Annotated in this window: 65 protein-coding genes and 2 pseudogenes (2 of these 67 only partly in view); 27 read left to right on the plus strand and 40 right to left on the minus strand. The window is 42.7% G+C overall.

All coding sequences use genetic code 11. From position 1 onward, the window contains the following. A protein-coding gene (gene dnaB / locus SB658_RS17745) for a replicative DNA helicase (RefSeq protein ID WP_003226923.1) crosses the window boundary here: on the minus strand, positions 1–1,019 show its 5' portion. It extends 346 nt beyond the left edge of the window; the window shows 1,019 of its 1,365 coding nt (coding positions 1–1,019); it begins with the start codon at positions 1,017–1,019; the stop codon falls past the left edge of the window. A gap of 169 nt (positions 1,020–1,188) precedes the next feature. Here dnaB and SB658_RS17750 point away from each other — a divergent pair, with 169 nt between their 5' ends. Further along, positions 1,189–1,389, plus strand: coding sequence for a DUF2188 domain-containing protein (locus SB658_RS17750; protein WP_003226922.1), 201 nt, complete (start codon positions 1,189–1,191; stop codon positions 1,387–1,389). Between the two features lie 47 nt (positions 1,390–1,436). Here the strand turns inward: SB658_RS17750 and SB658_RS17755 are convergent, their stop codons facing one another. Beyond that, entirely contained in the window at positions 1,437–1,640 is a 204-nt protein-coding gene (locus SB658_RS17755) for a hypothetical protein (protein ID WP_003244312.1), read from the minus strand. Positions 1,641–1,760: 120 nt separating this feature from the next. On the opposite strand from SB658_RS17755, the gene SB658_RS17760 reads away from it, so the two are divergent. The 3 genes from SB658_RS17760 (at position 1,761) to SB658_RS17770 (ending at position 5,344) form a co-directional block, all read left to right on the plus strand. Continuing rightward, positions 1,761–1,901, plus strand: a complete 141-nt coding sequence (locus SB658_RS17760; protein WP_003242786.1) for a YycC family protein — start codon at positions 1,761–1,763, stop codon at positions 1,899–1,901. Between the two features lie 72 nt (positions 1,902–1,973). Beyond that, positions 1,974–3,182, plus strand: a complete 1,209-nt coding sequence (locus SB658_RS17765; RefSeq protein ID WP_003226917.1) for a CynX/NimT family MFS transporter — start codon at positions 1,974–1,976, stop codon at positions 3,180–3,182. Positions 3,183–3,286: 104 nt separating this feature from the next. Continuing rightward, on the plus strand, positions 3,287–5,344 hold the full coding sequence (locus SB658_RS17770; RefSeq protein WP_003242651.1) for a glycosyltransferase family 39 protein: 2,058 nt from the start codon (positions 3,287–3,289) through the stop codon (positions 5,342–5,344). A 36-nt stretch (positions 5,345–5,380) separates the two neighbouring features. On the opposite strand, the gene rplI is transcribed toward SB658_RS17770, so the two are convergent. The 4 genes from rplI to SB658_RS17790 form a co-directional block, all read right to left on the minus strand. Beyond that, positions 5,381–5,830 (minus strand): 50S ribosomal protein L9, encoded by a 450-nt coding sequence (gene rplI / locus SB658_RS17775; protein ID WP_003226915.1) that lies wholly within the window; start codon positions 5,828–5,830, stop codon positions 5,381–5,383. Beyond that, positions 5,827–7,806 (minus strand): cyclic-di-AMP phosphodiesterase GdpP, encoded by a 1,980-nt coding sequence (gdpP, locus tag SB658_RS17780; RefSeq protein ID WP_119899996.1) that lies wholly within the window; start codon positions 7,804–7,806, stop codon positions 5,827–5,829. The genes rplI and gdpP overlap by 4 nt, the downstream gene beginning before the upstream one ends. Before the next feature lie 36 nt (positions 7,807–7,842). Further along, complete coding sequence (locus SB658_RS17785; protein ID WP_003243969.1) at positions 7,843–8,772, minus strand: YybS family protein; 930 nt, start codon at positions 8,770–8,772, stop codon at positions 7,843–7,845. A gap of 224 nt (positions 8,773–8,996) precedes the next feature. Then, positions 8,997–9,146: a hypothetical protein gene (locus SB658_RS17790; RefSeq protein ID WP_003226909.1), complete on the minus strand. Its 150-nt coding sequence runs from the start codon at positions 9,144–9,146 to the stop codon at positions 8,997–8,999. Between the two features lie 145 nt (positions 9,147–9,291). Between SB658_RS17790 and cotF the strand changes: the two genes are divergently transcribed. Next, on the plus strand, positions 9,292–9,774 hold the full coding sequence (gene cotF / locus SB658_RS17795; RefSeq protein WP_003243364.1) for a spore coat protein CotF: 483 nt from the start codon (positions 9,292–9,294) through the stop codon (positions 9,772–9,774). A 31-nt stretch (positions 9,775–9,805) separates the two neighbouring features. On the opposite strand, the gene hypR is transcribed toward cotF, so the two are convergent. Continuing rightward, on the minus strand, positions 9,806–10,183 hold the full coding sequence (hypR, locus tag SB658_RS17800) for a transcriptional regulator HypR (RefSeq protein WP_003236556.1): 378 nt from the start codon (positions 10,181–10,183) through the stop codon (positions 9,806–9,808). Between the two features lie 205 nt (positions 10,184–10,388). Between hypR and SB658_RS17805 the strand changes: the two genes are divergently transcribed. After that, on the plus strand, positions 10,389–11,318 hold the full coding sequence (locus SB658_RS17805; RefSeq protein WP_017695792.1) for a manganese-dependent inorganic pyrophosphatase: 930 nt from the start codon (positions 10,389–10,391) through the stop codon (positions 11,316–11,318). A gap of 32 nt (positions 11,319–11,350) precedes the next feature. On the opposite strand, the gene SB658_RS17810 is transcribed toward SB658_RS17805, so the two are convergent. Both SB658_RS17810 and SB658_RS17815 read right to left on the minus strand, forming a co-directional pair. Continuing rightward, on the minus strand, positions 11,351–11,797 hold the full coding sequence (locus tag SB658_RS17810; protein WP_144500423.1) for a DUF6376 family protein: 447 nt from the start codon (positions 11,795–11,797) through the stop codon (positions 11,351–11,353). 12 nt (positions 11,798–11,809) lie between these two features. Beyond that, positions 11,810–12,130, minus strand: a complete 321-nt coding sequence (locus tag SB658_RS17815; protein WP_003226899.1) for a hypothetical protein — start codon at positions 12,128–12,130, stop codon at positions 11,810–11,812. A 100-nt stretch (positions 12,131–12,230) separates the two neighbouring features. On the opposite strand from SB658_RS17815, the gene SB658_RS17820 reads away from it, so the two are divergent. Next, on the plus strand, positions 12,231–13,541 hold the full coding sequence (locus SB658_RS17820; RefSeq protein ID WP_014478548.1) for an MFS transporter: 1,311 nt from the start codon (positions 12,231–12,233) through the stop codon (positions 13,539–13,541). Positions 13,542–13,700: 159 nt separating this feature from the next. After that, a complete protein-coding gene (locus SB658_RS17825) occupies positions 13,701–14,438 on the plus strand; it encodes a MerR family transcriptional regulator (protein WP_144500422.1) in 738 nt (245 codons plus the stop codon). Between the two features lie 37 nt (positions 14,439–14,475). On the opposite strand, the gene SB658_RS17830 is transcribed toward SB658_RS17825, so the two are convergent. Beyond that, positions 14,476–15,264, minus strand: a complete 789-nt coding sequence (locus tag SB658_RS17830; RefSeq protein ID WP_144500421.1) for a hypothetical protein — start codon at positions 15,262–15,264, stop codon at positions 14,476–14,478. Between the two features lie 67 nt (positions 15,265–15,331). Continuing rightward, positions 15,332–15,721, minus strand: a complete 390-nt coding sequence (locus SB658_RS17835) for a YybH family protein (protein WP_038429954.1) — start codon at positions 15,719–15,721, stop codon at positions 15,332–15,334. A 145-nt stretch (positions 15,722–15,866) separates the two neighbouring features. Between SB658_RS17835 and SB658_RS17840 the strand changes: the two genes are divergently transcribed. After that, positions 15,867–16,706 carry a pentapeptide repeat-containing protein gene (locus SB658_RS17840; protein ID WP_101172324.1) on the plus strand — a complete coding sequence of 280 codons (840 nt, stop codon included), beginning with the start codon at positions 15,867–15,869 and terminating at the stop codon, positions 16,704–16,706. A 34-nt stretch (positions 16,707–16,740) separates the two neighbouring features. Here SB658_RS17840 and SB658_RS17845 read toward each other — a convergent pair whose 3' ends face one another. After that, positions 16,741–17,955: an MFS transporter gene (locus SB658_RS17845; protein WP_144500420.1), complete on the minus strand. Its 1,215-nt coding sequence runs from the start codon at positions 17,953–17,955 to the stop codon at positions 16,741–16,743. 187 nt (positions 17,956–18,142) lie between these two features. Between SB658_RS17845 and SB658_RS17850 the strand changes: the two genes are divergently transcribed. The 3 genes from SB658_RS17850 to SB658_RS17860 all read left to right on the plus strand — a co-directional run bounded on the left by SB658_RS17850 (position 18,143) and on the right by SB658_RS17860 (position 20,040). Continuing rightward, the gene (locus tag SB658_RS17850; protein ID WP_038429957.1) at positions 18,143–19,021 is read left to right on the plus strand and encodes a LysR family transcriptional regulator; all 879 of its coding nucleotides are present in this window, start codon (positions 18,143–18,145) and stop codon (positions 19,019–19,021) included. Positions 19,022–19,034: 13 nt separating this feature from the next. Further along, positions 19,035–19,478: a GNAT family N-acetyltransferase gene (locus SB658_RS17855; protein ID WP_144500418.1), complete on the plus strand. Its 444-nt coding sequence runs from the start codon at positions 19,035–19,037 to the stop codon at positions 19,476–19,478. Between the two features lie 82 nt (positions 19,479–19,560). Beyond that, positions 19,561–20,040: a DUF2798 domain-containing protein gene (locus tag SB658_RS17860; protein ID WP_144500417.1), complete on the plus strand. Its 480-nt coding sequence runs from the start codon at positions 19,561–19,563 to the stop codon at positions 20,038–20,040. A gap of 24 nt (positions 20,041–20,064) precedes the next feature. Here SB658_RS17860 and SB658_RS17865 read toward each other — a convergent pair. The 3 genes and pseudogenes from SB658_RS17865 to SB658_RS17875 form a co-directional block, all read right to left on the minus strand. Continuing rightward, positions 20,065–20,207 (minus strand): annotated as a pseudogene (locus tag SB658_RS17865) (LysR family transcriptional regulator); the annotation flags it as partial. 7 nt (positions 20,208–20,214) lie between these two features. Next, positions 20,215–20,877 carry an MBL fold metallo-hydrolase gene (locus tag SB658_RS17870; protein ID WP_015715070.1) on the minus strand — a complete coding sequence of 221 codons (663 nt, stop codon included), beginning with the start codon at positions 20,875–20,877 and terminating at the stop codon, positions 20,215–20,217. A gap of 146 nt (positions 20,878–21,023) precedes the next feature. Next, positions 21,024–21,476, minus strand: coding sequence for a MarR family transcriptional regulator (locus SB658_RS17875; protein ID WP_003226875.1), 453 nt, complete (start codon positions 21,474–21,476; stop codon positions 21,024–21,026). A gap of 119 nt (positions 21,477–21,595) precedes the next feature. On the opposite strand from SB658_RS17875, the gene SB658_RS17880 reads away from it, so the two are divergent. Further along, entirely contained in the window at positions 21,596–22,042 is a 447-nt protein-coding gene (locus tag SB658_RS17880; RefSeq protein ID WP_003226873.1) for a GNAT family N-acetyltransferase, read from the plus strand. Further along, positions 22,039–22,641: a YczE/YyaS/YitT family protein gene (locus tag SB658_RS17885; protein ID WP_003226872.1), complete on the plus strand. Its 603-nt coding sequence runs from the start codon at positions 22,039–22,041 to the stop codon at positions 22,639–22,641. Before SB658_RS17880 ends, SB658_RS17885 begins: the two co-directional genes overlap by 4 nt. Before the next feature lie 67 nt (positions 22,642–22,708). Here the strand turns inward: SB658_RS17885 and satA are convergent, their stop codons facing one another. Next, on the minus strand, positions 22,709–23,230 hold the full coding sequence (gene satA / locus SB658_RS17890) for a streptothricin N-acetyltransferase SatA (RefSeq protein WP_029318530.1): 522 nt from the start codon (positions 23,228–23,230) through the stop codon (positions 22,709–22,711). Positions 23,231–23,638: 408 nt separating this feature from the next. On the opposite strand from satA, the gene SB658_RS17895 reads away from it, so the two are divergent. The 3 genes and pseudogenes from SB658_RS17895 to SB658_RS17905 form a co-directional block, all read left to right on the plus strand. Continuing rightward, positions 23,639–23,995 carry an MmcQ/YjbR family DNA-binding protein gene (locus tag SB658_RS17895; protein ID WP_029318529.1) on the plus strand — a complete coding sequence of 119 codons (357 nt, stop codon included), beginning with the start codon at positions 23,639–23,641 and terminating at the stop codon, positions 23,993–23,995. 159 nt (positions 23,996–24,154) lie between these two features. Then, complete coding sequence (locus tag SB658_RS17900; protein WP_029318528.1) at positions 24,155–24,721, plus strand: dihydrofolate reductase family protein; 567 nt, start codon at positions 24,155–24,157, stop codon at positions 24,719–24,721. A gap of 242 nt (positions 24,722–24,963) precedes the next feature. Beyond that, positions 24,964–25,123 (plus strand): annotated as a pseudogene (locus SB658_RS17905) (DUF255 domain-containing protein); the annotation flags it as partial. 105 nt (positions 25,124–25,228) lie between these two features. Here SB658_RS17905 and tet(L) read toward each other — a convergent pair. Both tet(L) and SB658_RS17915 read right to left on the minus strand, forming a co-directional pair. Continuing rightward, the gene (tet(L), locus tag SB658_RS17910; RefSeq protein ID WP_144500416.1) at positions 25,229–26,605 is read right to left on the minus strand and encodes a tetracycline efflux MFS transporter Tet(L); all 1,377 of its coding nucleotides are present in this window, start codon (positions 26,603–26,605) and stop codon (positions 25,229–25,231) included. Between the two features lie 33 nt (positions 26,606–26,638). Beyond that, complete coding sequence (locus tag SB658_RS17915; RefSeq protein ID WP_010886645.1) at positions 26,639–26,701, minus strand: tetracycline resistance efflux system leader peptide; 63 nt, start codon at positions 26,699–26,701, stop codon at positions 26,639–26,641. Positions 26,702–26,953: 252 nt separating this feature from the next. Here SB658_RS17915 and SB658_RS17920 point away from each other — a divergent pair, with 252 nt between their 5' ends. Then, positions 26,954–29,023 (plus strand): thioredoxin domain-containing protein, encoded by a 2,070-nt coding sequence (locus SB658_RS17920; RefSeq protein WP_144500415.1) that lies wholly within the window; start codon positions 26,954–26,956, stop codon positions 29,021–29,023. Here the strand turns inward: SB658_RS17920 and SB658_RS17925 are convergent. Then, a complete protein-coding gene (locus SB658_RS17925; protein WP_144500414.1) occupies positions 29,020–29,919 on the minus strand; it encodes a CPBP family intramembrane glutamic endopeptidase in 900 nt (299 codons plus the stop codon). The two genes, SB658_RS17920 and SB658_RS17925, sit on opposite strands and share 4 nt — an antisense overlap. Before the next feature lie 225 nt (positions 29,920–30,144). On the opposite strand from SB658_RS17925, the gene SB658_RS17930 reads away from it, so the two are divergent. Further along, positions 30,145–31,500 carry an MFS transporter gene (locus SB658_RS17930; protein ID WP_014481501.1) on the plus strand — a complete coding sequence of 452 codons (1,356 nt, stop codon included), beginning with the start codon at positions 30,145–30,147 and terminating at the stop codon, positions 31,498–31,500. A 33-nt stretch (positions 31,501–31,533) separates the two neighbouring features. Here the strand turns inward: SB658_RS17930 and SB658_RS17935 are convergent, their stop codons facing one another. The 11 genes from SB658_RS17935 to SB658_RS17985 form a co-directional block, all read right to left on the minus strand. Then, on the minus strand, positions 31,534–32,088 hold the full coding sequence (locus tag SB658_RS17935; RefSeq protein WP_033884396.1) for a sugar O-acetyltransferase: 555 nt from the start codon (positions 32,086–32,088) through the stop codon (positions 31,534–31,536). A 17-nt stretch (positions 32,089–32,105) separates the two neighbouring features. Further along, a complete protein-coding gene (locus SB658_RS17940; protein ID WP_144500413.1) occupies positions 32,106–32,486 on the minus strand; it encodes a VOC family protein in 381 nt (126 codons plus the stop codon). A 55-nt stretch (positions 32,487–32,541) separates the two neighbouring features. Next, positions 32,542–33,477, minus strand: a complete 936-nt coding sequence (ccpB, locus tag SB658_RS17945; RefSeq protein WP_088327380.1) for a transcriptional regulator CcpB — start codon at positions 33,475–33,477, stop codon at positions 32,542–32,544. 58 nt (positions 33,478–33,535) lie between these two features. Continuing rightward, entirely contained in the window at positions 33,536–34,294 is a 759-nt protein-coding gene (gene xth, locus SB658_RS17950) for an exodeoxyribonuclease III (RefSeq protein ID WP_029726087.1), read from the minus strand. 63 nt (positions 34,295–34,357) lie between these two features. Continuing rightward, entirely contained in the window at positions 34,358–34,597 is a 240-nt protein-coding gene (gene rpsR / locus SB658_RS17955; protein ID WP_003219224.1) for a 30S ribosomal protein S18, read from the minus strand. 43 nt (positions 34,598–34,640) lie between these two features. Beyond that, the gene (gene ssbA, locus SB658_RS17960) at positions 34,641–35,159 is read right to left on the minus strand and encodes a single-stranded DNA-binding protein SsbA (protein ID WP_003219228.1); all 519 of its coding nucleotides are present in this window, start codon (positions 35,157–35,159) and stop codon (positions 34,641–34,643) included. A 40-nt stretch (positions 35,160–35,199) separates the two neighbouring features. Next, complete coding sequence (gene rpsF, locus SB658_RS17965) at positions 35,200–35,487, minus strand: 30S ribosomal protein S6 (RefSeq protein WP_003244064.1); 288 nt, start codon at positions 35,485–35,487, stop codon at positions 35,200–35,202. Positions 35,488–35,597: 110 nt separating this feature from the next. Then, on the minus strand, positions 35,598–36,698 hold the full coding sequence (gene ychF, locus SB658_RS17970; protein WP_003242727.1) for a redox-regulated ATPase YchF: 1,101 nt from the start codon (positions 36,696–36,698) through the stop codon (positions 35,598–35,600). Positions 36,699–36,824: 126 nt separating this feature from the next. Then, positions 36,825–38,828 (minus strand): molybdopterin-dependent oxidoreductase, encoded by a 2,004-nt coding sequence (locus SB658_RS17975; RefSeq protein ID WP_128738563.1) that lies wholly within the window; start codon positions 38,826–38,828, stop codon positions 36,825–36,827. 50 nt (positions 38,829–38,878) lie between these two features. Beyond that, entirely contained in the window at positions 38,879–39,085 is a 207-nt protein-coding gene (locus SB658_RS17980; RefSeq protein WP_003226838.1) for a DUF951 domain-containing protein, read from the minus strand. Between the two features lie 93 nt (positions 39,086–39,178). Continuing rightward, entirely contained in the window at positions 39,179–40,195 is a 1,017-nt protein-coding gene (locus tag SB658_RS17985) for a YkvI family membrane protein (RefSeq protein ID WP_010886647.1), read from the minus strand. Positions 40,196–40,637: 442 nt separating this feature from the next. On the opposite strand from SB658_RS17985, the gene yyaC reads away from it, so the two are divergent. Then, a complete protein-coding gene (gene yyaC, locus SB658_RS17990; protein ID WP_003243890.1) occupies positions 40,638–41,255 on the plus strand; it encodes a spore protease YyaC in 618 nt (205 codons plus the stop codon). Between the two features lie 38 nt (positions 41,256–41,293). On the opposite strand, the gene spo0J is transcribed toward yyaC, so the two are convergent. Together spo0J and soj are read right to left on the minus strand one after the other, a co-directional pair. Further along, complete coding sequence (gene spo0J, locus SB658_RS17995; protein ID WP_144500412.1) at positions 41,294–42,142, minus strand: stage 0 sporulation protein Spo0J; 849 nt, start codon at positions 42,140–42,142, stop codon at positions 41,294–41,296. Continuing rightward, the gene (soj, locus tag SB658_RS18000) at positions 42,135–42,896 is read right to left on the minus strand and encodes a sporulation initiation inhibitor protein Soj (RefSeq protein WP_003219244.1); all 762 of its coding nucleotides are present in this window, start codon (positions 42,894–42,896) and stop codon (positions 42,135–42,137) included. Before soj ends, spo0J begins: the two co-directional genes overlap by 8 nt. Positions 42,897–43,143: 247 nt before the next feature. Between soj and SB658_RS18005 the strand changes: the two genes are divergently transcribed. Then, a complete protein-coding gene (locus SB658_RS18005) occupies positions 43,144–43,584 on the plus strand; it encodes a PH domain-containing protein (protein WP_144500411.1) in 441 nt (146 codons plus the stop codon). 50 nt (positions 43,585–43,634) lie between these two features. Here SB658_RS18005 and noc read toward each other — a convergent pair whose 3' ends face one another. The 8 genes from noc to rpmH form a co-directional block, all read right to left on the minus strand. Then, positions 43,635–44,486, minus strand: a complete 852-nt coding sequence (gene noc, locus SB658_RS18010; protein ID WP_015250778.1) for a nucleoid occlusion protein — start codon at positions 44,484–44,486, stop codon at positions 43,635–43,637. A gap of 121 nt (positions 44,487–44,607) precedes the next feature. Further along, positions 44,608–45,327 carry a 16S rRNA (guanine(527)-N(7))-methyltransferase RsmG gene (gene rsmG / locus SB658_RS18015; protein ID WP_015250777.1) on the minus strand — a complete coding sequence of 240 codons (720 nt, stop codon included), beginning with the start codon at positions 45,325–45,327 and terminating at the stop codon, positions 44,608–44,610. Positions 45,328–45,340: 13 nt separating this feature from the next. Beyond that, positions 45,341–47,227 carry a tRNA uridine-5-carboxymethylaminomethyl(34) synthesis enzyme MnmG gene (gene mnmG, locus SB658_RS18020; protein ID WP_003226825.1) on the minus strand — a complete coding sequence of 629 codons (1,887 nt, stop codon included), beginning with the start codon at positions 47,225–47,227 and terminating at the stop codon, positions 45,341–45,343. A 20-nt stretch (positions 47,228–47,247) separates the two neighbouring features. Further along, on the minus strand, positions 47,248–48,627 hold the full coding sequence (mnmE, locus tag SB658_RS18025; protein WP_014478576.1) for a tRNA uridine-5-carboxymethylaminomethyl(34) synthesis GTPase MnmE: 1,380 nt from the start codon (positions 48,625–48,627) through the stop codon (positions 47,248–47,250). 310 nt (positions 48,628–48,937) lie between these two features. Beyond that, entirely contained in the window at positions 48,938–49,564 is a 627-nt protein-coding gene (gene jag / locus SB658_RS18030) for an RNA-binding cell elongation regulator Jag/EloR (RefSeq protein WP_003243764.1), read from the minus strand. Next, positions 49,561–50,346, minus strand: a complete 786-nt coding sequence (spoIIIJ, locus tag SB658_RS18035; protein WP_085185268.1) for a YidC family membrane integrase SpoIIIJ — start codon at positions 50,344–50,346, stop codon at positions 49,561–49,563. Before spoIIIJ ends, jag begins: the two co-directional genes overlap by 4 nt. Before the next feature lie 144 nt (positions 50,347–50,490). Then, positions 50,491–50,841, minus strand: coding sequence for a ribonuclease P protein component (gene rnpA, locus SB658_RS18040; protein WP_003242628.1), 351 nt, complete (start codon positions 50,839–50,841; stop codon positions 50,491–50,493). A 151-nt stretch (positions 50,842–50,992) separates the two neighbouring features. After that, positions 50,993–51,127 carry a 50S ribosomal protein L34 gene (rpmH, locus tag SB658_RS18045; RefSeq protein WP_003178075.1) on the minus strand — a complete coding sequence of 45 codons (135 nt, stop codon included), beginning with the start codon at positions 51,125–51,127 and terminating at the stop codon, positions 50,993–50,995. 626 nt (positions 51,128–51,753) lie between these two features. Here rpmH and dnaA point away from each other — a divergent pair. From dnaA to gyrB, 6 genes are all read left to right on the plus strand, one after another. Next, positions 51,754–53,094, plus strand: coding sequence for a chromosomal replication initiator protein DnaA (dnaA, locus tag SB658_RS18050; protein WP_003242674.1), 1,341 nt, complete (start codon positions 51,754–51,756; stop codon positions 53,092–53,094). Between the two features lie 188 nt (positions 53,095–53,282). After that, positions 53,283–54,419 (plus strand): DNA polymerase III subunit beta, encoded by a 1,137-nt coding sequence (gene dnaN, locus SB658_RS18055; protein ID WP_003226811.1) that lies wholly within the window; start codon positions 53,283–53,285, stop codon positions 54,417–54,419. A gap of 130 nt (positions 54,420–54,549) precedes the next feature. Continuing rightward, entirely contained in the window at positions 54,550–54,765 is a 216-nt protein-coding gene (gene rlbA / locus SB658_RS18060; protein ID WP_003226810.1) for a ribosome maturation protein RlbA, read from the plus strand. Between the two features lie 15 nt (positions 54,766–54,780). Continuing rightward, positions 54,781–55,893 (plus strand): DNA replication/repair protein RecF, encoded by a 1,113-nt coding sequence (recF, locus tag SB658_RS18065; protein ID WP_003243515.1) that lies wholly within the window; start codon positions 54,781–54,783, stop codon positions 55,891–55,893. A 17-nt stretch (positions 55,894–55,910) separates the two neighbouring features. Continuing rightward, on the plus strand, positions 55,911–56,156 hold the full coding sequence (remB, locus tag SB658_RS18070) for an extracellular matrix regulator RemB (protein WP_003219266.1): 246 nt from the start codon (positions 55,911–55,913) through the stop codon (positions 56,154–56,156). Between the two features lie 54 nt (positions 56,157–56,210). Then, on the plus strand, positions 56,211–56,996 hold the beginning of the coding sequence (gene gyrB / locus SB658_RS18075; protein WP_003226808.1) for a DNA topoisomerase (ATP-hydrolyzing) subunit B. It continues 1,131 nt past the right edge of the window; 786 of the gene's 1,917 nt are visible here — the first part of the coding sequence; the start codon lies at positions 56,211–56,213; its stop codon lies off the right edge, out of view.

Genomic DNA, 56,996 nt, shown 5'->3' on the forward strand with positions numbered 1-56,996 from the left:
GATACTTCCTGCTGACGGTTGTCCTTTGAACGACCGCTTCCCTGAATCAATTGCAGGTAATCGATCAAAATCATGCCCAGCCCGCTTTCCTGCTTCAAGCGGCGGCACTTGGCACGGATTTCACTCACTCGAATACCCGGTGTATCATCGATGTAAATCCCGCTGTTCGATAGGCTTCCCATTGCCATCGTCAGCTTGCCCCAATCCTCTTCGGTCAGGTTACCTGTACGGAGATTCTGGGCATTGATATTTCCCTCGGCACAGAGCATACGCATAACGAGCTGCTCGGCACCCATCTCAAGACTGAAAATCGCTACGCTCTCATCGGTCTTCGTCGCCACGTTTTGTGCGATGTTCAGGGCAAAGGCTGTTTTCCCTACTGAAGGACGGGCAGCCACAATGATCAAGTCGTTGCGCTGGAAACCCGCAGTCATCCGGTCAAGCTCCGTAAACCCTGTTGGAATTCCCGTGATATCACCTTTTCGATTGTGAAGCTGTTCGATATTATCATAGGTCTGGACAAGGACGTCCTTAATATTTTGGAAGGCACTCGTGTTTTTGCGCTGTGCCACTTCCATAATCGTTTTTTCCGCTTCACTGAGTAAATCCTCGACCTCATCCTCACGGGTATACCCGTCTTGAGCAATCGTTGTCGCAGTTCTGATTAATCGGCGAAGAATCGATTTTTCCTCAACGATTTTCGCGTAATATTCTATGTTAGCCGCTGTCGGCACCGAGTTTGCGATATCTGTCAAATATGAAATACCGCCTACTTCTTCCAGCAGGTCTGTGTTCGCAAGCTCTGATGTAACTGTCACCAGATCAACCGGTTCACCTCGGTCACCGAGCACCAGCATCGCATTATAGATTTTTTGGTGGGACATTCTATAGAAATCATCTGGAATCAATACTTCTGAAGCCAGTGTTAAAGCAGACGGCTGTAAAAAAATAGCGCCTAACACGGCTTGTTCGGCTTCTATATTTTGCGGAGGAAGCCGGTCATTCAGAAGGTCTGTCATGCTAAGCACCGTCCTCTCATTAAAAAATCTCCAACCTCCATTCTACCATTTCTACAGAAAAAAAATAGAAAAATTGTCTGTTTCCTGTTTTTTTCAGTTAGCAGATTGGATCGTTTCGGACAGTAACAAGGCGGGAAAAATGCAATAAAACATAAGGGAGGAATGAAAGATGATAAAGAAATATGCGATTACACCTAATGTTGATGCGGACGGCTGGTTTATTGAGGTGGAGAATGTAGCGCCGACAGCTTTGTATACGTCTAAAGACGCCGCTATTGAAAAGGCCAAACAGGTGGCTAAGGAAAACAGTCCGTCTAAGCTTGTAATTTATGACCAGTTTAAAAATGTGGAAGAAGAACACTCATTTTAATGAATGAAAGCCTTCGCTGCAGCGAGGGTTTTTTAGCGGTTATCGGTTTATTTCATCCATTGGATGCCTATGTGCATCATCAAATCTGCCGCTTTTTGATACAGATCCCACTCCCCGATCGAAGCAAATTTCCCCATCAGCTCCTGAAGCTTTAACCTCATTGCTATATATTCTTCGAAAGTGACAGCTTTTTCAGTGTCTATTTGGTGTTCCTTCAGCATTTGTTTTAATAAGGATAACGGTGCGTGCATAAGAACCCTCCTTACCTCTTTTATAACGGTCATTTTCCGATTGCTCTATTCCTTTGTGACATCTTCTTACATTTCACATCTGATTCTTGTACAATGGACAGAAGAGAGGAGGGATCTTTTGTGAGACCTTTGCAAATTTCTGCCGAAACTGCACAAAAGCTTGCAGAGTCCTTGAATCTGCCGCTTGAACAGATCATGCATATGCCTCAGCATATTCTGCTTGCCAAAATGGCTGAACTGCAAAAAGAGGACAAATCATAGCCTTCATTCACATACTTGCTTACCTGTTTCGGGATAATATCATGTATATGTTAGAAAAGAGGAGTAACTGCTTTGCCACATCCACATAATAAAAAAATCCAATCATTTTGGCTGATCACCGGCATTATCTTTATCGCCTTTAACTTACGGCCCGCGATCACTTCAGTCGGTCCGGTCATCAGCTCTATCCGGGCAGAGCTGCACATGTCCAATGGGGCAGCCGGTTTTTTGACCGCACTGCCGCTGCTTTCGTTTGCAGTTCTTTCTCCGCTTGCACCTAAGCTTGGACAGCGCCTCGGTAATGAGCGAACTTTATGGCTAGGTCTCGTGATACTGCTGATCGGTGTTCTGACTCGTTCTACCGGCTATACTGCCGCTTTGTTTTTCGGAACAGCACTTATCGGCGTCGGGATTGCGATTGGTAACGTACTTTTGCCAAGCTTAATCAAACATAAATACCCTGAAAAGCCAGGGATCATGATCAGCCTGTATACGACATCAATGAATATATTCGCAGCTTTAGCATCGGGTGTCAGCGTTCCTTTAGCGACCCAGATGAATGGCGGATGGAAACAAGCCTTTCTCTTATGGGGCGGGCTGGCTTTACTTGCATTGCTAATCTGGATACCTCAGCTGCGCCATCGAGATACGGCAAACCAGACAATGAAGCTGCAATCCAGTTCCATTTGGGCTTCCAAAATGGCATGGTATGTCACCATCTTTATGGGCCTGCAATCGTTTTTATTTTACAGCAGCATCGCTTGGTTTCCTGAAATTCTCCGTTCACACGGGATTGATACGGCAACAGCCGGATGGATGGTATCACTCATGCAATTTGCGAGTCTGCCTTCCACTTTTCTGACGCCAGTTTTAGCTGACCGTGTGAAACAGCAGCGCGGTATCGTTGCGGCGCTGGCCTCAGTTTATCTGATCGGCCTTTGCGGATTATTAGCGGGCGGAAGCCATACATTGCTTGCCATCTGGATGATCATTATCGGTATCGGACAAGGCTCCAGCATTAGTCTGGCCCTTACTTTGATTGGTCTCCGCAGTGAAAATGCCCAACAGGCCGCTGCGCTGTCAGGCATGTCTCAGTCATTCGGCTACCTGCTGGCAGCAGTCGGGCCAATCTTTGTCGGCTATCTCTTTGACCAGACGCATTCTTGGACGATGCCGATTGTGCTTCTCATTGCTGCCCTGATCGTAATGGGAGCAGCCGGACAGGGAGCCGGACGAGATCGATACATTTTCCAGTCAGAAAAACAAAGAAATTCAGCATAAAGCGGGGAAGATATCTCCGCTTTTTTCTTTGAATATTTATGGTTTATTCATAAGTTTTTCATATTTGTTTTTTACAATGAGACACCATAAAGAGGTGAAAAACGATGAAAACCAAACGATTCGACGCAGCCCTTATTCTTATTTTGCTAGCAGCAGCTTTTTTGAATACGTATCACATTTGGCAGGATGATACAGCAAACCAGTACTATTTGGCGGCTGTAAAAAGCATGACGCAAAGCTTCCATAACTTTTTTTATGCGTCATTTGACCCTTCTGGATTTGTGACAGTAGATAAGCCTCCTGTCGTGTTATGGATTCAAACGATTTTCGCACTGATTTTCGGTGTTCACACGTGGAGTGTCATCATTCCCCAGGCTCTTGCCGGAGTTGGATCTGTCTTCCTTCTCTACAGAATGGTTAAGCCGACTTTTGGAGTTGGAGCGGCCCGCATTGCCGCACTTGTCATGGCACTGACCCCTATCGCAGTAGCTGTCAGCCGGACAAACAATATCGACAGCATGCTTGTTTTTACCTTATTGCTCGGTTCAACTTGTCTGCTTAGGGCAGTAAAACAAGGCAAGCTGGTTTGGCTGCTGACGGCATTTGCCCTGATTGGGCTCGCCTTTAATATGAAGATGATGCAAGCGTTTATGGTATTGCCTGCATTTGTGTTATTCTACCTGATTGCATCTCGGGTTTCTCTGAAGAAAAAAATCGGGTCCCTGCTTCTGTCTCTTGTCCTTCTGACAGGCCTTTCACTCTCATGGGCGATTGCAGTGGATTCAGCCTCTTCCTCAAGCCGGCCTTATGTAGGAAGCAGCCAGACTAACTCAGTGCTAGAACTGGCCTTTGGCTACAACGGCACAGAGCGTCTGTTTGGGCAAACTACGGGCCTTGCAAAGGGTGATATGAATGCTGCTGGCGGAGGGAACATGCAGAATCAAGACAACATGCAAGCGCCAAATGGCAACGGTTCATCTTTTTCTCAGAACGGTAATCAATCATTCGGAAACCATTCACAGGCGCCTCAGCCGCCTAACGGACAAACCGGCGCTCTCAATGGAGGCGGAGGCACACCTCCCACAGGTGGCAACGGACCTGGAAATGGAGGGCCTGGCGGCGGAGGCGGAAAAAGCGTGAATATGTTCGGCACCGGTGATCCTGGACCGCTTCGTCTCTTCCAATCAGCACTTTCCGGCCAAATCAGCTGGATGCTTCCATTCTCATTGATCGGATTACTGGGCGCAATCATCAGCTGGTACCGTGATCGCCGCGGACATGCTGCTAAAATGAAAGAAACGCTATTCTGGGCGGCTTGGCTTGTTCCCGTGGCTGGTTTCTTCAGCATCGCAGGATTCTTCCACCAGTATTATTTGATTATGCTGGCACCGCCGATTGCCGCCCTTTCTGGTATCGGATGGTATACGATGCACCGCTTATACAAAAATAATAAAGACTGGTCCAGCTATCTTCTGCCGGCAGCCGTCTTGATCACAGCCGTGTTTCAGGTGTATATTCTGAGCGCTTATACAAGCCAAATCGGCAGTGTATGGATGTATGTCCTGGGGCTCTTAGGACTGGGCATCACCCTTGCACTTCTGATGCTTAAACGCAGCCATCCGTTCAGTAAGCTGCTGACCATCATCAGCTTGTGCGTTCTGCTTCTCACACCAGTTTACTGGTCAGCAACGCCGCTTCTATACGGTGGCAACAGCGTCCTTCCTGAATCCGGCCCGCAGCTCAAAGGCTCAGCAAACGGCGGGAACATGTTCTCTTCAGAGGTCGACAGCGGGCTCCTGTCCTATCTGAGAAAACACAATACCGGCGAAGAGTATTTATTTGCTACTTTGACAACCGTAACAGCTGCGCCATACATCATTTACGAAAATGAATCTGTTATGGCAATGGGCGGGTTTAACGGCACGGATCCCATTCTGACTGTGTCGGAACTGAAAAAACTGATCAAAGAAGGCAAAGTGAAATACTTCCTTCTGTCAGAAAACAACTCAGGCAACAGCGAACTTGTTTCCTGGATTAAGAAAAACGGAAAAGAAATAACATCTGACGAGTACAGCGGTTCCTCCAGCAGCACAAACAGCGTGCAGGGAATGCGAAGAGGACCTGGCGGAGAAAGCCAGCAAACTCTTTATCTCGTGGAATAAAAAAAGAGGCTTGGATGAATCCAAGCCTCTTTTCTATTAAGCTTCTTCTTTTACATGTACCTTTAACACAGCCTGCACTTCAGGATGCAGCTTCACAGGCACGTTTGTATATCCTAATGCACGAATGCCGTCCGGCAGTTCAAGCTTCCGCTTATCTACTTTAATGTTATGGTCTTTTTGGAGCTGTTCAGTGATTTGCTTGCTTGTCACTGAACCAAATAAACGGCCGCCCTCACCTGATTTTGCGCTAAGCTCAACAGTCAGTTTTTCTAATGTCTCTTTCAAGCTCTTAGCCTGCTCAAGCTCAGCAATGGCTTCTTTTTTCTCTTTCTGCTTTTGTCCGTTTAACGCGCTGATGTTTGAAGCGTTCGCTTCAACCGCGAGGCCTTTTTTAATTAGAAAGTTATGCGCATAACCGTCTGCTACGTTTTTGACTTCGCCTTTTTTTCCTTTTCCTTTTACATCTTGTAAGAAAATAACCTTCATCTCTGTACGCCTCCCTCAAAATACTCATCTATGGCGTGCTTCAGCCGTTCCAGCGCTTCAGAAACTGAAATGCCGGACAACTGAGTCGCCGCATTTGTTAAATGCCCTCCGCCTTCCAGGGCCTCCATGATGATCTGAACATTTACCTCGCCAAGCGACCGAGCACTGATACAAACCGTTTGTTCATCCCGTCTCGCCACCGCAAATGAAGCCTCAACCTCACTCATCGATAGCAGCGAATCGGCAGCCTGCGCAATCAGCACTTGATCGAAGTATTCCTCTTCATTTTCAGGAAGAGAAGCAATCGCAATGTTATCTTTATAGAGGACCGTATGCTGGATCAGCTTCGCCCGTTTAATATAGGAATCAACGGTTTCTTTCAGAAACTTCTGCACCAGCACCGTGTCGGCGCCTTTTGCCCTTAAATAAGAAGCCGCATCGAAAGTCCGCGAGCCCGTGCGGAGAGAAAAGCTCTTTGTATCCACTATTATACCAGCTAATAGGGCTGTTGCTTCAATCATATTGATTTTTAAGCGCTTCGGCTGATATTCAAGCAGCTCTGTCACCAATTCCGCTGTGGAAGAAGCGTATGGTTCCATATAAACGAGCAGCGGATCTCTGATAAACTCCTCACCTCTTCGGTGATGGTCGATGACCACGATATGTTCAATTTTATTGACCAGCCGTTCCTCCATGACGAGTGACGGCTTATGTGTATCAACGATCACAAGCAGTGTGTCATCATTGGAAATCTCCATTGCTTCTTCAGGCGTAATAAATCTTGACCACAGTTCTTCATATTTTTTGATTTCCCCAATCAAACGCTGCACACTTGATCCGATTTGGTTTGGGTCAATCACGATAAAACCATCTTTGTTATTTGCCTGAGCCACCTTTAAAATCCCGATCGCTGCGCCGATAGAATCCATGTCGGGGAATTTATGCCCCATGATAATCACATTGCTGCTTTCGGTGACGATTTCCTTTAAGGCGTGAGAAATCACGCGGGCCCGCACCCTTGTTCGTTTCTCCATTGGGTTTGTTTTACCGCCGTAAAACTTCACCTTGCCGTTTGGCAGCTTAATGGCTACCTGGTCTCCGCCGCGTCCCAGTGCTAAGTCCAAGCTGGATTGCGCCAAATCGCCAAGTTCTTTCAGGGAAGAGACTGAAGCCCCGACACCGACGCTTAACGTCAGCGCTACACCGTCAAACGAGGTTTTTTCCCGCACTTCATCAAGAATCGAAAACTTCGAATTTTCGAGTTCAGTTAAGATGTGTTCATTAAGTACAGCGATAAAGCGTTCTGAAGACGTCCTTTTCAAGAAGATCCCGTACTCCTGCGCCCAAGCGTTCAGCAAAGATGTCACCTGGCTGTTCATCGTGCTTCTCGTCTGGTCATCCAATCCTTGTGTCACATCATCATAGTTATCAAGGAAAATATATGCCAGGACGGTTCTTTCGTTTTCATATAGCTTTTCAATCTGAATTTGTTCTGTTACATCAAAGAAATATAAGAGACGCTCATCCCGTTTGATGACAACCCTAAACTTGCGGTCATTCAATGTAACCGTTTCCGATTCCACCTCTTGTTTGATAAGCGGCACTACCGATTCACAAGTATCGTAAAGTGATCTCCCCACTAAAGTGCTTTCATTGAAGCAAGAGGAAAGAAACGGATTTGCCCATTCTATATAATATTGGTCATTAAAAAGCATGATTCCAATCGGCATTTCCATCAATGCCTCTTCACCGACTTTTTTCAACCTGTAGGACAACGTAGAAATATAAGCATCAATCTCTTTTCGAATAAGAGAATCAGCACGCTTAATAAAAAACAAAATAACTGCCAGCAGCAGCACTTCGACGGTTCCTAATATCCAGTTAAAATAAAAGCTGATGAGGATTGTAATAATTGACAGAGCAATCAATGCATAGATGGGATACCGAAACAGCGGTTTTTCATAAAAGCTTGGCATTTCTATCACTCCCCACCATGTGAGTAAAACTCATGTTCACTTCACCTTATTCCTTATATGAAAGCCCATATCTAAAACGCCTAAAATGCGAATGGCCGCCATGAAGACCGGATGAACAAACCCAAGTATGACAGCAATCACAGCCGCAGCCTTTGGATATTGTTTCTTATGGCAATAGAAAAAGATAAATGATAAACCTTGGATGAAAATCAGAAACCCGAGTATAAACTCCCCATTTAAAGCGATAGAGTACAGCATTTGGCCTTTTTCTAAAGGCAAAAATGAAAGCATGACAATAATCAAATACAGTACTACAACACTTTGCGGAAACTTCAACTCTCTAAAAGGCTTTAGATTAGGAATATCGGGGGAGAATCGCCTTAAGAGCGGCTTAGCGATAAGGTAACTGAGGAAAGAAAAAATAACTCCTACCATCACAATAGCTGTTGGAAAAAGATATTGAACGATACCCAATTGTTCTTCCATCAGTTTTAATTGCTTCTCAAACTGTCCAGCATTGCCCGACTGCTTCGCTACAGTTTCTACAATATCAAGAGATTGCCGGTATTGTGTCATCGCCTCATCAATGATATTGATACCCAAAAACTGAATGCTTATCACAAAATAGAAGACAATACTAAGCATATAAATAAGAGCGCCCGAAATAATGGCGTGCCCGGGCTCTTTCCTTTTGAAAAAATGTCCCATGGCAATGCCGGCGCAAGCTGACATAAAAGCTACAATAAGCCCGTTAAAGGACCCGACAATAAAAACAACCGGAAGACTGACAGCGCCCATCCATATCCCTAGCTTCAATCCATGTCTGATCGTGTACAAGATCATTGGCAGCGGCAGTGCAAATAACAGAATTGTTCCAATCACAGGAACATAAACAACCAGAAGCGTAATGATCGCAAACAGACTGATTAAAATAGCACCTTCCATTAAAGCTCTCGTTTGTTTCACTTAGTCACCTCGTATCATCCTGAACATACGAATAGAAAAGAGCAGCATAAACGACTGCTCTTTTTCATCGCTGCAACATACGTTGCACCGAATGTTTTTATATCATCTCTAAATTTTACTTTTATATTTTAACATAAGTCCAAATCGCAAGTAAAATAACGCTAATGTTTCATGTGAAACATGAAAAATGAAAAGACATTCTTTGAAAAGAATGCCCATCACAATTAATGTTTATCATCCATAAAGCCAGAAGATTCCTTGTTTTTCTTTTTCGTTTTTCTGACATACATAAAAATTAAGATCACCAGTAAAAGGGTTGTTGCTTGCAGAACGCCGCTGCTAAACAAGAAAAAGTTCTTTATCATGTCCCACATTGTGTTTCACCTCTTTGTGCATGTTCTCAACCCGTATCCTATATAAGGTGAATTTCCCTTTTTAAAAACTTCAAAACATCATGAACAACATTGAGCATTGGGCATATGCTGATATGGAATCTGATCGATAAAGGAGAATTTTCACATGGATGAACGCAGAACATTGGCTTGGCATGAAACATTAGAAATGCACGAGCTGGTTGCTTTTCAATCAAACGGACTCATTAAACTGAAGAAAATGATAAGAGAAGTAAAAGACCCTCAGCTCAGACAGCTTTATAACGTGTCTATTCAGGGTGTTGAGCAAAATTTGAGAGAGCTTCTTCCGTTCTTTCCACAGGCTCCGCACAGAGAAGATGAGGAAGAAGAACGCGCAGATAACCCATTTTACAGCGGTGACCTGCTCGGTTTTGCCAAAACATCTGTCCGCAGCTATGCCATCGCAATTACAGAAACAGCAACACCTCAATTAAGAAACGTACTGGTCAAACAGCTGAATGCTGCCATCCAGCTGCACGCCCAAGTTTATCGATACATGTATCAGCATGGATATTATCCGTCTTACAACCTTTCTGAACTGTTGAAAAACGATGTCAGAAACGCCAACAGAGCCATTTCAATGAAATAAAACAAGCAGCAAAGGAGTTTTCCCTTTGCTGCTATTTCTGCTGATCCTTCAGTAAGCCGTTCGAACGATAAGATTCCAGCACGTCTCTGTTGGATTCTCCCCATTCTTTCATTTGCAAAACAATCGGTTCAAGCGTTCGCCCGAATTCCGTCAGAGAGTACTCAACTTTGGGCGGCACCTGGTGATAAACCTCACGGTGCACGATGCCGTCCGCTTCCAGCTCCCTCAGCTGGAGAGTAAGCATTCTTTGAGTAATACTCGGGCAGATTCGCCGAAACTCATTAAATCGTTTCTTGCCATCTATCATGTGATAAAAAAGAATTCCTTTCCACTTTCCGCCAATGACATCTAGAGTGAATTCAACTGGACAGCCTTCTTTGTTCGGGTATATATTCTTTTTTTCACTCATTCTTGACCCTCCAACAGTACCTTTTTTGATACTACATTACATTTTGCAACTAAGCTACCCAGTATTTTACACACCTTTTCTTCTCAGCTCAAAGAAAATGCTTCTTATTCACATCAATTTTTAAGGGTTTGCATGATTACACCTGCAGCCAGACGTGTTAAACTATATAAAGATTACACTACTTAAAAAAAGGATAGGAGCTATCATGGAAAAGATACTTATTTTCGGACACCAAAACCCAGACACAGATACGATTTGTTCTGCGATCGCTTATGCTGATTTGAAAAACAAACTCGGCTACAATGCTGAGCCTGTCCGTCTCGGACAAGTCAACGGCGAAACACAATACGCGCTTGACTATTTCAAACAAGAAAGCCCGCGTCTTGTTGAAACAGCTGCAAACGAAGTAAACGGCGTTATCCTGGTTGACCATAACGAACGCCAGCAAAGCATCAAAGACATTGAAGAGGTTCAGGTTTTAGAGGTTATCGACCATCACCGCATCGCTAACTTTGAAACAGCTGAGCCGCTTTACTATCGTGCTGAGCCTGTAGGCTGTACGGCTACCATCTTAAACAAAATGTACAAAGAGAATAACGTGAAAATCGAGAAAGAAATTGCCGGCCTTATGCTGTCTGCGATCATTTCTGATTCCCTGTTATTTAAATCTCCAACTTGCACGGACCAAGACGTAGCAGCAGCAAAAGAGCTTGCGGAGATCGCTGGCGTAGATGCTGAAGAATACGGCTTGAACATGTTGAAAGCAGGCGCTGATCTAAGCAAAAAAACAGTGGAAGAGCTCATTTCTCTTGATGCGAAAGAATTTACGCTCGGCAGCAAGAAAGTCGAAATCGCACAAGTAAATACAGTGGACATTGAAGATGTGAAAAAACGCCAAGCTGAATTAGAAGCTGTGATCTCAAAAGTTGTGGCTGAGAAAAATCTTGATCTCTTCCTTCTCGTTATCACAGATATCTTAGAAAATGATTCACTTGCTCTTGCAATCGGTAACGAAGCAGCGAAAGTGGAAAAAGCGTTCAACGTTACATTAGAAAACAACACAGCCCTCTTAAAAGGCGTTGTTTCCCGTAAAAAACAAGTCGTTCCTGTCTTAACAGACGCAATGGCTGAATAAGCAAAAAGCATCCCGCGTCGGGATGCTTTTTCTTATTCACCCAGCTTCTCAATTTGTCCCATCACATCAGTAATTTGCTTTGCGTTTTGGACCAGGTCTGACTGCTCCAATTCTTTAAGCGATACCTTGCCATCCTCGGCTTGTTTCAACACCTCTTCAGCGCTTTTCTGCAAGGTTTCGTTATGTTCCTGAATGGTTTGATGAATCTCCGCTGCGGCATCAGGCGGCGTTAATTCATTAAAATCAGCGGCAGCCTTCTGAATCGACTCAAGCTGCGCTTCAAGTTTTTCTTTCGCCTCGGTGTCATTTACAGCTTTCTCAGCCAATTCAGGCGCTTCCTCTGCAAATGTCTTCACCTTCTCCACATAACCAGCTGCTTCACTCGTATAGTTCAATCCGTCGTTCACCTGATCAAGCATGCCGCATCCGCCTGCACTCAAAAGTCCCACTCCGGCAAGTACTGTCAAAATGATCTTCATCTTCAGCCCCCCTCATCGTTTCTTTTTCATTTTTTCTTTTAAGATCGGAATCAATTTCTCTTTCGCTAACGGCAGCCCTTTCCTCACCAATTCACGCTTCAGCCACTTTTTCAGCTTAGACATTCTGATGCTCCTCTCCCTTTTTGATAAAAATGAAAAAACTCCACCAATTTGGTGAAGTTCCTGAAACAAAAAGACCTTCACCAAATCAGATTTGGCAAAGGTCTCGCTAACAATGAGATTGCCAGCAAAGCCGAGGACACCTTGTCCCGTAATGACGACTTTACTGTGAAAGCTACTCCCCTTTGGAGTGTTCATTTTTATTACTTTCATTCTAAAGCACCGATCTGTTCCAGTCAAATTCCTGCCGTTTATATAAAAGCGCGCTGTGGTATTTAAAATTTGAATGGTTTTTCCATCAGGAGATCATGCTATGACAGAGGAGGTTTTCATCATGAGTCAAGAGCGCGTGAAACGGCCTGGGCATACCAGATGGTACATATCTTCGTTACTTAGCGGCATTATTATTCTTAATTATTTTGACCGAGTGGCCATCTCGGTAGCGGCCCCTGCGATACAAGATTCGTTTCACCTTACTGCAACTGAACTCGGCATCGTGTTTTCCATTTACACCTATTCCTATACACTGATGCAGCTGCCTGTCGGAAGTTTGCTGGACCGTTTTGGGGTCGCATGGGTCACGAGGGTTGGAATGACAATATGGAGCTTTTTAACGATCCTTCTTGCTTTTTTGCAAGGAAAATTGCTGTTGTATCTGTTCCGGTTTCTCATTGGGCTGACGAGCGCCTCTGCGTTCCCTGCTGCCTCTAAGGCAACCGCTCTCTGGTTTCCTCCAAGTGAGCGGGGATTGGCAAACTCACTGTTCGATTCGGCCGCCAAGTTTTCAAATGTAATCGGCGCGCCATTGGTCGCTTTTCTTGTCACAACATTTGACTGGCGTGTCGCTTTTTTGACGATTGGATGCATCAATGTGCTGTTTACGATCTTTTTCTGGCAGTATTATGAACAGCCTGAACGGCACAAACGCATTTCTAAAAGTGAACTAAACTATATTCAAAAACACAATGCCATTACAACAGAGCAAATCCCTTACAAAACGGGCCCGCTTTTAAAAAAGCTTTTCACCAATCGAAAAGTATGGGGCTTAATGATCGGATTTACAGGGTACGGGTATACATTCAACCTGCTGCTCACCTGGCTTCCGACTTTCTTTAAACATACATACGGTATGGATCTCATGTCGTCCGGTTTATTTACGGCAGTGCCGTGGCTGATCTCAACCATTTCCGGAATTGCCGTCGGCGGCTGGCTCGTCGATTATTTTATTAAGAAAGGCTATCCTAACACCAAGGTGTACCGAACCGTAATCATAGTCGGAATGAGCTTTGGCTTTTTCTTCTTAGGCTCCATTCTGACGAACAATATTACCGTAGCCATTATTTGCATTTCCATCGGACTCGCCGGAATTTCAGCAACCGCTCCAGTCGGCTGGTCCATCTCCGCAGAACTCGCGCCGATCGGTTCCGTATCCATGCTGAGCTCCATGGTGAATCTCGCAAACAACCTGTTCGGAGGCATTATTGCTGCGTCACTGACAGGGTATTTGTTTGATGTGACAGGCTCCTTTACCCTCAGCTTTCTGGTAGCTGGTTTTGTGCTGTTGCTGGGATTGGTTTTTTATGTGTTTGTATTAGGGGATGTAAAACGAATTAAACTGGAATGAAGAGTGCTTGCTGAAAAGCACTCTTTTCTTTGAATCCGCCAGGTGTTATTTTCTTTCTCCCACATTCACTAGGCTGTCTTCGGACGAAAACACCACCATTTTATCCTTGACTCCAACCAAAGGTAAGGCCTCATAGTGAAAGAAGAAAGGAGGAGTCGGATGGTGAAATTAACAGTAAAAGAACTATCCAATATTGCGAATGTCACAATCAAAACGCTTTATCATTACCACAAAATCGGCTTGCTAGCCCCAAAGGAAATAAGCGAAGCCGGATATCGGTACTATGGTGCTGACGAACTAAAAAGACTGCAGGAAATCCTTTTTTACAAAGAATTAGATATTCCTTTGTCAGAAATCAAAAGATTATTAAATGAGGATGCTGAAAGAACAAGTACATTAGAAAAACAAAAAAAGCTGTTTGAAAAGAAAATTGAAAAGTATCAGCGTCTCATTCAAACAGTCAACACATCTTTAGAATACACGAGAAAAGGCGAAAACATGGATCATAAGGTAATGTTTAAAGGATTTGAAAGCACTGAAGAATGGAAACAATCTTTAGCAGAACAAAATGGGTATTTAAAAGAGCGTTACGATTTTGAATTGGATACACATACAATCAATGTCGATGAAATGAACAAAATGGCAATAGAGGCTAAACATTTTCTTGATAGGATGGCTGATTTTTTAAGAAACGGTGTAACGTATCATGACCCTTCCGTGCAAGAGCATGTCATGAATCATCTTAAGTTCCTAAATCAGAACGGGCATCCGACAAGTAAAGAAGATTACGTAAAACAAACACGTTTTTTTATGCAAGATGATTTCCATAGAGGAATGTTCGAAGAGCAGCAAGCCGGTTTATCTTATTATTTGGTTGTCGTTGCAGAACACCTGTAGTGTTTTGTCACCCTTTATAGGGTGACAGCCATCAGGATTACGAGACAGCACCGCCAACAATCGAAACATTCTGCCGGTCAACGGCAAAACGCCGTCCGTTCCATTTTAATACGGTTTGAACATATCCCAATGAGTCGGCGTTATACCTTCCCGCTATCCGCTGGTACGCCAATAATTCGTATACGCCATCTCTGTCAAAATCAACCGGATACAAGCCCGATAAAGGATTCACCCATCCTTCTATCGGCATTTTTAACACACCTTGGCTGTTATAAATCTCATTCAAATATTCCCGGCCCTTGTAAGTAAGGTCGAGGATATACGTTTCGTTTTGCTGATGACTGATGACGCTCGCTTTATATTGATTTTGATACCTCACACTGTACTTTAATTCATCATTCAATACATCTGAATTGAAAATTCGCCGGAACTGCCTGTTTAGATAGGCAAACACATATGCATAAATAGCACCGCCACTTCCCCCTGTATCCATAACCACTGCCACATCCTCAATCTTGTCGCCTGTCATATCCCCCAGAAAAAGTGACGGATTGTATCCCATATTGTTTTGAAGCTGAATCTGCTGCTCCTGATGGGTTCTGCCATCACGGATCACCAATGTGATATCTCTCCATAACGGGCTGCCGGGCATTTGATTTCCAGTTAGAAAGACCTCGTCAATAACGCCGTCTCCCGTTACATCGCCGCGGGTAGATGCAATGATTGCACGTGAGGAGACGGGCTGCCGAAATAAGTATGGATGTTGAACAAATCCTCTGCTTTCATAAAACCAATAAGGAGCCATTCTGATGTCATACACATTCAATTGTGTCACCTTCCCTAATCAGCTGAATGAATCATTATATGCAGGAATGGCACATCAAAGACATATCTTACACACCAATTAAATCCGTACCATAAGAGTTATCGATTACACAAAGCCACTCGCCTTGCGCATTCTTCTTAAATACATAGGTCGCCCTTCTTTCCATCGCATACTCGGAGTCCTTTTTATCCGAATCAAGCAGTGTCTGAGAAAGGATGAGTACCGTGTCACCTGCTTCCAACAGGATCATTTCCCCTTGTGTCGGGACAATATGATGATTGAAATAGTTTGCAATCGTGATAAACGCTTTTTTGATTTCTTCTTTGCCTCGCGCGATCATGCCCGGCTTCACAACTAAAATGGCATCTTCCGAATAATAATTCATCAGTGTATCAAAATCTTCATTTTGGATTGCCAAATCACACGCAGAGATGATGTCTTTCAATTGCTGTTCCAAATGAATTCCCCCAATCATCATGATTGGATATATTATACATCGTTAGTTCACTGAAACCGTGAAAACAAAATGAAAAGTATCCTATTTTCCTATATAATCAAATAGATATATTTAACAAAGTACCCAAGTGAAGGGGTGGACATTATTGTCTGCGGAAGTAACGTTACATGACAATATACATCATGATTTAAGTGCGGATTGCCAGCACTGTTTTGGCCTGTGCTGTGTCGCCTTGCCTTATGCGAAGTCGGCAGATTTTGCTTTTGATAAAGACGGGGGCACACCTTGCCGCAACTTACAATCAAACTATCAATGTTCTATACATAAAGATCTCAGAGAAAAAGGATTTCGAGGCTGCTCTGCATATGAATGCTTTGGCGCCGGCCAAAAAGTATCCCAAATCACTTATGAGGGAAAGGATTGGCGAAACAGCCCCGAAACGGCCAACCAGATGTTTGACGTTTTTCCTATCATGCAGCAGCTGCACGAAATGCTCTGGTATTTACATGAAGCTCTTTCTATAGATATAGCCAAGCCGATTCATCCTGAACTGAGAACCAGTTTCGAAAAAATAGAAAGGCTCACCAGGCTCAGCAAAGAACGCTTGCTGACACTGCAGGTGGACGAGCATCGAGCTGAGGTCAATGAATGGCTGTTAAAAACGAGTGAGCTGGTGCGTGCCCAAGCCCGCCATCCAAAACTCCCGAAAAAAGTCAGCCGGGGAAGTGTCCTGATCGGCGCGAAACTGAAAGGGCTTGATCTGCGAGGAGCAAATCTAAGAGGGGCGCTGCTCATAGCCGCAGATCTGAGAAATGCCGATTTGAGAATGACAGACTTTATCGGTGCAGATATGAGAGACGCTGATCTCAGCGGCGCCGACCTGACCGGGAGCATCTTTCTGACACAGGCACAGGTGAACGCCGCCAACGGCGATTCGAACACAAAGCTGCCGCCGTCTTTACGAATCCCTGCCCATTGGAAATAAAAAAGGACCCGCTTATGGTCCTTTTTTGCTGTCATCAATTGAATCCTTTTTCGTTGCTTTTATCCGGCACTTTCGCACTTCTTGCCAAGTATCCCGACAGCCATAACGCAATCAGCAGCATGAAGGTGATCATACCGACAACGCCCAGCCAATGAAAACCAGACCAGAATAGCCCTCCGATTGTTCCGAAAACACTTGAACCGGCATAATAAAAGAACAAATACAGCGATGAAGCCTGTGCTTTGTTGTGAAGAGCTCTCCGTCCCACCCAGCTGCTGGCAACTGAATGCCCTCCGAAAAAACCGAAAGTAAAGAGGGCAATCCCCAGAATTTTCACTGCCAGCATACTATTTATCGTGAATAAAGCACCTGCAATGACGATGAAAATATTCATCACCAATATTTTCGGATAGCCATACCGATCAACCATTCTTCCAATGAAAGACGAGCTGAAAATGCCTACAATCATCACAATAAAGATCCAGCTGGAAAATGCTTTATTAAGCGAATACGGCGGGCCCAACAGCACATACACAATGTAATTAAACAAGGCAACATTGCTTCCGAGCAGCAAAAAACCAATGAGAAACAAGCTGAATAGTTTTCGGTCCTTCAAGTGGTCGATCAGAGACATTCCCAATTTCCCGAGCTTCAATTTTCTTGGCGTAAAATGCCTGGATGGCGGCAAATTTATAAAAAATATAACACTAGCAATCAAACTAATGACACCAATTGTCCCCATCGCCATATGCCAATTCAAGTACTCGCTCAGGAGCCCGGAAACGATCCTTCCGAAAACGGCGCCGATTGCATTTCCGCTGATATATAGCCCCATCGCTGATCCAAGACTTCCGGGTTCAATTTCTTCCCCAAGATAAGCCATCGCAATCGACGGAAGGCCTGCGAGCGCAACGCCTTGAATGGTTCTCAATACGAGCAGTGTATGAAAGCTCGGACTAAAGGCCGATGCCAGACAGAGAACCGATGCGGCCAGCATGGAAATACCCATAATAGGCTTGCGTCCCCACACCTCGGATAATGAACCAAAGACAAGCATGCTCACAGCTAACAGCATTGTGGTAACAGATAAAGAAAGACTCGCCGCAGTAGGCGTTACATGAAATTCCCGCGTGAATTCCTCCATGAGCGGCTGTACGCAATATAGAATCGCAAATGTATTGAAACCCGCAGCGAAGAAAACAAACGTAATTTTTCGAAAAACCGGTGTGCCTTTTCGAATGTATGTCATCGGGACTTTATCGGTCCCTCATCATGTTGTGGAGCACTGCCATTCATAAACAACCATCCTTTATATCTTCCGAATTCAAACATCCTCGAGTCTGTTTATATTACTATCTTAGCACCGTTGATATATGTTGTATAATGCATATAAAATATCATTTTCATGCTTATATGTAATAAAGGAGGGATGATAATTGGAATGGGAACAACTTGAATATTTTCAAACACTGGCCCGAATGCAGCACGTCACGAAAGCCGCAAAAAGCCTCTCCATCACACAGCCTGCGCTTTCACGCTCTATCGCCAGGCTGGAAAATCATTTGGGTGTGCCGCTATTTGACAGGCAAGGACGATCCATTAGCTTAAATCAATACGGACACATTTTTTTGCGGCGGGTTCAGGCGATGATGAAGGAGTACACCGAAGGAAAAGAAGAAATCCAAGCCTTATTAAAGCCAGACCAAGGCGTAGTCTCTCTCGGTTTTTTACATACATTAGGCACCACGCTCGTGCCCGATCTCATCGGCTCCTTTCAGCAGGAATACTCCAACATTTCCTTCCAGCTGAAGCAAAACCACTCTTATTGGCTGCTTGAACGATTAAAATCCGGGGATCTGGACCTCTGTCTCCTCGCTTCGATTAAGCCTGAAAATCCGATCCAATGGATCAAGCTGTGGAGTGAAGAACTCTTTGTATTTGTGCCAAATGATCACCCATTAGCCAGTCGCGAAAGCATTACCCTGAATGAGATTGCCGGGGAGCGTTTTATTTTATTGAAAAAGGGCTATGCGCTTCGGATGACGGTCGATGAGCTGTTTGAGAAGGCTGATATACAGCCGAACATTATGTTTGAAGGAGAAGAAGCAGCTACTGCCGCAGGTTTTGTGGCAGCCGGACTGGGCATATCTATTCTCCCAGACCTGAAAGGCTTAGACCAAAGCAAAATCACCAAAATCCGCGTCAGCTGGCCGGAATGTCAGCGTGTCATAGGAATTGCCTGGATAAAAGGCAGGTTTTTATCACCGGTTGCTGAGACCTTTAAACAATATGTGATCAGCCATTTTTCTGAGTAGGGAGGATTCAAGCATGAATATCAAAAAAATCACGTCAGAACAGGATTTACATACAGCGTTTGAAATCAGAAAGGCAGTATTTGTAGAGGAACAAGGCTGTCCCATTTCGGATGAATTCGATGAGTTCGATACACTCCACGGTGATTGCCAGCACATCCTGGCTTATCATCAGAATGTACCTGTTGGCACTGCACGTGTCCGTATCGTTGGCCACACGGGGAAACTGGAACGAATCTGCATTCTGAAGTCTTACCGCAAATTCGGTTTGGGAAAAGTGATCGTCGATGCATTAGAACGTATTGTGAAAGAACAAGGCATTTCTGCCTTCAAACTGCACGGCCAGACACAGGCGGCAGGCTTTTATGAAAAGCTCGGCTATCAGACTGCATCAGAAGAATTTATGCTGGACGGCATTCCGCATGTGCTGATGACAAAACAAGACGATTCTGCTTTATAGATTGTTCACAAATTTGTCACTTATGAGCATGAACGGTTCATTGGTATACTAATCACCGATTATGGAAAGAAGGAATGATTGTATGCCAGCAAATAAAAAAGAGAGTCTTATATTTGGCGTGATGATGTGCTTTGGAATGGTCTGCGTCATGTCGATTTACAATGCCATCATCAACGGAGCCATTCATGATTTTTCACTGGTGACCGTTTTTGAAATGGTCATCGGTTTTATGGTCGCCCTCCTGTTAGATATACTGTTAGTGGGCCCCCTCGCCAAGAAGATTGCATTCCGCATGCCGTTTGACAAGACTAAAAAAATTTATATCATCCTTGCCATGTCAACTTGTATGGTGATTGGCATGGTACTTTGTATGTCTGTGTTCGGTTTAGTGACAGCGGTTCTAGCAAATGGGCTGAACGGGGACAGCCTCTTCAGTGCTTATCTTATGATTGTGTTGAAAAATTTCATCCTGGCCTATCCATTGCAATTACTGATTATGGGCCCATTAGTCAGAGGGATTTTCATGAAATTTGTAAAACCAAAGCTCACAACTGCAATTTAAATAGAATAGGAGTGAGCCTGACACTCACTCCTTTTGCTCATGAATCGAATGTAAAACAAGCTCCGCAAAAGCCTCTGCGGCAGGCAGCTGCCATTTTTTCTTTTTGGGTGTGAGTAAATCGGATCGAGGGCTTCACCATGCTGGAGATTTTTCAGCTTATGTTTTTCACTTCCATTAATCCCTATACCTTACCACATAGTTTTTATACAATTCTTCGTTATAAAGGATTTCTTCGCCATGTGAAGAGCAAATGAGCGTTGGTTTGATTTGATCTATGATTGAGCCGCTGTCGATGTTCTCATTTATATCAACACTGAATCTTCTTATAGGTGGGTGTAAATCCTCCTTACTTGTGATAAAAAGGTCACCCGTTAAAAGAGTACGATCGATTTTATGATCATACACGACATGCCCCGGAGAATGGCCAGGTGTTAAATAGTATTTCAGAGGCAGGTGAGCAAGCGTTTGCTCCGTCAGCGGCTGGACAATATGGGCTACCCCTGTGTTCTCCACTTCATTTTTGTTCGGATATGGCTCTTCCCCATTGATGTACTTTAGTTCTTTCTGGTGCGCAAAAATCGGAATATCAAATCTCTCTAACCATTTTGATGCACCTCCGATATGATCACTGTGGCCATGGGTAAGCAAAATGGCTTTTGGATTGCCGATCGCTAACGCTGCCCTAATTTGAGCATCAGCAAAACGTTCTATTCCCGTATCAACAATATAAACATCATCACCATCTTTGATAAACCAGGTATGAACTGGAATCCGAAGAGGCACATCAAGCTCAAATTCACATTGATAGACATGTTCTGATAGTTGTCTCAAGTTCACGCAAACCATCTCCTGTGGAAATTTTTTGATAGTTTTAAAGAAAACAGAAGTGAACGGACTATTTTCACCCACGCTCGAGCTGACTGGATTCTTGAGAGGAAACGCCGATTTTCGCCAGCATCAGCTCAACTTGTTAACGTTGTCCATTAATAATCCCTTTTGTTCCCCTTCTTCACATATTCCCAATCACGTTCTATATTCTTCCTCACTCTATGAAGGAGTGCAGAAATGGTTTCCTTTTCCTCTGAAGTAAAACCGGACAAGGCCACTTCCGTGGAATGTTCTCCTTCTCTTCTTAACAATGGATATACCTTTTTCCCTTTCTCAGTCGGGAACAGTTTTTTTATTTTTTTATTTTGCTCATCTGGCAGTTTTTGAATAAATCCCTGCATTTCCAGCTTCTTAATGGCCCGCGCGGCCGTTGTCCGGTCCACCTTTATCATTTCCGCCAATTTTTCTTGAATAATTCCCGGATTTTCGTATATACGTACGAGATAGAGATACTGCCCTCTTGTTAAGTCCAAATCTTTAAATTCGATGTTGCTTATGGAATCCAACGCTCTTGCTATCATGCCGATCTCACGCAAAATATCATTCATTCCTAAAACCCCTCACGTATTTTTGTTGCAATTACAACAAAAATGTTTTAACCTTACTATTATAAGACCACATGCATGCTGTACAGTCCAGACTAATATCAGAAAAGGATTGATTCATAATGAATATAAAAAGAATAACAACTGAAGCTGATTTACATGAAGCTTTGAATATTAGAAAGACGGTTTTCATTGAGGAGCAACATGTATCGGAATCCGAAGAGTTCGATGAATTTGATACGCTCCAGGAACAATGCCAGCATGTCTTGGTATATCATGAGAATCAGCCTGTCGGCACGGGCCGTGTGCGCATCGTTGACCATACAGCAAAGCTGGAAAGAATCTGCATCCTAAAACCTTACCGTAAGTATGGATTGGGGAAAGTCATCGTAAGCTGGTTAGAAGAAATCATAAAAGAAAAAGGACTGACTGCATGTAAGCTGCATGGTCAAACACAAGCAGCAGGCTTTTATCAAAAACTGGGCTACCAGATTTCTTCACAGGAATTTATGGAAGACGGCATCCCTCATGTCTTGATGACAAAAGACATATCGCGGAATATAACATGAAATATATTTTTTACGGATTAGGCATACTCATATTAAGTTTGGGCATTTCCTTAACCATACAATCAGGACTGGGCACATCACCCTTCGATGCCCTTTTGGTTGGTCTGTCAAAAGAAATCGGTCTTACCGTAGGGAGCTGGGAGGTCCTTATTTCTGTGATCCTCTTAATCTGCAACGCTATATTAACGAGAAAAAAACCTATTTTGCTAGGCTTAATTACAGCATTCATTACTGGAATAGGCATTGACCTATGGTTGTTTGTTGTAAAAAACACCATCTATCTAAATGCGTTGTTAAGCAAACTGATTTGTTTCGGAATTGGTTTGATGCTCATCGGTCTTGGAACAGCCATCTATCTTCAGACGAAATTCGCATCAACACCCATCGATCATTTAACACTTATTATCCGAGATCTCTCCAAAAGAACAATCTTGTTTTCAAGAACATTGGTATACGCTCTTTTCTTAGTATTAGCCATCATCTTTAAAGGCCCTATCGGCATCGGAACCCTATTAACCGTCTGTTTGGGAGGAATGATCCTTCACGTTTTTATGCCTATTGTGGAAAAACAATTCTTATCAAAAAAAAGAAGGGGTTAAAAAACCTCTTCTTTGAAAAAACGAAACGCAAAACAAGCTACGTTTCGTTCAATAATTTTATGATAAATTAAAATTTATAGTACCAAAAAATCGCAATTTCATTTGCTGTTGGAAGGTTGGAATAAAGCATCGTATCAACTGCACCTATTATAAAGTGATGTTTGGCATAAAAACGACAAGCTGAAACATTAATATCTTGTGTTTCAAGCATAAGACCACAAAAGCGATTCTCCTTTGCCCACTCAATCGCTTTATGTAATAATGCTGTTCCAACGCCTTTTTGTCTATAGTCTTTTGCAACGGCAATGTCCTCTATTAGTGCATACCCATTCCAGTTAGAACGAATCTTAATCCGGCCGATGCAGTTGTTTTCAACATAATATAAAAAAACAACCTTTCCTTCACCTTCAATATAACTAACATCCATTTCATCATCTTCATATTGTTTAAAATAAGATTCAGAAAATCGTTCCTCAGTATATGTCCAAACACCGTTTTCAAAAGCAGGTATCATTCTCCCAAAAACAACGAAAGGTTCATTTGGTTTATTGAAATCTTTCAAATTCATTTGAGCCATTTTCTTGATCATATCAATCCCCTCCTAAACGAGATTATATTAGCATACTCGTTTCGATCAAGAACAGCTTCCAAAAGGGCACTCTTTAAAAGAACAGCATCCATTACCTTTTATATATAGCGATTTTTCTATTTCACTGTCTTAATGGGGTATTTCAACAGAGGCTTGTGGTACAGTAAAAAGGAATAGAAACAAGAGAAAAGAAGATGAACCTATGCCCACTAACAATAAACTCAATGAGAAATATCATACTTCCTTCAACTCGCCCACAACCCTGTTGGCTAGTATCCGTGGAGAGAGGAAGCTTTGACACAGCTTCTGCCATTGGTGACATCTCTATTGAAGTATCCAAAGGACAACCAAGGATCGCTCTTTGATTTTTTCAAGAAGAAAGTAGAGTGAATAAAGGAGTGATTGAGTATGTTAACAAGAGAAGATATCTTTAAACACGTCAAAGAAAAATACGGTACATCGCCTGATTACCCGTGGGAGAAATACCCAAACTATGCTTCTTTGAGACATACATCAAACAAAAAATGGTACGGTCTTATCATGAATGTTCTCCCAGAAAAATTAGGCTTGGATGGTCATGGCGAAATAGATATTCTAAATCTAAAATGTCCCCCTGACATAAGTGATAGCTTAAGAAACGGGGAAAATGTCTTACCCGGATATCATATGGATAAGGAACATTGGATTTCAATTGTTTTAGAACGGACAGATCCAGGAGGCGAAATCTATAACTTAATCGAGCAGAGCTTTCATTTAACCAAGTGAAGATAAAGAGTGCTCCTGCTAATCAAGCTGCGAGGAGTAGTGGGCACTTTCATTTTAGGATACTGTTCTTCACTCTGTCCACAAACGCAACTTAGTCCATCTGGTGTGTGAGTGGGAGAAGAATTTCTACCAACTTCTTATGTAAAAGGATGAATAGTAATGACAAATAACTTAAAACAGAGAAGAATCATTTTAGATTTAGCAGTTACTTTAGATGGTTTTATTGAAGGGAAAAATGGAGAAGTTGATTGGTGTATTATGGACCCTGATATGGGGTTTACTGATTTTTTAAATCAAATTGATACTATTTTATATGGCAGAAAAAGCTACGATTTATGGGGACAATATATTCCAAAAAATGAAGACCCTGATACAGAAAAGGAACTTTGGAAATTGGTTCATAGTAAAAAGAAATATGTTTTTTCCAGAACACAAAATGAGATTGATAATCAAGCCATATTTATAAATGATAATATTCTTGAAGAAGTAAATAAATTAAAGACAAAGTCTGGTAAAGACATCTGGCTATATGGTGGAGCGAGTCTCATTACAACTTTTATAAATTTGGGGCTTGTTGATGAATTTAGATTATCTATTCACCCTGTTGTTTTAGGAGAAGGAAAACCGTTGTTTATTGATGTAAAACAGAGGATAAATTTAAAAATGGTGAATACGAGAACATTTTCCTCTGGCGTTGTGCAAATCGTTTATCATTGGAATGGCTAACATTGTAAAGTAACACTCGACAGTAATCCTTCTTATTGAACTAAAGGGGAATCCATAAATAATGGGTTCCCCTTAATATACTATGGAACTATCAATATCAAATTTTCTGTAATAAAAGAGGATTGAAAAGGACGGTGTCTCCTCCATTAACATCATTAAGCATTATAGTATATTTTCTTCTCCCTCTTTTAAGTAAATCGGCTAAGTTTTGTGTTTATAAAAAAACGAAAGAAGGTGATCCTATGCCCAATAACAATAAATCCAATAGATTAATCGCTGAGAAGTCTACTTATTTTACTTCAACATGCTCATAACCCTGTGGACTGGTTCCCTTGGGGAGAAGAAGCATATGAAAAAGCGAAACGCGAAAACAAGCCTGTTCTCGTATCTATTGGGTATAGCTAACGATGGCTAATCTAAAGAACATGCTATTGATGCCATGTTTATTCATTTTACAAAAAAGGATCAACCTTGGATTACTTTCACAAGATTGATCCTTTCACTCATTTAGCGATGCCTCCGCGAACGTTTATATACATTCAAGATTACTAGCCAACAAATAACAATGGTCCCTGCAAAAAGTATGAGCATATTGCTATACAAATAGGTAGAGTGATCAACGTCAATAGGCAGCAGCCTATGGTCTAGGAAGCCGATAGATAATAAACCGCCTACAATCGCAATACCCGTTCCCTCTGATAAAAAGCTCGTGAAATTAAGCAAACTCATTCCAGCGCCCGCTTCCTTTTCTTTCAAACTGCTAGACACAACTGTAGCTATAACTGTTTTTGTGAAAGATAGCCCCCCAAAAACAAAAATTACTATAATTGTCATGATCCATGGTGCTGCATCTATAAAAAAGGCAGCGATTAAAAAGCCGGAAGAAAGCAAGGCACTTCCAATAGTTAGTACATACAAGGAACCTTTCCGATCAACAAGCAATCCCCCAATGTAACCGAAGATGATGACACTCATTGTTCCGGGGAAAATAATGCCGCTTCCAATTGCTGCAGTACTTAAATGGTGAACATCTTTCATCATGTAAGGAACCATAGAGACAAATCCTGCTGCTGTACCAAATATTAGTCCTCCGTAAAGGGTTCCAATCACAAAAAAGACGTTTTTCCCTAATTCAGGGTCAACAAAAGGGTCCTGAGCTTTCCTAATGTGTTTTACAAATATGAAGAAAGCAAGAATACTGATGATCAGAAAAGAAAATCTATAAGATGTTGTAAACAGCATAAAAAATACGATACCTGCAGACATCAATATAATCCCTGCCATATCAATGTGTCCTCTTATTCTCTCTTCCTTTTTCAACAATTTTATAAGGAATGGAACGGTGATAATTGTTGCAGTTGGAATAAGCAGCAAATACGACCAATGGATATAATGAGCAACCATTCCGCCAATAGCTGGCCCAACACCTTCTCCCATTGCTACCAGGGACCCGATCAGGCCAAATGCTTTCCCCCTGTTCTCTTTTGGAATATAGCGCGCAACGACAACCATCACAAGAGCTGGGAATGCGGCTGCACCAATTCCTTGAATAAATCGGGCTAGAATGAGAATAGGAAAGAAAGAGTGTCCAACAAATCCAATGATCGACCCTATGCCATTTACCATAATCCCAAATAGAAGCAGATTTTTGATGCCCAGCTGGTCTGATAGCTTTCCATATAGAGCTGTTCCAATGGAGAAGGTTAACATAAAGGCAGTATTCACCCAGTTTGCACTTGCTGGCAGTTTATTAAACTCGTTGGCAATATCAGGTAATGAGACGTTCAGAACCATTTCATTTAATACGCTGAAAAATGATAGAACACAAAGCCAAATCAAAACTTGATTGTGCCGTAAAGTTGACTGTGAATAAGACGTATTCACAATTTCCCCTCCATTAATGAGGGCAGACGCAGTTTATAGGGTCATTGATACGCTTCCCTCTTTTAATTGTACCCTGTTCATTTTATTGCACTTCATAATAACTCCCCCTACATTTGATTGATATGATCTTATTATATATAGACTAAGGATTAAACTTTTACTTTTTTTATAAAAATTTGACCAGATTGCGAAACAAGGAAAAACGTTATTCGCATTTATCTCAAGTGGCAAAATGAAACATTAGTTTATATTTTCACATCACAATTATCGATAAGCAGTCAGTTATTGTATTTGTTTAGGATAACTGTGGTAACCTGAATATAACCAACTTAGGAAGAAGCTGATCCCATGCCAAATAAAAGTAAACCCAATAGATTAATCGCTGAAAAGTCTCCTTATTTACTCCAACACGCCCACAACCCTGTGGACTGGTACCCTTGGGGAGAAGAAGCATTTGAGAAAGCGAAACGCGAAAACAAGCCGGTTCTGGTCAGCATCGGTTATTCGACTTGTCATTGGTGCCACGTGATGGCTCACGAAAGCTTTGAAGACGAAGAAATCGCGCGTCTTCTCAATGAACGGTTTGTGGCGATTAAAGTCGACCGGGAAGAGCGACCTGATGTGGATTCTGTTTATATGAGAATCTGCCAGCTGATGACCGGGCAGGGCGGCTGGCCGCTGAATGTATTTATTACGCCTGATCAAAAGCCGTTTTACGCGGGTACATATTTTCCAAAGACGAGCAAATTCAATCGTCCCGGTTTTGTTGATGTGCTTGAGCATCTGTCTGAGACGTTTGCGAACGACCGTGAGCATGTCGAGGATATTGCGGAGAACGCCGCTAAACATTTGCAGACCAAAACAGCCGCCAAATCAGGCGAAGGCCTTAGCGAGTCAGCGATTTCCCGGACATTCCAGCAGCTTGCCAGCGGGTTTGATACGATCTACGGCGGTTTCGGGCAGGCACCGAAATTTCCGATGCCCCATATGCTGATGTATTTGCTTCGTTATCATCACAATACGGGGCAGGATAACGCTTTATACAACGTGACGAAAACGCTGGACAGCATGGCGAATGGCGGCATTTACGATCATATCGGCTATGGGTTCGCCCGCTATTCGACCGATGACGAGTGGCTCGTTCCCCACTTTGAAAAAATGCTGTGCGACAATGCGCTGCTGCTGACCGCTTATACAGAAGCCTATCAGGTCACGCAAAACAGCCGCTATAAAGAGATTTGTGAGCAGATCATTACGTTCATTCAGAGGGAAATGACTCATGAAGACGGAAGCTTTTTCTCTGCTTTAGACGCGGATACAGAAGGAGAAGAAGGAAAGTACTACGTGTGGTCAAAGGAAGAGATTCTGAAAACGCTCGGGGACGATCTCGGAACGCTGTATTGCCAAGTGTATGACATCACTGAAGAAGGAAACTTTGAAGGCAAAAATATTCCTAACCTCATTCACACAAAGTGGGAACAAATCCAAGCGGATGCCGGGTTAACCGAAAAAGAGCTCAGTCTCAAACTCGAAGACGCAAGACAGCAGCTCTTGAAGACACGCGAGGAAAGAACCTATCCGCATGTCGATGATAAAGTGCTCACCTCATGGAACGCGCTGATGATCGCGGGTCTTGCGAAAGTGGCAAAGGTATACCAGGAGCCGAAATATCTCAGCCTAGCGAAAGACGCCATCACATTTATTGAAAACAAATTAATCATCGACGGCCGTGTGATGGTCCGATATCGTGATGGCGAAGTGAAAAACAAAGGCTTTATCGACGATTACGCTTTTCTCCTATGGGCTTATCTGGATCTCTATGAAGCTTCGTTTGATCTTTCTTATTTACAAAAAGCGAAGAAACTGACAGACGATATGATCAGCTTATTTTGGGATGAGGAGCATGGCGGATTCTACTTCACCGGACACGATGCAGAAGCCTTAATCGTACGGGAAAAAGAAGTGTACGACGGCGCTGTGCCTTCAGGAAACAGTGTGGCAGCCGTGCAGCTGCTGCGTCTCGGGCAAGTTACAGGCGACTTATCACTGATCGAAAAAGCGGAAACAATGTTTTCCGTGTTCAAGCCAGACATCGACGCGTATCCGAGCGGCCATGCTTTCTTTATGCAAAGTGTGTTAAGACATCTGATGCCTAAGAAAGAAATCGTTATTTTTGGCAACGCAGACGATCCAGCCAGAAAACAAATCATAACAGAGCTCCAAAAAGCCTTTAAGCCCAACGACTCCATTCTGGTGGCAGAGCAGCCCGAGCAATGCAAAGACATTGCGCCATTTGCAGCAGACTACCGCATCATAGACGGCAAAACAACCGTTTATATTTGTGAAAACTTCGCCTGCCAGCAGCCGACAACGAATATCGAAGAAGCCATCCAAACGTTAATAAGCAGCAGGGATTAAGACCCTTGCTGCTTACTTTTTGATTTCTTATGGTACCATAAAGCAATCCCCGCAAACACAAGGTTGACCGCTATCGTAAAGAAAGCCTCCCACATCGGGTTCCCCCGCGTAACGCTAAACAGAGAAGGAATTCCTCCATACACACTGTTTTTTTCTGTAATAAACATACACAAAAACATATTATTCGCGGCATGGGCGCCAAGTGATATTTCGATGCTTCCAGTTTTAATCGTGTAATAGGTCCACACAAAACCAAATGTTAAATACTCAATTCCTGCCCAGACAGCGCCATTGTTCATTTCTGGATTCGCAAAATGCAATACGCCAAACAATCCTCCGACAATCAGTGTCAAAAATAGAGGATTTTTCGTCAATCTCCCGAAAGCTTGAAGCAAAAATCCCCTGAAAAACAGTTCCTCAGCTGATGTCTGAATCGGAACCAAAATGAGGGCAGCCGCTAGCAGCCAGATAAAGCGTGAGGCATTAAACTCTTGCATTGAATAGCTATCAGGATGAATCGCAAAATCAATCAATTGTACGGCGATCATCAGCAAGAAATAAGCAATAAAACCAAAGGAAATTCTCCGCCAATTCATCTTTGAATTTGGTGTAATCACAGTTCGGAAAGGCCGCTTCAAAATAAAGCGCACAGCCAGCCAAACTCCCGGAATGGCGAATAAATAAATCACATGGGACAAATAAAGATCTACGAGAGGATCACTCAGCACAGCTTCATCCAAATCAAACGTGATATTGGGATTCACAATAACCGTGAACAGTATAGCGAAAAGGTAAGCTATATTCCCGAATACATATAACCCTACCATCACCAAAAAAGCGAAAAAATATCTCCACAACGTATTGTTTCCTTCCATAGGACGGATAAATGAATTCATTCCTTCTATGTCTCTTCCTTTCAATGAGAATATTACTATATATTTGCATAAATTGGTCTATGAATCTACTGTTTTGGAAATCTTTCAAGCAAAATTAAAATATAAAGTGTGAATTTAGTTCTTCCATCTAGTGATTTGAACTCTGTTGCCAATGAACCAAGATACTTATAATAGTCCCAAGAGGGGAATTTTCAGTCTTTTCTTACTACTAAAAGGGGGTTTTTTATGAATACGATCTTCAAACAAAAGAATACACATCCTTTCTCAAACGCAGCGAATCGTTTAGACCGCCTTCCGATTTCACGCGTTCATTTCCAAGTGTTAACCGCTCTCGGCATTGTTTATTTCTTTGATCTCGCAGATTTATTTACCCTCAGCAATGTAGCGCCGGCACTGATCGAGCATTGGGGCATCCCGCTTTCAACTATTGCTAACGTAACGGCTGCTTCGTTTTTAGGCATGTTTTTAGGCGCTTCATTGGGCGGACGGCTGTCCGATCGAATCGGCCGCAAAAAAGCCTTAAATCTATTTGTCTTTGTTTTCTCAATCGCATCGCTATGCAATGCTGCGGCATGGGACATTCCATCTTTAATGACATTCCGTTTTCTCACCGGGTTTGGCGTTGCAGCCGCCATGGTCATTACGAATAGCTATTTGGCGGAATTTTTCCCTTCAAGTGTACGTGGAAAATATATTTCTTTTTGTGCCATGATTGGATTGATCGGGGTTCCGATCACCAACATTGTGTCTGCCTTTGTCATTCCTCTTGGTTCATGGGGATGGAGGCTAGTATTTGTATGGGGTGCCGTCGGCCTTATTTATTTTTTCTTCATCCGCCGTCTGGAAGAGTCGCCTCGCTGGCACGAAAATCGCGGGGAATATGCGAAAGCCGATGCGATCCTCAACCGAATTGAGGCACAGGTTGAAAAGGAGAAAGGCCCGCTTCCGGCAGCATCTCAGCCTAAAGTAAGTGAAACTGTTAAGCAGCATGCAGGTTACGCAGGCTTATTGAAAGGCAGAAACCTCAAAATCACCATCGTATTATCTGCTGTATGGATTTTTGAAACGTTTGGGTTTTACGGATTTGCTTCATGGGTTCCAAGCCTGCTAAAAAGCAATGGCGTAACCATGGAAAATACATTATGGTATAACGTATTGCATTCCGTCGGCGCTCCGCTTGGCGCACTGCTCGGCTCCATGATTTCCGAAAGATTTCAAAGAAAATGGATTTTAGCTGCGAGTGCGTTTCTGACGGCCATCGCCGGACTCTTATATGGTATGACTTTTATTCCCATCATGATCATTGTATTTGGTTTTATCGTGAATATCACAGAACGGGTCTTTACCTCGAACTTATACGCCTATACATCTGAACCTTATCCGACTGAATACCGCTCGTCTGGCAGCGGTTTAGCCTATGGTCTTGGCCGTTTTTCAAACATTTTTGGCTCATTGCTTGTCGGATTTATTGCCGTTCAGCTCGGCTATATCAGCGTCTTCTTATTTATTGGGGGCTGCTGGCTCGCATGCTCCTTGCTGTTAATCTTCTTCGGTCCTAATACGAATGCAAAACAGATTTAAAAAAGTCAGTGCGGATCTGCCGCACTGATCTCATTACAATTGCTTCAAAATCCTTGCGGGGTTTCCGCCTACAACAGTATTAGCGGGTACATCCTTAGTGACAACAGATCCAGAAGCAATCACTGCGTTATCACCGATTGTCACTCCCGGGTTAATCACCGCCCGGCCTCCAATCCAAACTTGATCTCCAATTGTCACAGGCTTACCGAACTCCTTCCCGGATTTCCTTTCGATCGGATCAAGAGGATGACCGGCCGTGTAGATATGTACACCTGGCGCAATCAAACAATGACGGCCGATACGCACCTCACACACATCTAAAATGACACAGTCAAAATTAACAAATGTATGATCTCCGATATGAATGTGATAGCCATAATCACAGCGGAATGTCGGCAAAATCGTGACTTGATCCCCAACCGAACCGAGCAGCTCCTTCAAAAGCTTCGTCCGCACTGCATCATCTTCCGGTGTTTCGTTGTATTGTCTAATCAGCTGTCTCGCATGTTTGCGTTCTAGTAATAGTTGTTGATCTTCCGAATTGTATAATTCTCCGGCTGCCATTTTTTCTTTTTCTGTCCTCAGCATTTAAGTCACTCCAGATGTCAGATTGTAATCTCGATCAAATTTCCTTCATCATCCTCAATCACGCTTTCATAGTAGCCGTCTCCTGTTGTCCTCGGGCCGTTTACTACTGCGAAACCATCCGCCTTCAATCGATCAGTCAGTTCGTCAACTTTCTCCCGGCTCCCAACGGAAAAGGCAATATGTGCCCAGCCTGTCATTGTTTGTGAGGGCGGATCGGTCACATTCCCTTTTTTCATAATCTCCAGCCTTGCTCCGGAATCAAACGTAATAAAATAAGACTTAAAATCTTTTTTCTCATTATGATACAAATCATTCGCTTCGCCATTAAAATACGTTTCATAAAAAGATTTCATTCGCTCTAAATCATTGACCCAGACCGCTGTATGTTCAATATGCATTTCTTCCTCCTCCTTCGCCTTCAATGAAGTTATAAGGTATGAAATGCATTTCAGTTCAAGCTTTTTTCTTAAATTTATGCTGAATTTTGATATCAGCGGGTTCATCCTGCAAAAATAGAGAAAATGCTGCGATGCCGAGCTGCTCAAGGTTCAAATCAAGCGACGGAAAACCAAGAACACGGCTGATAGAAGTATTCCCCTCGCCTATGATTTCAACATCCCAATTATTCTTTTTGGCAAATAGATGAATTCCAGCTGCCACTTCATCACTATTTGCATAAATAGCAGTCGGAACCCGCCCGCTCATATAAAAATGTTCAGCTGCCAGCTCACCATCATTCATATCGTTACATCCGGACAGCATATGGCGGTCTTCCAACCTTCCGCAGACAGCTTTATAGGCCGCAGCTTTATCAGCCGTGCTCGGGCTCCTATCAGCTTCTCTGACACACGTAAAAGCAATATTCTCATGCCCGCGGCTCTTTAAATAGCGAAAGCTCTCTGCATAAGCAGTTTTTCTGTCATTAAAAGCACAAGGAACATCAATGTCTCCGGTATCCTCACAAGCGATGATCGGCCCATATTCCTGATAAGCTAAAATGCTGTCCCAATGATTGGCGCGGGAAGTAATGATGAGACCGTCTATTTTCTTCGTTCTTAACAGCTCTAAATATTTGATTTCAATATCGGGGTTATAATTGGTGGGGAGAAGGGTCGTTGCATACTCATACTGAAAAGCCGCCTTGGTGATTCCGTTAACGATTTTATCAAAGCAGGGATGATCGCTATAAGGCAGAATCACACCGACCGTATGGGTTTTCCCGCGAATGAGATCGATTGCGGTTCGATTTGGCGTATAATCCAATTCCTTCATGACTTGATGAACAAGCTTTCTCTTTTCTTCAGACACATAAGGATGATGATTCAATACACGCGAGACAGTCGAAACAGATACATTTGCCAGTCTTGCGATCTCTTTTATATTTGCCATCTCTTTCTCCTTTTCATATAAAAAAAGCAGTAAGTGTAAAATCCTTACTGCTATCTCATCATATATTGATGATAAGTTCAACAGGACAATGGTCGGAACCCATGACGTCCGCTGATATGCTGGCATCTTCAATCTGTTCCTTAAGTCTTTCAGAAACAACAAAATAATCAATCCGCCATCCGATATTTCTGTCCCGGGCGCCGGCACGATACGACCACCAGGAATAAGCGCCTTCAAGATCAGGATAAACATGACGGAAAGAATCAACAAAGCCAGCTTCTAAGAAACGAGTGAATGCCCCTCTTTCTTGATCTGAAAATCCAGCGTTATTCCGGTTCGCCTTTGGATTTTTCAAATCAATCTCCTGATGGGCTACATTCAAATCACCGCATAAAATCACTGGTTTTTTCTGATCCAATTCAAGAATATAAGACAATAAAGCCTCTTCCCATTGCATGCGGTAATCAATCCGCTCTAATCCCCTTCTGGAATTGGGCGTGTAAACAGTCATCACATACACGTTTTCAAATTCCAGCGTAATCACTCTGCCTTCTTGGTCATGCTCTTCTACTCCGATACCGTAGATGACCTGCAGCGGTTCTTGCTTAGAAAAAACAGCTGTGCCGGAATATCCTTTTTTCACTGCATAATTCCAGTACACATGATAGCCTTCAGGCTGGAGATCAACCTGGCCGTCCTGTATCTTCGTTTCCTGAAGACATATAATATCTGCATCCTCTTCTTTCAAATAAGAGAGAAAATCCATTTTTCTCATCACAGCCCGCAGGCCGTTTACATTCCATGAAATCAACTTCATGTTTCATCCTCCCCCTATAAAAAAGAGCAAGAACCCGAAGGTTCTTGCTCTTTACGCATCAGCTTACTCACCGCTTACGTATGGAAGTAAAGCCATTTGACGTGCGCGTTTGATCGCTGCAGTCAATTTACGTTGGTATTTAGCGTTTGTTCCAGTTACACGACGTGGTAAAATTTTACCGCGCTCAGAAACAAACTTTTTAAGAAGATCTACATCTTTGTAGTCGATGTGCGTGATACCGTTAGAAGTGAAATAACACACTTTACGGCGTTTCGCACGACCGCCTCTGCGTCCTCCTGCCATTGTCATTTCCCTCCTTTCTTTTTCATTTTAGGCGATAATCACATTAGAATGGAAGATCATCATCCGAGATGTCAATCGGTTTGCCGTCGTTGGCAAATGGGTCATCATTAAAGCTGTTCCCCTGATTGCGTCTCTGGTTGTTTTGATTTCCCCCAAATGGATTATCATTTTGGCCTCCGCCAAAGTACTGGCCTCCGCCGCTGTTTCCTTCGTTGTATCCACCTGAACCAGAACCGCCGCCGTTTTTCGGCTCAAGAAATTGAACACTTTCAGCTTGGACCTCTGTCACGAAGACACGCTGTCCTTGCTGGTTTTCATAGTTTCTTGTTTGTAAACGGCCATCTACGCCTGCAAGGCTTCCTTTTTTCAAGAAGTTTGCAACGTTTTCGGCTTGTCTTCTCCAAGTGACACAATTAATGAAATCGGCCTCACGTTCTCCGGACTGGTTCGTAAATGTACGATTCACAGCAAGAGTAAACGTAGCAACAGCCGCACCGTTTGGCGTATAACGAAGCTCTGGGTCTTTTGTCAGTCTTCCGACTAATACAACTCGGTTAAGCATAAGAAAGACCACCTTTTACCATTATATATTTCAAAATTGCTTATTCTTCTTCTTTAACAACAATGTGGCGAATGATATCGTCACTGATCTTAGCTAGACGGTCAAATTCTTGAACTGCCGCAGCGTCAGATTGAACGTTTACGATTTGGTAGAAACCGTCGCGGAAATCGTTGATTTCGTAAGCAAGACGACGTTTACCCCAATCCTTTGTTCCAGTGATCTCCGCACCGTTAGAAGTCAGAACGTTGTTGAAACGCTCGATAACTGCTTTTTTAGACTCTTCGTCAATGTTTGGGCGGATAATGTACATAACTTCGTACTTTCTCATCTGTTTGCACCTCCTTTTGGACTAAGCGGCCCATAATGGGCAAGGAGCAATAATTCTATTACTCACAATTTTATATTATACCAAAGCTCTTGTCCCTTTACAACTGCATCCTATACATTAAATCGGAAATGAATAACATCTCCGTCTTGGACCACATATTCTTTCCCTTCAAGGCGGACTTTTCCTGCCTCTTTAGCTCCTGCCATACCGCCGCCCGCAAGAAGATCCTCATAAGCAACTGTCTCAGCACGAATGAAGCCCCGCTCAAAGTCACTATGAATAATTCCTGCACACTCAGGGGCTTTCATGCCTTTTTTGAATGTCCAAGCTCTGACTTCCTGTTCTCCGGCTGTGAAATATGTTGCGAGGCCGAGAAGAGAGTAAGACGCTTTGATCAGCTGATCAAGACCTGATTCTTGAATGCCCAGCTCTTCCAAGAACATTTGCTTTTCTTCGCCTTCAAGCTCAGCGATTTCAGATTCGATTTTTGCACATACAACGATAACTTCTGCGTTTTCGCCGGCAGCGTACTCGCGAATCTTCGCTACATTTTCATTGCCAGATGGATCAGCAACTTCATCTTCACTTACGTTGGCCACGTACAAAATAGGCTTCGAAGTCAGTAAATGGAGCTGCTTCACAAGCTTTTGCTGCTCCTCAGTGAATTCTACAGATCGAGCAGGCTTTTCACTCTCAAACGCTTCTTTCAGTTTAGATAAAATCTCAAACTCAAATACAGCGTCTTTATCTTTTTGCTTCGCAAGCTTGCTGACGCGTGTAATCCGCTTTTCAACTGTTTCCATATCAGCGAGGATCAGCTCAAGGTTGATCGTTTCAATGTCATCAATCGGATCAACCTTTCCGGAAACGTGTGTAATGTTGTCATCGGAAAAAGCGCGGACAACGTGGCAAATCGCGTCAACTTGGCGAATATGAGATAGGAACTTGTTGCCGAGTCCTTCTCCTTTAGATGCGCCCTTTACAATCCCTGCAATATCAGTGAATTCAAAAGCAGTCGGCACAGTCTTCTTCGGGTTGACCAGCTCAGTCAGCTTTTGCAGACGATCATCCGGCACCTCTACAATTCCCACGTTCGGATCAATTGTACAGAACGGGTAGTTGGCTGATTCGGCACCGGCCTGTGTAATTGCGTTAAATAGTGTTGATTTTCCGACGTTCGGCAAACCAACAATTCCAGCTGTTAAAGCCATTCTTTCATCTCCTCTATATAAAACCGTCATTGTATGAGCGTATTTTGAACCTAGAGCAATTATAAGGAGGTTCACTGGAAAAGACAAGCTGACAAAAAAGCATTTTCAGCCTGCCAATCCCTTTGATTATGCTTTTTTCAAGCCTACTAAACAGTCAAAAAGCGTACTTCCCATTCCATTATCAGAATTTGTATCATTTGTCAGTGCATTGACTGACCCTCCAAAAGCCGCCCACATGCCTTCATCTATATTAATCGTCTTCGCATGAGCCTGTTTCATCACTTTCACCTTGCCCTTCAAGCGTCCGCGGTCATTAAAGATGACAACCTCGTCTCCATCCTGAAGATTCTGCTCAGCCGCTATATCTGGAGAAATATCGACCTGAACGTGCTGAAGCTTTTCAATAAACGGCACATGCTGTGAATGGTTGGAACGCTGCGGATGAATGGATAACAGCGTATAAGGGTACTTTTCAGCTAACTCCTCATTATGGAAAACAGATTCTTCGGGCACATTTAATTGAAGCGAGCCGCTAAATCCTTTTTGCTCAGCTAGCGACGAAGTAAATTCAAATTTTCCACTCGGCGTCAAAAACTGATAATCATCCCACGGCACCTGTTTTACTGGAAGAGGGAGGTGGCCTTTTTCTTTTAAACGCTCAAGTGTCACATCCTCTGCTTCCAATGAGGAAAGCCCCATCTCTAAAAATTCTTGAGTGCTGTATTCAAACAGCTCGCCAAACCCAAGACGTTTTGCAAGCTCTGACCAGATCCAGCTGTCCGACTTCGCTTCACCCTGCGGCTCCACAAGCTTCTTCCCGTACTGAACATAATGATGATACATACTGGAATAGTAGATATCTTCTTCTTCAAAAACAGTGGCAGTCGGCAAAACATAATCACACAGCTTTGCGGTATCTGTCATAATGGAATCAATCGCAACCGTCATGGGAACCTTTTCAAAAGCTTGTCTCACCTTATTTGTATTCGGCACCTGAGTCAGCGGATTTCCGCACGTCACAATAATCATCTCAATCGCAGGATCAGCAGCGGTCAACACTTCTTCAGCCTGTGTCATCATTGAAAAAGAACGGGATGTTGTTTTTAATTCCGGCAGCGTCAGCTTTGTTTTTGCAAAGCTCTCACCAATCTGGACATTTCCGAAATTCGCGCCGCCGCCCTTAATTCCGACATTTCCGCTTGCCGCCACAAGTGCATCAATCCAACGAATCGTTCCCCCGCCGTTTTTATATCGCTGCATGCCAAGCCCCATAAAAGTAGACACCGGACCATCAGCATACAAACCTGCCAAATACTCCAGCTCCTCCATAGAAGTTTCTGTTTTCACAATAAACTCTTCCAGAGAAACGGTCTTCAAAAGCTCTTTCACATCATCAAAACCGACAGAATGCTCAGAAATAAACGTTTCATCCGTTCTTCCCGTCTCAATCAGAACCTTCAAAACGGCTGCCGCAAGCCAGCCGTCCATTCCAGGCTTTACAGAGATATAGCGGTCGGCAAGCTTAGCAGTCGGGTTGAAGATCGGATCAATCACCGTAATCGTGGCGCCCTTCTTTTTCACCTGCTGCAAGTGATGGTATAAGTGCATATTTGTTCTTGATACATTTCTTCCCCACACAACAACATGCTTGCTGTTGTAAATATCAAGCGGTCCGTGACCGTACGAACGGCCAAAATCCCAGCTTTGGGCCTCGATACCGGAGCCCCAGCATATGCTTCCGACGATTTCGGTCACGCCGCCATATCCATTAAAAAAACGCTGATCAAGCGCTTTTAACAGACCGTTATTCGCATAATCATGGCTGTGCAAAACAGCAGTCGTCTCCGACGTTTCCTTGATTTCCCGAAGTTTATCGGCAATTTCATCAAGTGCCTGCTCCCAAGAAATCCGCACAAACTCGCCATTTTGTTTTTTCATTGGATAGCGAAGCCGATCAGGCGAATTTGTTTTTGTCTCAAGCATTCTGCCGCGGCCGCAGATTTTACCTTCCGTAATCGGATGGTTTGGATCTCCGTCCACTTTTGTTACCTTTCCATCATCAACAGTCACCAAAAAGCCGCAGCTGTCCCAACAATTCAGCGGACATGCCGACTGATGCACTTTGCTCATCGCCGTCTTCTCCTTACCTTCTATATGAAAAAGCATGAGTGTCGGCCTATTTATGAAGTAGGCTCCTCATGCTTGACTAGTACTTTTTTTAGTTTTCTTTCAAATTCTCTTCTCGGAATCATAACACTGTGAGAGCATCCCTCACACTTAATTCGAATATCCATTCCCATGCGTATAATTTTCCAGCTGTTCGCTCCGCATGGATGCGGTTTTTTCATTTCTACGATATCATTCAGGCCAAAGTCTTTATCCGCCAAGACCCTTCACCTCTTTTCCTAAACTGCTGTATCTATTGTACAAAAAAACTGATCATAAGAGCAATCAAGATACCTGAAAAGAAATACATCCTCTTATTTCCATTTGCTCAAAATAGGATATAAGAGCAGACAAACTAACAAATACAAATTGAGCATCCCATATATCGGATACAAGAACGCGATCAAATCAGAAAATCCGAAAGAAGTAAAAGGTACCATTAACACTAACAAAATCAACACAATCATCCATCTAGGCATATGAATAAACGCCATCAGCCGGCTGGACAGCCCCAGCAAACCAGCTACCGTCGTCGTGTAAATCGCCAGGCACAGCACCGCCGTCATACATAAAAAAAGGAAATAAGGCGCACCCTCCAGAACGGCAAACAGCGGTATTTCAAACTGAGAAAGGGAGCCCGCCAGCTCCACCAACGTTTCATTATAAACAAATGAGATCACGCCAAAAATAAGACCGCTTGCCACACTTGCGATTTTTGCTTCTCCGAGCCCTTTCATCTCTTTCCCAACAGAGGATAAAATCGCAACAACTGAAAGGATGTTTAAAGAGGTAAACGTAATGCTCGCAGGCCAGTTATACTGCTGGGACAAATCAATCGTCCACGTATGGTGATGTGTGCTCTGAAAGGAGATCAGCGCATATAAAAGCCCCGCTACTAACACAGGAATCAAAATACTATTTATAGATAATATTCCTTTCACATCCCACAAAAACAAACACACTGTCACGATGCAAATCAGAGTGATTCCCCACCAGAAAGGAAGCTTGTACATTTGCAGGGTCACACCGCCTCCGGCAATCATCACCATAGTCGTCGAAAACAAATAAAAAATGATGAGGACATCATAAATTTTCGCCAGCCATGGCCCCATTAAATGCTCCAGAACCGGCAGAAAATGAGTGGATTGAACCTTAAAACTGATTTTCATCACAATATAAGACGAGAAAATGAACATAATTGTAAACAGCACAATAGCAAGTCCACTTTCCGCCCCAAAAAACTGCCATATCTCCTGACCGCTCGCATATCCGGCCCCGATCAGGCTCCCTAATATGAGCAGCATCCACTTCATTCCGGCTCTCCACAACACTATCACCTCATAGACAAAGTTCAGCTTGTTCCCGTTATTGTTACTATATAAATAAAGGAAAGCAAAAATGCCATATTTTCATAGACATTTGAACACAAGTTGAAATTATCATACGAAATACTCATAAAAAAAAAGACTGCTAATGGAGGCAGTCTAAAAATATATCATTTTGCAGTGGAATGAAGGAATGAACCTCATTAACCATTCCTATCTATAAAGTGTTTTGTAAGCAGACCGTAGCTTGATCATGATCGAGGCAATGGGGGGCAATATTTATAATTCACCCACTAACCATTCATAATAACCTCTACTTTTTTAAAATCTCCGGTGTCATACACAAAGCATAAAAAACCGTACTGCTGGATATACTGTAAACAACCTTACATAACGAAACACACACCATAGCAATTCTGTTACCTACTATAACAAGGAAGTGAAACCCATGAATCGAAAAGGCGGGCTTTTTTCCTCTCAGGAACGAGTAAAGCAATATGTTTCACATACAGATGCTGCAGCGGCAAAACAAATCCAAACCATCCTTTCTTCATCCTTACGTAAAGCTGCCGGCAAACCAATTGTTGTGGTTTGTATCGGAACAGACCGTTCAACCGGTGATTCATTGGGCCCGCTCGTAGGAATGAAACTCAAACAGATGCAGCTCACCAGATTCCATGTCTACGGAACCTTATCTGACCCCGTTCATGCTGTGAACATGAAGGATAAAATCAATGACATTCATAAATTACATAAAAACCCATTTGTTATAGCAGTCGATGCATGCTTAGGCCGCGTTAAGAGTGTGGGTTCATTTCAAATCGGGGACGGGCCATTAAAGCCCGGAGCCGGTGTACAAAAAGACCTTCCTGAAGTGGGAGATCTTCATATTAACGGAATCGTGAATGTTAGCGGTTTCATGGAATATTTTGTATTGCAAAATACAAGACTCAACTTGGTCATGAATATGGCCAATGTTCTCGCGGAAGGATTGAGTTTAACAGATCGGACAGAGTGGAGGCAAGAACGCCTTAACCCGTTGCAAAGGCTCACTGGGCGCATATAAAACAAAAACCATCTTCGCTTGAAAGATGGTTTCTTCATTTACGATTCTCGTTCAGACAAAAGCTCTAAAATCCGGTCAAGGTCTTCATTAGAGAAAAATTCAATTTCGATTTTGCCTTTTTTCTTCTGTCTTTTAATATTAACTGTTGTTCCAAAATAATTTTGGAGATAGGATTCCCGTTCTTTTAGAACCACATCTTTCACAGGTTCTTTTTTCTTTGTTTCACGTGGAACATTCTGATTCAACTGCTGAATCAGCTGCTCAAGCTGGCGAACATTGAGCTGCTCCGCAATCACTTTTTGTACCAGCGGTTCAAGCTTATTTTTGTTTTTTAAGCCAAGAAGCGTGCGTCCATGTCCCATAGAAAGCGTACCTTCGGCAATAAGCTGCTGAATATTTTCTGGCAGTGTCAGCAGTCTTAAATGATTCGCAATATGCGGTCTGCTTTTCCCAAGACGTTTGGCAAGCTGCTCTTGTGTGAGATCTAAGTGTTTCAACAAGGAATCATATGCCTGAGCCTCTTCAAGCGGAGATAAATCTTCACGCTGAAGGTTTTCTAATAAAGCAATTTCCCTCATTAACGCCTCTGATAATTCACGGACAATGGCCGGAACTGTATCTAAACCTGCCAGCTTTGCCGCTCGAAAACGCCGTTCACCCGCAACAATATCATAGCCTTTTAAAGATTTTCTGACGATAAGCGGCTGAAGAATGCCATGCTGCAGCACTGATTCTTTTAGTTCAGCTAATGCCTCGTCATCAAAGTGTTTTCTTGGCTGATAAGGATTAGGGCGTAAATCGGCAATTTTAATTTCTTCAACTGTCTCTTCAGACAAATCTACCTGATTAAATAACGCATTAATCCCTTTTCCAAGGCCTTTAGCCATTCGCAGCCACTTCCTTTGCTAAATCTAAATATACTTCCGCACCTCTTGACCGCGGATCGTATAAAATGATGGGTTTTCCGTGACTCGGTGCCTCACTCAGTCGGACATTACGCGGAATAACTGTCTTATATACTTTATCCCTAAAATACTTTTTAACCTCTTCAATCACTTGAATGCCAAGGTTTGTCCGGGCATCAAGCATTGTCAGCAATACACCTTCAATCATTAAATCAGTATTCAAATGCTTTTGCACAAGACGTACTGTATTTAATAACTGGCTGAGACCCTCCAAGGCATAATATTCGCACTGTACAGGAATCACAACGGAATCCGAGGCAGTAAGGGCATTAATCGTCAGCAAGCCCAATGACGGCGGACAATCAATGATAATATAATCATAATTTTGCTTTACTGCTTCAAGCGCTCTCTTCAATCTCACTTCTCTTGATATTGTAGGAACCAGCTCGATTTCAGCCCCTGCAAGCTGAATCGTCGCAGGAATCACATCCAAGTTCTCTACTGTCGTTGCTTTAATAATATCTATTACATCTGCATCATCTACTAAAATATCGTACACACACTGCTCTACATCGGCTTTTTCAATCCCTAATCCGCTTGTCGCATTTCCCTGCGGATCAATATCTACCAGCAGAACCCTTTTCCCTATGTAAGCCAAACATGCCCCAAGGTTGACAGACGTCGTTGTTTTGCCGACCCCGCCTTTTTGGTTCGTAATTGCTATGATTTTTCCCACGATGTCACCTACTTTCACATGAACATGTACTATCTTGCTTCTATTCTATCAAAAAAAGATTAAAGCGTTTCATTTTTTTCATCATTTTGTTCCGAATCAGAAGGGAAATAATTGAAAATTCAAGCACGCTTTATGCTTTCTCTTATAAATTCTGCAATTTCTATGTTTTTTTGACTTAAAAAAGGAATTTCTTAAAGAAAAAAAGAAGAAGTCACAGTACAGAACGTGAAAACAGGATGGTGAGAAAATGGTTTATCAAACGAAAAGAGATGTACCCGTTACGCTGATGATTGTGTTTCTCATATTACTGATACAAGCAGATGCCATTGTTCCTTTTGTGCTGGGAAATATGAGAGTTTCCGGCTGGATCATTTTTATTCTGCTGACTCTTTTAAATGTGCTCATCATTTGGAGCTTTATTGACCTAAAATATGTATTGAAGGAACACCATCTGATCATTAAAGCCGGATTGATCAAACATCAAATTCCTTATGAAAACATCGATAAAGTCGTTCAAAAAAAGAAACTGTGGTCCGGTTTTCGTCTGATCGGCTCTCGCCATGCCATCACAATATATTATCAGGGGGGATGGGGACATGCAGTGATTTCACCGCAAAAATCTGAAGAATTTATCCACAAGCTCAAAGAAAAGAATTCTAATATAATGATATTCACTAAAAGTAAGTGATTACCTTTTATTAAAAATATAAAAAGCTCTCCTGCTTTTCAGGAGAGCTTCTATTTTGGTATGCGAATCGTTAATTGAATATATTCTTCAAATTCTTCTTCTTCCGTATTCAATTTTACACCGCTGTCTTCCACCATTGATAGTGACTGGCGAATCGTGTTCATCGCAATTCTTGTATCTCTGCTGAATGCTTTGCGTCTCGGCTTTGGCTTTCTTTTGCCTTGCTCCAGCATTTTCACCACGCGGTCTTCCGTCTGCTTTACATTTAAACTTTTCTCAATAATCTCTGTGAGCAGTGTGACTTGGAGCTCAGGCTGTTTCAGCGGAATCAGCGCTCTGGCATGGCGCTCGGTGATTTTCTTCTCCATAATCGCCTCTTGGACCGGCTGAGGCAGCTTTAATAACCGAAGCTTATTCGCGATTGTAGACTGCCCTTTTCCTAAGCGCTGTGCGAGTGCCTCCTGTGTTAAATCATGCAGCTCAAGCAGCCTAGCATAAGCATGCGCTTCCTCAATAGAAGACAGTTCTTCCCGCTGCAAGTTTTCGATTAACGCCACAGAAGCGGTTTCCGTGTCGGAAAAATCCTTAATAATTGCCGGAATCTTTTCCCACTCAAGCGATTGCACCGCTCTCCAGCGTCTTTCACCTGCAATGAGTTCGTATTGGCCTTCTTCTTCTGTATGCCTAACAACAATCGGCTGAATAATGCCGTGTGTATGAATGGTCATTGCTAACTCTTTGATTTTTTCATCTGAGAAAATGGTGCGTGGCTGAAAACGGTTGGGAACGATAGCATTTACCGGTATTTCCAGAATCTCTTCTTTGTTTGTATCATGTTCAGCAATCTCCGGCTCCTGTTCCTTCTCACCAAGCCCGAAGAAACGAGAGAATGAATGCTTCATGTACCTACACCACCTTTAAAAACTGCCATTTTTATAATTCTATTTTCTCATGGTTTTTCCTGCTGTACATCCATCAATTTTGATGAAAATATGATGGTATTGTCATATCAGGCTGTCTAAATTACCCTTCAATTGGCGATTTATTAGGAGTTCCCGGTTTTCTTGGATACTTCTTAGGTGTATTTTTTATTTTGCGTATCACCATAATATTACGATCGCTTTCTTCAATAGGCAGCTTAAAAGAATGGATATTCTCAAGTTCTCCTCCAAGCGTCGTGATTGCTTTTTTGCCTGCATTCAGTTCTTCTTCCGCTGATGCGGCTTTTAAAGCAACAAATAAACCGTTTTTCTTCACCAGAGGCAAGCAAAGCTCACTCAAAACAGATAATCTCGCAACTGCTCGCGCTGTCACAATATCATAGCTTTCACGCACGTCTTTCCGTTGCCCGAACGTTTCAGCTCTGTCATGGCAGAATGTTGTATTCTCCAATTGCAAAGCCTCAGATAACTTTTCTAAAAACGTGATCCGTTTGTTCAGTGAATCCACGATTGTGACATTGAGGTGCGGAAAGCATATTTTTATCGGCAGACTTGGAAAACCCGCTCCCGCTCCGACATCACAAATCGTGTTCACCTGATTGAAGTCGACATAAAAAGCAGCTGTAATGGAATCATAAAAATGCTTTAAATACACTTCTTTTTTCTCTGTTATTGAAGTCAGATTGATTTTTTCGTTCCATTCAACCAGCATGTCGTAATACAGCTCAAATTGCTCCAGCTGACGGGGAGAAAGGGAGATCCCTTTTTCCGCCAAACCAGAAGTGAATTCTTCAATATTCATGCCGTCATCCTTTCTATTCGGCTATCTTCGCAATGCGTCCCTGCTCTAAATACACCAATAGAATTGAAATGTCCGCCGGGTTTACACCGGAAATGCGGGAAGCTTGGGCAACAGACAAAGGTCGTACATTTTTCAGTTTTTGACGCGCCTCGGTCGCAATCCCCTTAATTGCGTCATAATCAATTCGATCTGGAATTTTTTTATTTTCCATCTTCTTCAGTTTTTCCACTTGCTGAAGAGATTTTTCAATATATCCTTCATATTTCACTTGGATTTCTACTTGTTCTGCCACGTCTTGAGGAACTGGCACTTCTGGCGGCGCCAGTTTTGTGACTGTTTCATAGTTCATTTCAGGACGCTTCATCAAGTCTGTGCCGCGAACTCCATCTTTCAATTCGCTTCCGCCAAGAGAACGGATATATTCTTGATTTTCCGGAGACGGCTTGATAATTACAGAATGAAGACGTTTTTTCTCCGCCTCGATCGCCGCTTTTTTCTTCTCAAAAGCCGCATAGCGCTCATCAGAAATCAATCCAATGCGGTGTCCGATTTCTGTCAGACGCAAATCAGCATTGTCATGGCGAAGCAGCAATCTGTATTCCGCACGTGATGTCAAAAGACGATATGGCTCATTGGTACCTTTTGTCACAAGGTCATCAATCAGAACACCAATATAGGCGTCAGAACGGCTTAGAATTACTTCTTCTTTTCCAAGCGCTTTTCGTCCTGCATTGATTCCCGCCATAATCCCTTGTCCCGCAGCTTCTTCATAACCGGATGTTCCGTTAATTTGGCCTGCAGTGTAAAGGTTTGTGATTTTTTTTGTTTCAAGTGTCGGCCAGAGCTGTGTCGGTACGATTGCATCATACTCGATCGCATAGCCGGCTCTCATCATTTGCACGTTTTCAAGTCCAGGAATCGTTGCAAGCATTCTTTGCTGTACGTCTTCTGGAAGACTTGTAGATAAACCTTGGACATAGACTTCCTGTGTATTTCTGCCTTCCGGCTCAAGGAAGATTTGGTGACGCGGTTTATCATTAAAACGGACAACTTTATCTTCAATGGATGGGCAGTATCTTGGGCCCGTACCTTTGATCATACCGGAATACATCGGTGAACGGTGCAGGTTGCTGTCAATAATCTCATGTGTCTCAGGGCTTGTATATGTCAACCAGCAAGGGAGCTGATCTGTGATATATTCCACTGTTTCATATGAGAAAGCGCGAGGCACATCGTCACCAGGCTGAATTTCCGTTTTGCTGTAATCAATCGTGTCGCTTTTAACGCGAGGCGGCGTACCTGTTTTAAAACGAACAAGGTCAAAACCAAGTTCCTCCAAATGCTCAGAAAGCTTAATAGAAGGCTGCTGGTTATTTGGGCCGCTTGAGTAAGACAGATCGCCAAGAATAATACGTCCTCTTAAATATGTCCCTGTCGTCATGACAACTGCTTTCGCACGATAATGTGCACCGGTTTGTGTAATAACGCCTCGGCATTCGCCGTCTTCAACGATCAGCCGCTCCACAATTCCTTGCAGCAATGTTAAGTTTGGTTCTTTTTCAAGCGTATTTTTCATTTCGTGCTGATATTGGAATTTGTCTGCTTGCGCACGCAAAGCACGAACCGCAGGACCTTTTCCTGTATTCAGCATTCTCATTTGAATATGCGTTTTATCGATGTTTCTTCCCATTTCTCCGCCGAGCGCGTCAATTTCGCGGACGACAATCCCTTTTGCGGGGCCGCCGACAGACGGATTACATGGCATAAATGCAACCATATCTAGGTTGATGGTCAAGACAAGCGTTTTGGCGCCTTGGCGTGCAGATGCGAGGGCAGCCTCAACACCGGCATGCCCGGCGCCAATCACAATCACATCGTATTGGCCTGCTTCATACCCCATGATTCTAGTTCCTCCTTTTATTATTTTCCTAAACAGAATTGTGAAAAGAGCTGATCAATTAAGCTTTCGTGGACAGAATCTCCAATGATTTCCCCTAAAAGCTCCCAGCATCTTGTAAGGTCAATTTGCACCATGTCGATCGGGACATCCTGTTCGATGCCGCTAAGCGCATCTTCAATGGCGCGTTTTGCTTGCTGTAAAATAGAGATGTGACGTGTGTTGCTGACATAAGTCAGATCACCGCTTTCAATGGCACCCGTGTAGAACAGTGATTGAATCGCTTCTTCCAGATCATTGATGCCTTCCTCTTTTAAAAGAGATGTCGTAACAACTGGACGTCCATTGGCAAGCTCACGGACACGTTCAGTGTCAATCTTCGCCTCAAGGTCAGTCTTATTCAAAATCACGATAACATCCATGCCCTCAACGGCTTCAAAAAGCTTCACGTCTTCTTCAGAAAGCTCTTCACTATAATTAAGCACAAGTAAAATCAGGTCCGCTTCCTTTAGGACCTGGCGAGAACGTTCAACACCGATTCGCTCAACAATATCCTCTGTTTCACGAATACCTGCTGTATCAACCAGACGAAGCGGGACGCCCCTTACATTCACGTATTCCTCAATCACATCCCGCGTCGTTCCGGGAATATCGGTTACAATGGCTTTTGCCTCATGAACGAGGCTGTTCAGAAGAGATGATTTTCCTACGTTTGGCCGGCCAATAATGACGGTAGAAAGACCTTCACGCAAGATTTTTCCTTGCTCAGAAGTCCTCAGCAACGCCTCAATTTCCTTTTTCACGGCGGTTGCCTTTTCGACTAAAATCTGATGCGTCATTTCCTCTACATCATCATACTCCGGATAATCGATATTCACCTCAACATGGGCCAGTGTTTCTAAAATCTCACTGCGCAAACGGCGCACCAAAGCAGAAAGACGCCCTTCCATTTGATTCATAGCAACGTTCATTGCCCGGTCCGTTTTCGCTCTGATTAAGTCCATAACCGCTTCCGCCTGTGAAAGATCGATTCGGCCGTTTAAAAACGCACGTTTCGTAAATTCACCAGGCTCTGCCAGTCTCGCTCCCTCTCTCAATGCAAGCTGAAGCACTTGGTTCACAGTCACAATTCCCCCGTGACAGTTAATCTCGATGACATCTTCTCGTGTAAAAGTTCTCGGCGCTTTTAACACTGATACCATTACTTCCTCAACGACACGATCCGAAGGTCTGTCTACGATATGACCATAATGAATCGTATGTGATTCGACCGAGCTGAGTGTTTTCCCCTTCGGTCCCTTATAAATTTTATCTGCGATTTGAATGGCTTCTGGTCCGCTCAACCGTACAATCGCAATCGCGCCTTCTCCCATCGGTGTGGAAATTGCCGCAATTGTATCCATGTTGTTCACCTCTCTTTACTTATACTTCATCTATATAAAAAAATTTTTATTATGCCAAAACTAAAAGATAACATAGTTTGGTTCGAAGTGGAAGATTTGTTATCCACAGAAATAGAAATTCGTCCCTTATTACTTTAACTTATCCACATGTGAATAACAATTAATTTTATTTCCTGAACTTCCTTTTTATCAACAGGATACACCTAAAAAGAAAAAACTTAAACGGCAAAACCTTGATATTACTAGGAAAAGTAGATTTTTCGGATACAAAAAAACCGAAATCCAATTTTTATCGGACTTCGGTTTTATGCTATCTTTTATGGGAAATAACGAGATGACGATTTTCGCCTTCACCCATTGAATATGTTTTGATCTGGTGGTTTGCATATCCAGAAAGAGTATCGTGAATAATTTTTCTTTCGCTGGACGGCATGGGCTCAAGCTGGATGGATTTTTTCGTTTTCAAAACCTGGTCAGCAAGCTTGATGGCCAGCTGGCTCAGTGTTTCTTTTCTTTTCAAACGATAGTTTTCTGCATCCACCGTCACATTTTTATATTGGCCTGGATAACGGTTAAGGGCAAGCTGTGTCAAAGTTTCAAGGGCGTTTAAGGTTTGTCCTCTTTTCCCAATCAACAATGCTGCCTTTTCACCTGTTATATGATATCTCACTGTCTTTTTGCTTTCTTGAACAGTCACATCAGACTTCCCGGCAATGGCTTCGGCAATCGTTTGAAGATATAACTTCGCTTGCTGAATCGGATCAATCTTTTCAACCAGCTTTACGATCGCAGGCTTTTTACCGAAGATACCGAGAAACCCTTTGTTTCCCTCTTCAATAACAGTAATTTCTACCTTATCCTTCGTTAATCCCAACTCTTGCAATCCGGACTGTACTGCTTCATCGACATTTCGCCCTGCAGCAGTCACATTCCTCACTTTTTCTTTCCTCCGACTTTTTGCGGCTCAGGATTTTTTTTAATATCAGGTCCTTTAATGAGGAAAGTTTGCGCAATCATAAACAAGTTACCGACTACCCAATAAAGAGAAAGAGCCGCCGGGAAGTTGATCGCAAATACGATAATCATAATTGGCATAATCCAAAGCATCATCGCCATTTGCGGATTTTGCTGCGCATTGCCCGCCATCATCAGTTTTTGCTGAACAAATGTAGCAACACCAGCAACGATAGGAAGAATATAGTAAGGATCTTTTTCTCCTAAGTCAAACCATAAGAAGCTGTGCTCTGAAATCGCCTGTGTTCTCATGATCGCATGATAGAATCCAATTAAAATCGGCATTTGGATCAAAATCGGGAAACATCCCGCCAATGGATTGACACCATGTTTTTGGAATAAAGCCATTGTTTCCTGCTGAAGCTTTTGCTGCGTTTTTTGATCCTTTGAGCTGTATTTTTCTTTAAGCTTTTGCATTTCCGGCTGTAAAGCCTGCATCGCTTTCGAACTTCTCAGCTGCTTAATCATCAGCGGTAAAATTAATAAACGAATTAAAATGGTAACTAGAATAATTGAAAGCCCGTAGTTATCTCCCGTCAATTTCGCTACATAAGTAATGAGCTCAGACAATGGATATACTACGTACTTGTCCCAGAAATGCGGACTATCTGCAGTGATCGGCTCTTTCACACTCGAGCATCCAGCCAAAAGCATGAATACGCCAACCATACTTAATAGCAACCCTATTCTCCTTTTCAACAACATTTCCTCCTATAATTAATCTTTACACTCTTTTATTGCAAAGCATACTTGTATGTATTTTAGCATCTTTCAGTTTTAAATGGTGTCTTTTTCTGATCAACCAGAAAGGAAGCGCTTTTAAAAGTTGTAAGAAAGCAGTGGTGATGCCTACTTTGACGAAGATTTCTTATATAATGAAGACTTTCTGAATAGATGCTGCAGACTTTTTTTCGTTTCCTCATATGTCAGCTGGCTCGCCGGTTTTCTGGCAATAATGATGTAATCCTTTTCCTTCAGTCTCTCTTTCTCTTCAAGAAAGGCCTGCCGAATCAAACGTTTGATCCGATTTCGCATCACGGCATTGCCAATTTTTTTGCTGACGGAAAGCCCGACACGCAGTTCATCATTTTCAGGCTGATCAAGCGTATATAAGACAAACTGGCGGTTTGCAACTGATGTCCCATGTTTAAACACTTTTTGAAAATCTTCATTTTTCTTTAAACGATTTCGCTTCTTCAAATGACTCACTCCGATACTGGCTGGCAGAAACTTTTAAAATTTATTATGAACATGAGATGCATCTGAACCAGGAAGCATGCCCCGGTTCATTACGCATCACATCTATCTTTTCCCATAACGTGAAAAAAGACCACTGACATTATTCAGTGGCCTAAGCTGATAATACTTTTCTGCCTTTGCGGCGACGGCGTGCTAAAACTAGACGACCGTTTTTTGAACTCATACGGCTTCTGAAGCCATGAACTTTGCTGCGTTTACGGTTATTCGGTTGGAATGTTCTTTTCATTTATGACACCTCCCTCGAGGAATAGCTGTTAAAGACAGTCTTACTTATTATATTTGCGTTACCTATTCATTGTCAACTTCACTAGTGCTTTTATTTCTTGCAACCATAATAGGATACCATACCTTTTCAACTTTCGAAACCTTATTTTTTAGATTCCTTAATTTTACGGAAAAAAGACAAATCCAAACAATTTGCCCCTAAAATCACGCATGTGGATATCTTTTTCGGATTTTTTTAGTATCCACAGAGGTTATCGACAACATTTTCACATTACCAACCCCTGTGGACAAGGTTTTTTCAACAGGTTGTCCGCTTTGTGGATAAGATTGTGACAACCATTGCAAGCTCTCGTTTATTTTGGTATTATATTTGTGTTTTAACTCTTGATTACTAATCCTACCTTTCCTCTTTATCCACAAAGTGTGGATAAGTTGTGGATTGATTTCACACAGCTTGTGTAGAAGGTTGTCCACAAGTTGTGAAATTTGTCGAAAAGCTATTTATCTACTATATTATATGTTTTCAACATTTAATGTGTACGAATGGTAAGCGCCATTTGCTCTTTTTTTGTGTTCTATAACAGAGAAAGACGCCATTTTCTAAGAAAAGGAGGGACGTGCCGGAAGATGGAAAATATATTAGACCTGTGGAACCAAGCCCTTGCTCAAATCGAAAAAAAGTTGAGCAAACCGAGTTTTGAGACTTGGATGAAGTCAACCAAAGCCCACTCACTGCAAGGCGATACATTAACAATCACGGCTCCCAATGAATTTGCCAGAGACTGGCTGGAGTCCAGATACTTGCATCTGATTGCAGATACTATATATGAATTAACCGGGGAAGAATTGAGCATTAAGTTTGTCATTCCTCAAAATCAAGATGTTGAGGACTTTATGCCGAAACCGCAAGTCAAAAAAGCGGTCAAAGAAGATACATCTGATTTTCCTCAAAATATGCTCAATCCAAAATATACTTTTGATACTTTTGTCATCGGATCTGGAAACCGATTTGCACACGCTGCTTCCCTCGCAGTAGCGGAAGCACCCGCGAAAGCTTACAACCCTTTATTTATCTATGGGGGCGTCGGCTTAGGGAAAACGCACTTAATGCATGCGATCGGCCATTATGTAATAGATCATAATCCTTCTGCCAAAGTGGTTTATCTGTCTTCTGAGAAATTTACAAACGAATTCATCAACTCTATCCGAGATAATAAAGCCGTCGACTTCCGCAATCGCTATCGAAATGTTGATGTGCTTTTGATAGATGATATTCAATTTTTAGCGGGGAAAGAACAAACCCAGGAAGAATTTTTCCATACATTTAACACATTGCACGAAGAAAGCAAACAAATCGTCATTTCAAGTGACCGGCCGCCAAAGGAAATTCCGACACTTGAAGACAGATTGCGCTCACGTTTTGAATGGGGACTTATTACAGATATCACACCGCCTGATCTAGAAACGAGAATTGCAATTTTAAGAAAAAAGGCCAAAGCAGAGGGCCTCGATATTCCAAACGAGGTTATGCTTTACATCGCGAATCAAATCGACAGCAATATTCGGGAACTCGAAGGGGCATTAATCAGAGTTGTCGCTTATTCATCTTTAATTAATAAAGATATTAATGCTGATCTGGCCGCTGAGGCGTTGAAAGATATTATTCCTTCCTCAAAACCGAAAGTCATTACGATAAAGGAAATTCAGAGGGTAGTAGGCCAGCAATTTAATATTAAACTCGAGGATTTCAAAGCAAAAAAACGGACAAAGTCAGTAGCTTTTCCGCGTCAAATCGCCATGTACTTATCAAGGGAAATGACTGATTCCTCTCTTCCTAAAATCGGTGAAGAGTTTGGAGGACGTGATCATACGACCGTTATTCATGCGCATGAAAAAATTTCAAAACTGCTGGCAGATGATGAACAGCTTCAGCAGCATGTAAAAGAAATTAAAGAACAGCTTAAATAGCAGGACCGGGGATCAATCGGGGAAAGTGTGAATAACTTTTCGGAAGTCATACACAGTCTGTCCACATGTGGATAGGCTGTGTTTCCTGTCTTTTTCACAACTTATCCACAAATCCACAGGCCCTACTATTACTTCTACTATTTTTTATAAATATATATATTAATACATTATCCGTTAGGAGGATAAAAATGAAATTCACGATTCAAAAAGATCGTCTTGTTGAAAGTGTCCAAGATGTATTAAAAGCAGTTTCATCCAGAACCACGATTCCCATTCTGACTGGTATTAAAATTGTTGCATCAGATGATGGAGTATCCTTTACAGGGAGTGACTCAGATATTTCTATTGAATCCTTCATTCCAAAAGAAGAAGGAGATAAAGAAATCGTCACTATTGAACAGCCCGGAAGCATCGTTTTACAGGCTCGCTTTTTTAGTGAAATTGTAAAAAAATTGCCGATGGCAACTGTAGAAATCGAAGTCCAAAATCAGTATTTGACGATTATCCGTTCTGGTAAAGCTGAATTTAATCTAAACGGACTGGATGCTGATGAGTATCCGCACTTGCCGCAGATTGAAGAGCATCATGCGATTCAGATCCCAACTGATTTGTTAAAAAATCTAATCAGACAAACAGTATTTGCAGTGTCCACCTCAGAAACACGCCCTATCTTGACAGGTGTAAACTGGAAAGTGGAGCAAAGTGAATTATTATGCACTGCAACGGATAGCCACCGTCTTGCATTAAGAAAGGCGAAACTTGATATTCCAGAAGACAGATCTTATAACGTCGTGATTCCAGGAAAAAGTTTAACTGAACTCAGCAAGATTTTAGATGACAACCAGGAACTTGTAGATATCGTCATCACAGAAACCCAAGTTCTGTTTAAAGCGAAAAACGTCTTATTCTTCTCGCGGCTTCTGGACGGGAATTATCCAGACACAACCAGCCTGATTCCGCAAGACAGCAAAACAGAAATCATTGTGAACACAAAAGAATTCCTTCAGGCCATTGATCGTGCATCTCTTTTAGCTAGAGAGGGACGCAACAACGTTGTAAAACTGTCCGCAAAACCGGCTGAATCCATTGAAATTTCTTCCAACTCGCCGGAAATCGGTAAAGTTGTGGAAGCAATTGCTGCGGATCAAATTGAAGGTGAGGAATTAAATATCTCTTTTAGTCCAAAATATATGCTGGATGCACTAAAGGTGCTTGAAGGAGCAGAAATACGCGTAAGCTTTACAGGCGCAATGAGACCTTTCTTAATTCGCACGCCGAATGATGAAACGATTGTACAGCTTATCCTCCCTGTCAGAACCTATTAATCCGATACACTGCTGCCGACTTGTCGGCAGCTTTTCTATTCGGTATCTGCTCCGACAAGTTTTCCCTTTCCCTAATTCGTTTTTTTTTAGTACAATTAGATATTAGTGATATTTGAAAGAGGTCGATATAATGGCAAATCCGATTTCAATTGATACAGAGATGATTACACTCGGACAATTCTTAAAATTAGCCGATGTGATTCAGTCTGGCGGTATGGCGAAGTGGTTTTTAAGCGAGCATGAAGTGCTTGTGAACGATGAGCCGGACAACCGCCGAGGCAGAAAGCTGTATGTTGGAGATGTGGTAGAGATTGAAGGATTTGGTTCATTTCAAGTCGTCAATTAAAGCGGGTGACACTGATTGTATATCCAGAACTTAGAACTGACATCTTACCGCAACTACGACCATGCTGAACTTCAATTTGAAAATAAAGTAAATGTGATCATCGGAGAAAACGCCCAGGGGAAGACAAACCTCATGGAGGCGATCTATGTCTTGTCCATGGCGAAATCGCACCGGACATCAAATGACAAAGAACTTATACGGTGGGACAAAGACTATGCTAAAATAGAGGGAAGAGTGATGAAGCAAAACGGGGCGATCCCGATGCAGCTCGTCATCTCCAAAAAGGGTAAAAAGGGCAAGGTCAATCATATTGAACAGCAAAAGCTCAGCCAGTATGTCGGGGCCCTCAACACCATTATGTTCGCGCCGGAAGATTTAAATCTTGTAAAGGGAAGCCCTCAAGTGAGAAGGCGGTTTCTTGACATGGAAATCGGACAGGTTTCTCCCGTCTACCTTCATGATCTTTCTCTTTACCAGAAAATCCTTTCCCAGCGGAATCATTTTTTGAAACAGCTGCAAACAAGAAAACAAACTGACCGGACGATGCTCGATGTTCTGACCGATCAGCTTGTAGAAGTTGCAGCAAAAGTCGTCGTAAAACGCCTGCAGTTTACAGCACAGCTCGAGAAATGGGCGCAGCCCATCCATGCAGGCATCTCAAGAGGGCTTGAAGAACTGACCCTGAAATACCATACAGCTCTTGATGTATCAGATCCCCTAGATTTGTCGAAAATAGGAGATAGCTATCAAGAAGCGTTTTCTAAATTAAGAGAAAAAGAAATTGAGCGTGGTGTGACGCTGTCAGGGCCTCATCGCGATGATGTTCTTTTCTATGTGAACGGACGCGATGTGCAGACGTATGGTTCTCAAGGACAGCAGCGAACGACGGCGTTGTCCCTTAAGCTGGCGGAGATTGACCTGATCCATGAAGAAATCGGAGAATATCCCATTTTACTATTGGATGATGTACTGAGTGAACTGGATGATTATCGCCAGTCACACTTGCTTCATACGATCCAAGGCCGTGTACAAACGTTTGTCACAACGACAAGCGTTGATGGCATTGATCACGAAACCTTACGTCAAGCAGGAATGTTCCGTGTGCAAAATGGTGCGTTAGTGAAGTGAAGAAATGAGGTGAGCAATTGTATATTCATTTAGGTGATGACTTTGTGGTTTCAACACGAGATATTGTCGGCATTTTTGACTTTAAAGCCAACATGTCGCCTATTGTTGAAGAATTTCTGAAAAAACAGAAACACAAGGTGGTGCCTTCCGTAAACGGCACGCCCAAATCTATCGTAGTAACGGTTCAGAATATATATTACTCTCCCTTATCTTCCAGCACATTAAAAAAACGTGCGCAATTTATGTTTGAAATAGATTCTTAGAAATTTTTTATCACGAATATATCGTTTAGAAAAGTGTAGGTGAATGACGTGGCTATGGAACAGCAGCAAAACAGTTATGATGAAAATCAGATACAGGTACTAGAAGGATTGGAAGCTGTTCGTAAAAGACCGGGGATGTATATCGGTTCGACAAACAGCAAAGGCCTTCACCACTTGGTATGGGAAATTGTCGACAATAGTATTGACGAAGCCCTCGCCGGTTATTGTACGGATATCAATATCCAAATCGAAAAAGACAACAGTATCACGGTTGTAGATAATGGCCGCGGTATTCCAGTCGGTATTCATGAAAAAATGGGCCGTCCTGCGGTAGAAGTCATTATGACGGTGCTTCATGCCGGAGGAAAATTTGACGGAAGCGGCTATAAAGTATCCGGAGGATTACACGGTGTAGGTGCGTCGGTCGTAAACGCACTATCAACAGAGCTTGATGTGACGGTTCACCGTGACGGTAAAATTCACCGCCAAACCTATAAACGCGGAGTTCCGGTTACAGACCTTGAAATCATTGGCGAAACGGATCATACAGGAACGACGACACATTTTGTCCCGGACCCTGAAATTTTCTCAGAAACAACCGAGTATGATTACGATCTGCTTGCCAACCGCGTGCGTGAATTAGCCTTTTTAACAAAGGGCGTAAACATCACGATTGAAGATAAACGTGAAGGACAAGAGCGCAAAAATGAATACCATTACGAAGGCGGAATTAAAAGTTATGTAGAGTATTTAAACCGCTCTAAAGAGGTTGTCCATGAAGAGCCGATTTACATTGAAGGCGAAAAGGACGGCATTACGGTTGAAGTGGCTTTGCAATAC

Source organism: Bacillus sp. SIMBA_008 (assembly GCF_046535495.1).
GTDB classification, from domain to species: Bacteria; Bacillota; Bacilli; order Bacillales; family Bacillaceae; genus Bacillus; species Bacillus subtilis.

Excerpts from the sequence above, each read along its gene's own strand:
- SB658_RS17750 (WP_003226922.1), top strand. The coding sequence starts at position 1,189 with ATGATAAAGAAATATGCGATTACACCTAATGTTGATGCGGACGGCTGG.
- SB658_RS17755 (WP_003244312.1), bottom strand. The coding sequence starts at position 1,640 with ATGCACGCACCGTTATCCTTATTAAAACAAATGCTGAAGGAACACCAA.
- SB658_RS17770 (WP_003242651.1), top strand. The coding sequence starts at position 3,287 with ATGAAAACCAAACGATTCGACGCAGCCCTTATTCTTATTTTGCTAGCA.
- rplI (WP_003226915.1), bottom strand. The coding sequence starts at position 5,830 with ATGAAGGTTATTTTCTTACAAGATGTAAAAGGAAAAGGAAAAAAAGGC.
- gdpP (WP_119899996.1), bottom strand. The coding sequence starts at position 7,806 with ATGCCAAGCTTTTATGAAAAACCGCTGTTTCGGTATCCCATCTATGCA.
- SB658_RS17790 (WP_003226909.1), bottom strand. The coding sequence starts at position 9,146 with ATGTGGGACATGATAAAGAACTTTTTCTTGTTTAGCAGCGGCGTTCTG.
- cotF (WP_003243364.1), top strand. The coding sequence starts at position 9,292 with ATGGATGAACGCAGAACATTGGCTTGGCATGAAACATTAGAAATGCAC.
- hypR (WP_003236556.1), bottom strand. The coding sequence starts at position 10,183 with ATGAGTGAAAAAAAGAATATATACCCGAACAAAGAAGGCTGTCCAGTT.
- SB658_RS17805 (WP_017695792.1), top strand. The coding sequence starts at position 10,389 with ATGGAAAAGATACTTATTTTCGGACACCAAAACCCAGACACAGATACG.
- SB658_RS17810 (WP_144500423.1), bottom strand. The coding sequence starts at position 11,797 with ATGAAGATCATTTTGACAGTACTTGCCGGAGTGGGACTTTTGAGTGCA.
- SB658_RS17815 (WP_003226899.1), bottom strand. The coding sequence starts at position 12,130 with ATGAAAGTAATAAAAATGAACACTCCAAAGGGGAGTAGCTTTCACAGT.
- SB658_RS17820 (WP_014478548.1), top strand. The coding sequence starts at position 12,231 with ATGACAGAGGAGGTTTTCATCATGAGTCAAGAGCGCGTGAAACGGCCT.
- SB658_RS17825 (WP_144500422.1), top strand. The coding sequence starts at position 13,701 with ATGGTGAAATTAACAGTAAAAGAACTATCCAATATTGCGAATGTCACA.
- SB658_RS17845 (WP_144500420.1), bottom strand. The coding sequence starts at position 17,955 with ATGACATACATTCGAAAAGGCACACCGGTTTTTCGAAAAATTACGTTT.
- SB658_RS17855 (WP_144500418.1), top strand. The coding sequence starts at position 19,035 with ATGAATATCAAAAAAATCACGTCAGAACAGGATTTACATACAGCGTTT.
- SB658_RS17860 (WP_144500417.1), top strand. The coding sequence starts at position 19,561 with ATGCCAGCAAATAAAAAAGAGAGTCTTATATTTGGCGTGATGATGTGC.
- SB658_RS17875 (WP_003226875.1), bottom strand. The coding sequence starts at position 21,476 with ATGAATGATATTTTGCGTGAGATCGGCATGATAGCAAGAGCGTTGGAT.
- SB658_RS17880 (WP_003226873.1), top strand. The coding sequence starts at position 21,596 with ATGAATATAAAAAGAATAACAACTGAAGCTGATTTACATGAAGCTTTG.
- SB658_RS17885 (WP_003226872.1), top strand. The coding sequence starts at position 22,039 with ATGAAATATATTTTTTACGGATTAGGCATACTCATATTAAGTTTGGGC.
- satA (WP_029318530.1), bottom strand. The coding sequence starts at position 23,230 with ATGATCAAGAAAATGGCTCAAATGAATTTGAAAGATTTCAATAAACCA.
- SB658_RS17895 (WP_029318529.1), top strand. The coding sequence starts at position 23,639 with ATGTTAACAAGAGAAGATATCTTTAAACACGTCAAAGAAAAATACGGT.
- SB658_RS17900 (WP_029318528.1), top strand. The coding sequence starts at position 24,155 with ATGACAAATAACTTAAAACAGAGAAGAATCATTTTAGATTTAGCAGTT.
- SB658_RS17920 (WP_144500415.1), top strand. The coding sequence starts at position 26,954 with ATGCCAAATAAAAGTAAACCCAATAGATTAATCGCTGAAAAGTCTCCT.
- SB658_RS17925 (WP_144500414.1), bottom strand. The coding sequence starts at position 29,919 with ATGAATTCATTTATCCGTCCTATGGAAGGAAACAATACGTTGTGGAGA.
- SB658_RS17930 (WP_014481501.1), top strand. The coding sequence starts at position 30,145 with ATGAATACGATCTTCAAACAAAAGAATACACATCCTTTCTCAAACGCA.
- SB658_RS17935 (WP_033884396.1), bottom strand. The coding sequence starts at position 32,088 with ATGCTGAGGACAGAAAAAGAAAAAATGGCAGCCGGAGAATTATACAAT.
- SB658_RS17940 (WP_144500413.1), bottom strand. The coding sequence starts at position 32,486 with ATGCATATTGAACATACAGCGGTCTGGGTCAATGATTTAGAGCGAATG.
- ccpB (WP_088327380.1), bottom strand. The coding sequence starts at position 33,477 with ATGGCAAATATAAAAGAGATCGCAAGACTGGCAAATGTATCTGTTTCG.
- xth (WP_029726087.1), bottom strand. The coding sequence starts at position 34,294 with ATGAAGTTGATTTCATGGAATGTAAACGGCCTGCGGGCTGTGATGAGA.
- rpsR (WP_003219224.1), bottom strand. The coding sequence starts at position 34,597 with ATGGCAGGAGGACGCAGAGGCGGTCGTGCGAAACGCCGTAAAGTGTGT.
- ssbA (WP_003219228.1), bottom strand. The coding sequence starts at position 35,159 with ATGCTTAACCGAGTTGTATTAGTCGGAAGACTGACAAAAGACCCAGAG.
- rpsF (WP_003244064.1), bottom strand. The coding sequence starts at position 35,487 with ATGAGAAAGTACGAAGTTATGTACATTATCCGCCCAAACATTGACGAA.
- ychF (WP_003242727.1), bottom strand. The coding sequence starts at position 36,698 with ATGGCTTTAACAGCTGGAATTGTTGGTTTGCCGAACGTCGGAAAATCA.
- SB658_RS17975 (WP_128738563.1), bottom strand. The coding sequence starts at position 38,828 with ATGAGCAAAGTGCATCAGTCGGCATGTCCGCTGAATTGTTGGGACAGC.
- yyaC (WP_003243890.1), top strand. The coding sequence starts at position 40,638 with ATGAATCGAAAAGGCGGGCTTTTTTCCTCTCAGGAACGAGTAAAGCAA.
- spo0J (WP_144500412.1), bottom strand. The coding sequence starts at position 42,142 with ATGGCTAAAGGCCTTGGAAAAGGGATTAATGCGTTATTTAATCAGGTA.
- SB658_RS18005 (WP_144500411.1), top strand. The coding sequence starts at position 43,144 with ATGGTTTATCAAACGAAAAGAGATGTACCCGTTACGCTGATGATTGTG.
- noc (WP_015250778.1), bottom strand. The coding sequence starts at position 44,486 with ATGAAGCATTCATTCTCTCGTTTCTTCGGGCTTGGTGAGAAGGAACAG.
- rsmG (WP_015250777.1), bottom strand. The coding sequence starts at position 45,327 with ATGAATATTGAAGAATTCACTTCTGGTTTGGCGGAAAAAGGGATCTCC.
- mnmG (WP_003226825.1), bottom strand. The coding sequence starts at position 47,227 with ATGGGGTATGAAGCAGGCCAATACGATGTGATTGTGATTGGCGCCGGG.
- mnmE (WP_014478576.1), bottom strand. The coding sequence starts at position 48,627 with ATGGATACAATTGCGGCAATTTCCACACCGATGGGAGAAGGCGCGATT.
- spoIIIJ (WP_085185268.1), bottom strand. The coding sequence starts at position 50,346 with ATGTTGTTGAAAAGGAGAATAGGGTTGCTATTAAGTATGGTTGGCGTA.
- rpmH (WP_003178075.1), bottom strand. The coding sequence starts at position 51,127 with ATGAAAAGAACATTCCAACCGAATAACCGTAAACGCAGCAAAGTTCAT.
- dnaA (WP_003242674.1), top strand. The coding sequence starts at position 51,754 with ATGGAAAATATATTAGACCTGTGGAACCAAGCCCTTGCTCAAATCGAA.
- dnaN (WP_003226811.1), top strand. The coding sequence starts at position 53,283 with ATGAAATTCACGATTCAAAAAGATCGTCTTGTTGAAAGTGTCCAAGAT.
- rlbA (WP_003226810.1), top strand. The coding sequence starts at position 54,550 with ATGGCAAATCCGATTTCAATTGATACAGAGATGATTACACTCGGACAA.